Source organism: Phaeodactylibacter sp. (assembly GCF_040219495.1).
Taxonomy (GTDB): domain Bacteria; phylum Bacteroidota; class Bacteroidia; order Chitinophagales; family Saprospiraceae; genus Phaeodactylibacter.
In genome coordinates this window covers 1-48,612 of the sequence record NZ_JAVJSK010000053.1, presented here as the reverse complement: position 1 = coordinate 48,612, position 48,612 = coordinate 1, and the positions used below count along the sequence as shown (strand labels likewise).

Below are 48,612 nucleotides of genomic sequence, written 5' to 3'. Positions count from 1 at the left end.
GCACTATGCAAGGATCAAAAGCTTTTGCAGTACGGCAAAAAAGCACGGCTTGTCTGCCTATGACGAGCTGCTCAACGCCTGGCGGGGCGAGTCGTTCCTTCGCAGCTACGCTGCTGCAGGAAGCCCTACCTAAATAGTTACCTCTAATCATTGAGCTGATATGATGATTTTATTTTATTTATAGTGTCATTCCCGGCGGGCGGGTTGGTTTTGGCAGATCGTTTAGAGACTTTGGGCCGTAGCTCTTTTGCGATAATGAGAGGGGCTGCAGCCATAGGCGGCTTTGAAATCGGCACTGAAATGCGAAAGGTCTTTGAAGCCACACTCCATAGCGGTCTGCGTTATCGGGTAGGCCGTATGTTCCAACAGGTAGGCGGCGTGCTTTAGCCGGCGGTTGTGGAGCCACTGAGCAGGCGGGCAATCGAAAGCCTCCTTGAATTCCCGTTTGAATGCGGACAAGCTCCGCTGCGACAGTTGCGCAAACTGAGCAAGCGGAAGGTTGAGCATGAAGTTTTGCTCCATCACAGACGTCATCGCAGGCTTGCTTTGCAGCAAACCATTTAAAAACAGCGCGAAACTTTCGTTTTGCGGTTCGGCGATGAGGTTCAACAGTAATTCTTCCAGCTTTAGTGTCAATCCGCGGCGGCGTGCCTCATTGAGTGGCGTATTGAAGTAGGGGAGTACCGCATGGTAAAACTGGCTCATCGGTTCGGTAACATGCAACCGGATCCCCGGTGCCTGACTCGCACGGTTGGGGCTGGGGAGCAGGTCGGAATGCCGGCGGGCAAACTGCTTCAGAAAGGGGGCATCCAGAAAAAAAAGCGCACTTTGGAAAACACCCTGGTCAAGGGGCATTTCTGACATGAGGTAGCTGCCCTTGCGCAAAAAGAGCGCCTCGTCGGCAGTCACCGGAAATTTCGCTCCACCGGTTTCAATGATGGTTTTGCCCTGTAGTACAAAGACAATAAAATGCTGTGCAGACCATACCGGCACGCGCCTGTAGCGTTCGTAAGCCCGGTACTCAATAAACCGGAAACTTTTTTCTACTTCTATTTTGGGAAAAGCATCCGAATGCTCAAAGCGTTGATCAAGCTGTGTGATGCTCATGCTTCCCATTTGGTATGAAAAATGCCTTCGCGGTCAGTGCGCTCATAGGTATGCGAGCCAAAGAAGTCACGCTGTGCCTGCACGAGGTTGAGCGGCAGGCGCTCGTCCCGGTAGGCATCAAAGTAATGTAGAGTGGAAGACAGCGCCAGGGTCGGGACTCCAAACCGGGCGGCGGTTGGTACCACGCTTCTGGCAGCGCGTTGCCCGTAGAGCAGCGAACTATGGAATAATGGGGACCGGATCAGGTTGTTCAGTTGCGCGTCCTGCTGATAAGCCTGCCGCATGTCTTCCAGTATTTCCGCCCGGATAATACAGCCGCCTCTCCAAATCTTGGCTATAGTCTCCAGGTTCAGGTCAAATTTGTACTCCCGGGAGGCTTCCGCCAGCAGGTGCATACCCTGTGCGTAGGTGATCATAAAGGCAAAATGCAGCGCTTCCCCAACCTGATTGACCAACTGTGCTTGTTCCACGTCCGGATAGTCCTCAATTGACCGGCTGTAGTGGGGGGCGGTGGCAGTCCGTTCTGCCTTGAATGCCGATAAGCCGCGCATGGTCACCGCCGCATCAATAGTGGGCACAGGGATGCCAAGGTCCATAGCATTCTGTGAGGTCCATTTGCCGGTTCCTTTCTGTTTGGCCTTGTCCAGGATTTTATCGACCAGCCAGCCTTCACCCTGATCATCAGGTTGAGCAAAAATTTTGCTGGTGATTTCCACAAGGAAAGATTCCAGGGCACCTTCATTCCACCCTTTGAAGGTTTCGTGCAGGGCCGGATTGTCCAGCCCACCTATGTTTTTGAGGATGTCATAGGCTTCTGCCAGCAGCTGCATCAGTCCATACTCAATACCGTTGTGCACCATTTTGACATAATGCCCGGCAGCACCGTTGCCAAGGTGGGCAACGCAGGGCTCGCCTTTAGCCTTGGCGGCTACGGCCTCGAGTATAGGCGCCACCAACCGGTAGGCTTCGGGGTCACCGCCCGGCATGATGCTTGGGCCCCGCCGGGCACCTTCTGCCCCTCCGGAGACCCCCATTCCCATGAACCGGATGCCTTTAGCTTTGAGCTGTTCGAAGCGGCGGTCAGTATCGGGAAAATAAGAATTGCCACCGTCAATAATGAGGTCGCCTTCTCCAAGGTGGGGCAGGAGAGAGTCGATGACACTATCTACCGCCTTACCTGCCGGCACCAGTAACATGATCTTCCGGGGCGGGCTAAGGGCTTGCACAAAAGTTGCGGTATCTGTAGTGCTCATCACAGGTTTGCCGGCACCCTCTTCTTCCAGCGCAGCTGCTTTTTCTGCATCGAGGTCGAGCCCGGCAGCGGAGAAGCCATTATCCAGCACGTTGAGAATGAAGTTACGGCCCATTACACCCAGGCCAATCATGCCAAAATCGTATCCTTTATTGTCCATCCTTGGAGTTTTCGATTTGTTGAAGTTTGTTAAGGCGGCGCTCATGCCGGGCTTCGCCACTGTACTGCGCTTTCGCGAAAGCGAAGACCAGCTCCCGTGCTAGTTCCGGGCCAATGACTCTGCCGCCCAGACAGAGGAGGTTCATATTATCGTGCTCTACCCCCTGCCGGGCAGAGTAGGTCTCTGTAATCAGAGCCGCCCGTACGCCTTTGGTTTTGTTGGCGACGATGGCAGCGCCCACCCCGCTACCGCATACTGCTATGCCCCTGTCTACGGTGCCCGCTGCAACGGCTTGCGCGAGCGGGTGCACGAGGTCTGGATAGTCGTCCTGAGCATCGTATTCGTGGGCACCGAGGTCAGTGGTTTCAAAGCCTGCTTCCTGTAGCCAGCCGGCCATTTGGTTCTTAAGTTCGAAGCCGCCATGATCGGCGGCTAATCCAATCTTCATAGGTATTTAAATATCAATTGTAAAACTTTAGCGGCTATCCAGCCTTTTCTTAAAACAGGGCTGTGCATTCCTGGTTGCATGGTGCTGCTCGATTTCATCAAAAAATAACCCAATGGACCCACAGGTATTTGTGATTTTCGGAGCTTCCGGTGATTTGGCGAAGCGCAAACTGCTGCCCGCTATTTATGAACTCTACTGTAGTGACCTGCTACCCGAATCTTTCGCTGTGCTGGGGGTCAGCCGTACCGAATTCAGTGATGAGGCTTTTCGGGAAGCGGTTTTTACCGACAACGAATTTATAGAGGACAACAAGAGGAAGGACTTTGCGCAAAAGCTCTTTTACCAGCCTATTGATACACTGGAAGGAGCCGATTACCCCAAGGTCCGGGCCCGCCTGCAGGAAATTGATGAGCAAATGGGCACAGCGGGCAACTACGTTTTTTACCTGTCTGTGCCGCCGCGGCTGTACACGGAAATCCCGAAATATCTGGCACAGGAAGGGCTGAACAGTAACGAAAAGAGCTTTCGGCGCCTGATTATTGAAAAGCCATTTGGGTACGATCGTGCCTCGGCGGAAAGCCTCAATAAGAGCCTGCAACAATACTTTGGCGAAGATCAAATCTTCCGCATTGACCACTATCTGGGCAAGGAGACGGTGCAAAACCTCTTGGTCACCCGCTTTGCCAACGGCATCTTTGAGCCGCTTTGGAACCGCAATTACATCCACCATATTGAAATCACCTCTGCTGAGAAAATCGGTGTGGGAGACCGGGGCGGTTACTACGATTCGTCCGGCGCATTGCGGGATATGGTGCAAAACCACCTGCTGCAAATTGTGGCTCATATTGCTATGGAGCCACCGATCAATGCAGATGCCGGGTCTATTCGCAGCGAAAAACTGAAACTTTTTAAAGCCCTGCGCCCGATCGCAGAGTCAGAAGTGGCTAAGTACGCCATCCGGGGGCAGTATATCGCGGCGGAAGTTCAAGGGAAGCAGGTGAAAGGCTACCGGGAAGAAAAAGGCGTAGGTGAGGACTCCATGACGGAGACCTACGTTGCGCTGAAGTTTTTTATCGACAACTGGCGCTGGGCGGGTGTCCCTTTTTACATCCGCACCGGCAAAAACCTGCCGACCAAAGCTACCGAAGTGGTCGTTTACTTCAAGTCACCGCCCCATCACCTGTTCCGCAGCAACGAAGAAATGATGAATATGAACAATCAGCTGATCATCCGGATACAGCCGGATGAAGGCTTGCTGCTGCAATTTGGCATGAAAGTGCCTGGGTCTGGCTTTAATGTGAAGAACGTAGAGATGGACTTCCATTACTCTGACCTGACGGATGCACACGTCCCTGATGCCTATGAGCGTCTCATCCTGGATGCCATGAAGGGGGATGCCACCCTTTACGCCCGTGGGGACAGTTTGGAAGAAGCCTGGCGATTTGTGGACCCCCTGCTCAATGCCTGGAAAAATGACCCGGACATCAAGCTGTACGGCTATCCCGCTGGTACCTGGGGCCCGGATGTTGCCGATAATCTGATTGAAGGCGAGCGGGTGAGTTGGCGAAACCCTTGCCGTAATTTGACAGACTCCCGGAATTTTTGCGAACTTTAAGACTAAACAAAACTCAGCGTCATATGCACATCCACATCTCTGATACCCCCGGGCAGGTGGCCCGCGATTTCGCCAAATTCTTTGAAGCGTGGCTGGCTGAAAAAGACGGCCCCGTTCATGTAGCCCTTTCCGGCGGCAGTACCCCTGCTGCGCTTTTCCGCCTTTGGGCAGAAGAATACCCCAATCGGATAGACTGGGAAAAAATTCATTTTTACTGGGGCGATGAGCGCTGTGTGCCTCCCGATGATGAGGAGAGCAACTTCAAAATGGCAAGCGACCTGTTCCTCGCACCTGTAGGCGTGCCTTCCTGTAATGTTCACCGGTTGCGGGGGGAGCTGCCTGCTGAAGCCGAAGCGGGCCGCTATGCAGAAGAAATAGAGGAGAACCTGCCGGTCGGGAACGGCTGGCCGGTTTTTGACCTGATCATACTCGGTATGGGCGGTGACGGCCACACGGCATCCATCTTCCCTTACCAAATAGAGCTCATGGAAGCGGATGAGGTTTGTGCGCTGGCACAGCACCCCGATACGGATCAGGAGCGCATTACACTAACGGGCAAGGTGCTGAACAATGCCCATGATGTTGCTTTTTTGGTTACTGGGCAGAGCAAAACGAGCAAAGTTGCTGCGATTTTGAATGAAGAAGAAGGCGCACAGGCTTTTCCGGCAGCGCATATAAAGCCTGTCCACGGTAAGGTGCATTGGTTCCTGGATCAGAAGGCGGCACAGGGCGTGGATGAGAAGGTTTGAAAAGTGCGGATAGGAGTGAAGAACAAGCTCTTATAACATTGGCTTCGAGCGGTTCAAGCAGTACGTTGGCTATATGTTTTAAATCGGACAAAAACTGTAAGCCGTCAGGACTGCTGCCCGGGCGGGCCTTTTCTGTTGTCGGGTATCGCGTTCGCACTGTTGTTTTTCCATCTTGGTGCTCTTTTGAAATTCAGGTCATGCGAATTCCGGGAGCTGTACAGTTAGAATAGCAAACAGGCCGTGCAAGCTGTCCAACTACAAAAAAAACATGGACAAAAACGCAAATCTCAGAATACTTGCCGCAAAAACAAGAAGCGTGTACGAGCAGTACGGCTTACAGTATGACACCGAGCGGAGCCGGTTACTGTTCGAAAGGAAATGGCTCCGCCGGTTTGAGGATCTGTTGCCACCATCAGCGGCTATTCTTGATGCCGGCTGCGGGGGAGGGGAGCCGATAGCACGCTATTTAATTCAGCAGGGCTATGCAGTCACGGGTATCGACTTCGCAGCGCCTATGGTTGAGCTGGCGAAAGCGCGCTTCCCCCACAGCACCTGGTACCGGATGGACATGCGGGCGTTGGATTTGCCACAACTCTTTCAGGGCATCATCAGCTGGCACAGCTTTTTTCACCTGACGCCCGCTGAGCAACGCGCAACTTTGGTCCGGTTTGCCCAACATTTGCAACCGGAAGGCCTGCTCTTGCTGACCGTGGGTCCTGATGCAGGGGAAGTCACCGGGCGCGTGGGCGGGCAACCGGTCTACCACAGCAGCCTTTCGCCGGCAGCGTATCAGGAAGTACTCAATAGCCTTGATATGACGATCCTTGACTTTGTACCAGAGGATCCGGAATGTGATTTTGCTTCGGTGCTGCTTTCTCGGAAGATGGCGTCGTTGTAGAAGGAAAAACACTGATATAACCAGGTACAACGTTTGGTCCGGTTACGCGCCTTTGAGCTTTTTTATCCTTTCGGTCAGCGCAGCAGGCACCTCCTCCCACTCCTGTAATTGCTCCAGCACCTGCCTGATCACCGCCTGCCGGAATCTTTCAGCAGAAGCATTCTCCCGTTCGACAGGTATATACCATGCAATTTGGGTTTCATCCCAGTCAAAGGTGTCTCTGTCTTTATTGATACGAAGGTCAATGACCACGTATAAAACAGGCAGGGTCAATCCTTCTGTTGCGGTATTGAAATCATCTTCCAGCTCCGTCAGGGCATCAGGGACAAATTTCAAATCAGCTTCTTCGGCCATCAGGCCGAGGCGGAAAGTGCGGGGGGTGAAAATCATAAAAAACAGGAATTCTTCCCTTGTTATCTTACAAAGACCAATGATTAATTAGGCTGGTTCCTATTGGTGTATTATGTATCCCCGAGTAGCATTATCTTATCGGTCAACAGTTCAGGAATGCCTTCCACACCATCTAGCCATTTAGTCAACTGTCCGACTACCTCCGAACGAAAATTAGTCAGCTCCATACCCTGCAAGCATAAATGCAGTATTACTTTCCCTTTTGTCAATTCCAAGCTATCTTCTGCGGGGTATTTGCGGAGATCTAAGGTCACGTAAATCGTAGGCAACTGTTCCTCTCCAACGATTGCATTCAGATCATCTTCCAGCTTATTGAACTTATCGTGTATGGCTGGGAGATCTTTTTCTTCGACCATGAGACCGAGGCGGAAGGTACGGGTGGTGGTAGTTTTCATTTAAGTATCTCGTTTGTTCCCAGGTGGACGTATTAATGGATGTTGTCTTTTAAGGTTCTCCGGAAGTAATGCATACGTATAAATCTTAATCTTTTCTTGCTTCAAGCACTCTTGAAGTTGACCTGTATACTGAATGGTATAAATTAATCGGCGATCTAGAAGTCCAGTGCCATACCTTTCTTTTTCACCTTTTCTAGTTACGCCAGACTTCCAAACTTCACTTTTAAGGAGAAATATGCGGTCCGTGTTTTTGCAGTGAAAACAAGGATACCATCCATCTATTGCGGCAACTAAGGCATACTGTTCAGCATTCTCAAGCTCTTCCAGCTCCTTTTCCAGCTTTTGCCTTCTTTCAGGTGAAAGTTTAGCGAAATCGCTCCCGTAAAACAGCAGAGCAGTGCTGCCAATCAAAAGTATCAGCAATATCACATAACGCTCCCAGCTTCTTTTATCCATCGGTATCAACCGCGGCGGCTTCTTTTTGACAACCATACAAAATAGGATTAAGCCCATGCAAGGCCACAAAGGCGAATGAGTCTATTTTGCAAGTTGGGGAAGTGACCGATGATTGTAATGGCCACAGATATAGATCAATATTAAATCTTTTGGGGCGAAAAAGCAAGGGGGGCGAGCTCTGTCGGGGCGCTTTCTCCAGGTCTTTACCGGGGTCCGGCAGGTTCTCCCGCTATACCAGGGGGTGCGGAGCTATAGTTGAGGGATGCATTTTTGCTAGGCAGGAAAACCAGTAAATATGCTGTCTTCCTAATTTAGGGAATAGCGCTTTAATTTCCTGCGCCGTTGTCTGTTTATCAGTTATCGGCGCTTCCTTGAGTAGGTTATCTTATCATCAAACAATTCAAACTTGAAGCCGTCAGCGGTCTATTGGTCTGCCTCATAAGCTGTATCTCATTCGTCAACTTGTAGAATCCCCGTATCACGCCTTGGTGCTTCCGTGATTAGGCACCTGACGCTGTAGTCGTCAACGATCAGTTGAACCGGTAATTGAAGGTGTGACCCCCTACAGGGTCAGTGCTGGCATATTGCCTGCGTTACTGATGGGAGACCCCGCTGGGGTCTGTTTCAGTACATCGGGGGGGTAGCTTTTCGATGTCACCTAGCTCTGTGCGCTTATAAGCCCGTACCGGGCAGCCTGCTGACACCTGCTTAGCTGAAAAACCTTAGATTCCGGTAAAGAAAAGCATCCTCAAATGTCTGCCCGGCAAGAGATTGCCCGACCCGGCGTGGCGGTATGGCAGGCAGGCTTCACAGGCAGGTTCTCTGGTGAAAAACTATACCCGGTTGCACAGACAGGAGCTCACGTGGAATGATGAACTTACTTTTATCCGGCCCCTGACGCTGTAGGCGTCAAATATCAGTTGAACTGGCAATGAAGTGGTATGCCCGACCCTGTAGGGGTCGCACCTGCTTTCTCTTTGACTGCCTTTTGGCCATGCCTTATTGTTTCAGACCTCCACTGCCTCATATTCCACCTCCCCCATCCCAAAGGCCGGGTCCCTCAGCTTCACCTCCGCCCAGCTCAGCCCGTAGAGGCGGTAGACGAGGAGGTCGATCTGGGCTTTGAACGCAGTGTTGATCGTGAAGAAAATGCCTCCAAAAACAAAACAGCCAGCCTCCCCCACAGGAAAGCCGGCTGTTCCAGTCTCTTCAATGCTGAGGCGGTCTTTACATCGCCCGCAGTGCCTTCACCAGGTAGGTCAGAGAGAAGGGCAGTACTACCCAAAACCACTCATTCATAAAAATCAGCATGAAGATCATAATGGCAGTGGATACCAGGAACAGGATCCAATCCATTGCATTTGATTTATTTTCCGCATTTGCTTCCATATCTCGATTGTTGTTTACTGTTAATTGGATGGGCCCGGGCGGATGTCCCGGACGCTTGTGCCTTACAAAGCACTCAACGGCGTCAAAAATAAGAAGTATTCCCTAATTGCCCAAGGTATCGGGCAAATCGTGTTGCCGAACATGGGCCATAAATGGCCCGTTTTGACAGAAAACCGAATAATGAGACATTGCTGTACCGTTTTGGCTGCTCTATTCTTTGCTTCCTCTGGTTTGTTTGGATGCTAAACATAGCATCTCTAAACAAAACTTTCATAATCAAAAACCGTCTCAAAACCTTTGACTTTAAAGTACTGCTGCACGGCCTGAGGAGGCTTCTCACTGATAGCCATGACGAAGTCGCCGCCCCAGGCCCCCAGAGATTTAATAACACCCGGGAAGTTGGGGAAGTGTTTTTCCTTGACCATCGGCAAATTGAGGGTTTCGGAAATCAGTGCTTCGTGTTCTTCCAGGATAAGGGTCGCTTCGACGGCATTACGTGCTTGCAGGAACAGCAGAGTGAGCTCCGAAAGCCGTGCCCGAAGCTTCTCTGTGCCACTGCCCCGGCGGCGGTATCTCTCGATCCCTTCCCGGGTGTCTTGTTTTTGGTTCAGGAAAACGAAGCAAATATGTGCTGCAAACGCGGGCACGAAGGGGATTTCCACATAAGCAGGTTTGCCCTGCCGCCGCTGGAAAAGTACCGGGTGTGGGCTGTTGGCGCAAGCAATATCATAGCCCGATCCGCCAAAGGTATCTTCAAGTAGTTGAAAAGGGTCTACACCGGCCCAGCGGGCAATACCGGCAATCAGGGTGGAACTGCTGCCCAGCCCCCACTCACGGGGAAATTCCAATTGTGTTTCAAAAGAGAGGTAGGGCTGATTGCTCCAAAAACCCGGGCGTTGTTTTTCAATGCCCTGGAAAATGGTCTCCAGCCGTTTGCCGGTTTTCAGTTCATTGGCTTGGAGCAGCATGCCGCCTGCGGCAAATGCGCCCTCAAACCAAGGCGTCCCATCCAGCAATCGGCTGGTCCAGGTATGCCGGGCCTGAGAAGTGGCGGTCCGGATGCGGAGCCACTGCCCGCGCCTTAGCGGCAGCCCGAGGGCAAGAGCACCGTCCAATACGGCGTATTCGCTGGTCAACAGGACTTTACCGTTGGTATGAATGGCTTGTTCGATGATGGTTTGGTTTTAGCTATTTTTTCAAAAAGTGTTCGGGGATCAGCCGTTGGTTACGGCTCTGCTTGATGTAGTCCCGTACTGCGGTAAAAGAGACAACTTTGTCGGCAAAAAAGGCAGCTGCCTGCTCCTGCTCTTCCGGTGATGCTTTGAGGTGGTTGAGAATATTGAGCAGGTGCATTTTCATATGCCCCTTTTGGATACCCGTGGTGACCAGTGAACGGATGGCAGCGAAGTTTTGTGCGAGGCCGGTCGTCGCAATGATCATCATGAGCTTTTCTGCACCAGGGTGCCCCAGCATCTCCAGCGACAGGCGGGCAATAGGGTGTAGGCGAGTCAGTCCGCCAACGGTACCTACGGCTAGCGGCAGGTCCATCCAGAATTTAAAAACACCATCCTCAATACTACAACTGCTAAGGCTGCGGTAGCGCCCATCGCGGGCAGCGTAGGCATGGCCGCAGGCTTCGATAGCCCGGAAGTCATTGGCGGTGGCCAAAACCACAGCATCAATGCCGTTGAAGATGCCTTTGTTGTGCGTTGTGGCGCGGTAGGGGTCGATCTGCGCAATGCGAATGGCCTTTGCGAACTTGTGCGCGAAGGTATTGGCATCCATATTTTGACCGCCGGCCTCAAGGGCTTCCACCGGGCATTCCACCCAGGTGCGTACCACGCATTCCGGCGTATAGTTGGAAAGAATCGCCATGATGATTTCCAGAGCAGCTTCTTCCTGATTGAGGGGAGCATGGCCCGATACAAACCGCTGTAAACTCATACCGAATTCTTCCAGTACCGAGTTGATGAAGTTGGCGCCCATGGAGTCGCAGGTCTCAAACGTAACCCGCAGCTGATAGTAGCCAGGCTCTTCTGCGGTCAGGTCAACGAGCTCAATCTCCTGAATGCCGCCGCCCCGCTTTTCCATATTAGCTGTAATGTGGCGGGTATCTTCCCGGAGCTGCTTTTCGATGGCTGGCATAGCGGTTTTCAGTGCCGCCCCCTCGCCCGTCCAGCTGAAGTGAACCTGGCCGACCTTTCGGGTGGAAAGGACTTTCGCGTGAAATCCTCCCCGTTTTGACCAAAACTTGGCCGCGCTGGAGGCCGCAGCCACTACGGAGCTTTCCTCGATGACCATAGGCACAGCGTACACTTCACCATTGATGACAAAGTTGGGCGCGATACCGAAGGGGAGGAAGTGGTTGCTTACTGTATTTTCACTAAAGCCATCAAACACGCGCTGCTGCTCGGCATCCGCGTGCCAAAAGCTTTTGAGCTCCTCAATAGTGGCCTGGGGGTTTTCAAAAAACTGCTCTGCAATCCAGTCTAGTTTTTCTTCCTTGGACAGGCGCGAGAAGCCTGAAATCATCTTGTCCTGCATGTCTTTTTATTAAGCTGTCGGTGCCGGGCACCACGTTGTCTCGTTACTGTGTGTTGTTGAAATGTTTTTACCGGACCTGAAGAAACGCATTGGCCAGTTCCAGCCCTTCGATCTGAGCAGCAACATAAGCCTGCAATTCGTCATAGCTGCCGCGTGCGTGTTGCAGAAAGCTGGAAGCTTGCCCGTAGATGGACGGCGCCTTGAGTTTTTGGGTCAGGTAGTACCCATCTAAAAAGGTACCTACACCACCAGAAATGATAAACTGCCGGCAAAGGGCTTTATCCCCAAGTTCCTGCAGGAGCGCGTTGGTGACCATCGTCATCTCGGTAGCGCTATGGCCAACGTAGGCTAACTGCTCGTAGATGGCTGCTTTGCCTTCGTCGCCCCGGAGCATTTCCAGGCGGGCGAAGTTGGTGCCGCCATTAGCCGCGAAATCTATAGCGGCCAGTGGCAGTTGCATCAAAGCCCGGAGGCTTTCGGGGCCCATGCCCTGGCCGACTTCCTTCACAATTACCGGCAAGTCCAGTTTGTCGAGCACGGTTTCGATCACCTGCAATGGGGTGCGCACAAAACGGTCGCCTTCCGGTTGGAGCCACTCCTGCATAGGGTTGACGTGCACGATGAGGCCATCTGCCTGTAGCTTGTCTATTAGTTCCTGCACCCGGTAGAGTTCCCCCTGATCTATTAACTCTTCGATCTGTGCAACACCCAGGTTGGCGAATAAAGGCAAATCATCGCCGATTTCCTTACGGACATCAAAGTCCGGAAGGCTATCGTTGCTGTAGAGCAAAGGGCGGCAGGAGCCCAGCCCCATACCCATCCCAAACTCCTTGCAAGCCCGGGCCAGATTGTGGTTGATGGTATTCGCCCATTCCGTACCTCCGGTCATACTGGAGACCCATACCGGTGCGCGCATCGTCTTGCCCAGGAAAAGAAAGCTTTTGAGGCTGCCCCGCTCAGGGTGCCCCGAAAGCAACGGCTCATAGTAGAAGCGCTGGTCCAGTGTACCGCTTTCAATTTGAGAACGGAACGCCAGCTCAATATGATCGCGCTTCCGGGAGGAAGCCGTAGGGTCTTGTTGGGGTGATAATGTATCCACATCTAATGGTTTGCTCGTAAAGGTCATAAAAATCGTGGTTTTGTCCAGCAAAAATTAGCACCGGATTGACAAACGGTGGTGCCCGATCAGGAACGATGAAAGAAAAAGTATGGGGTTTGGTGGAACACAGGTCTCTTGCCCGGGCCGGGCAGCAACTTGACTTAAACTGCGTGCACACAGGCGGATATGAATGATGCAGTGCATCAAGGAGCCGGGGCATAAGCCGCAGATACAAAGATTTTTGACGCCGTATTGGCGCAAAAGCTCATAAGCCAAATGCTGAAGCCATTCTTTAATCGGGTCTTAAATTTCGAGGTGAAACAATAGCTTCTGTAAATGGTTCCCGCTGACTGGCGGTTTATGGTAGGGAGGGCGTAAAGCTGTCAGGGATGCTCTTAGTTTTTTTTAAGGCAGGAAACTTTTTTTTTCTGATTTCAGTTAATGGTGTTGTGTAGTACAAAAATCGACAGAAATAGGGCTGTTGAAGCTTATTTTGGGGCACAAAAAAATAGGCTATGTACGATTTCCAACTCCCTGCTGATTGTAAAAAATACTATCTTTATGGTACAGACGAAGGAAATAACAACGATGAGCAGTTCGAATAGCAACGTTTTCGAGGAAGAATTCCTGCCCCAGATTGATGCCTTGTACACCTTCGCGTACCACCTGACCTATAACGAGGAGGACGCTAACGATTTGGTGCAGGAGACCTACCTGAAAGCTTATCGTTTTATTGATAGCTACAACGCTGGCACCAATGCCAAGGCGTGGCTGTTTAGAATCCTCAAGAACGCCTTCATCAATCAATACCGGAAAAAGAGCAAGCAGCCTACTCAGGTAGACTACGAGGAAATCATCAATTACCACGATGAGGAAGACTCGAGCCTGACCAGCTATCATGACTTGCGGGAAGAGATGTTTCAGGGGATGATGGGCGATGAGGTCACCAACGCGATTAATGCCCTGCCGGTTGATTTCCGTGTTGTGATTCTACTTTGCGATGTAGAAGGCTTCACGTATGAAGAAATTTCCAAGATTGTAGATATTCCAATCGGAACGGTGCGCTCCCGTTTGCACCGGGCCAGAAATATGCTCAAAGAGCAATTGCAAACTTATGCGCAGTCTTTGGGCTACAAAGACAAACGCAAATAATTCGTTAACCTACTACTCAAAGTAGCCCGCCAACGAAGCCTTCGACAGGTGGATGTCCCACCTCAGGCTTCGTTGCCGGCTACCGCTAAACGCAAAGAGATGCAACGCCTTATTAAACTACACTTCTTGCCAGATACCCTTCAATATTCACACCCTGTGAGTACGAGTGGTTCTACGGTACAGCCTTGGCGATGCTTCTGTTTGACGTTAGCCGGGCGGACTACCGAACAGTAAAAAACGTATCACAATGAGAGATCAGAATTATCAGGAACTCGTCAGGAAAGTCACGATGTATCTAGACAACGAACTCAGTGAAAGCGATGAACGAGAACTGCTGATTGAAATCAAAGCCAATCCCGCCTACCTGAAAGTCCTTAGTCAGGAAAAATCCTTCCGGGAGTTTATCAAGAGCAAAATCCACCGCCGAAAACCTTCCCCCGCGCTTATTCAGTCCATTAAAGATAAGATTAGAGTTGCAACGGTTTAAGACCGTGATTAAGAGCATGTTTGGAGCTCGTTGCTATTGCAAATCAACACTTTATGAACCCCGCAGAAATGCGGGGCAAGCTCTGACTTCCTCACTAAATTTTCATTTAGCCCGCTAAACTCAAATTTAGTGACTTTGCCAGAGCCATAAATCCTTGATTTTTATGATGAAACCGCTCCAAACATGCTCTAAAGCATAAACACCCTGTGATTGTACGGGGTAGCAACGGCTGCTGTCCTCTTATTCAGGGGAGCAGCCGTTTTGTATTTCCGGCAGCTTGGTTTTTTAGATTTTAGCCTGATTGTACCACCCAGCATCAGCTGGATTCAATGCGGTGGGGCGGCTTTGTTTCTCCGCTGCGGTCTTCTCAACAGGCAGTGTGTTGTTTTTTCTGAGGTTGGAAAGTACTCAGTGTAAAAGCCTTAGGTGAAGCCTCCTGAGATTCCTCTCAGTCCCAATGCCCCTGATCAGCGAGCTGCCTGGCTTTCTCGTAAAGGGTTAGGTCTTTATCATTATACGCACAGATTTTTGAGATCAACTCCTCAGTGGGGGCAGGCAAAGCCTGTTTAGCCTTTTGGTTGTCGTTGATGCGGAGTTCAAGGTGCTCAGGGGCAAGTTGCCAGCCCAGCTTTTTCCCTAGTTTAACCACATCTTTGTTGAAGTGCTCCTGGAAGCCAACAAAAAAGAGGTCCTCCAACGCTATGCCTTCCAAATAGCGGGACATAACGTTTCTCCGGTGTTCCCGCCGTATAAACCTTTTAAAAGGAGTCAGTTGTTTAGTGGGGTCCTTTTTCTTTAAGTCGGGATACTCAGAGGTCCGGTAGAAATAGTAATTGGAAATGACCCGGTCTACCGGGTGGCGCAGCCAGGTGAGATACTGGGAAGAAGGCAGCCCGACACGCGCTATTTGCTGATAGGGCAAGTGCCCATGTATGACCGGATAATGGCTTGTCGGGTAATCTTCTAACTGTTCATTGCGCTGTTTCAGATAGTGGTGGTCGAGAGATAAGACCCCTTCATGCCCGTATTGAGCTCTCAGAATTTCCCGGAAAGTCCGTCCCGCCGTTTTAGGAATGTGTATCGATAGCAGATAAGGGTAGGGGCGCCCCGTGGCGGCATACCACTTACGCTTTAATAGTCTGGTATAGTCACGTATGGATAGAGAACTGAGCAAGGCAGTAAGGTTTTACGATCACAAATAAAACCAAAAAAAATCAGAGATCAAGCCGGCTCCCTGAGGAAATCCAAACCGGAGCTACTGCCAGTACCCTTTTGACCGCAACATCACAGCCTCTTCGTACAGGGCCATATCCTTAGTGTTGAGCCGTGCGATTTCGTTCTTCAGGCTTTCCGGTGTGGATGTCCGCAGGTTAGGTTTAGCGGTGTTGACATTGATGCGCATCCGGTAGTGGTCTTCGGGGAGCTGCCAGCCTAATTTTTGAGCAAGGGTCCGGAGATCATCGGGGTAGTGCTCCTGCAGCCCAATAAAGAGACACTCACTTGGTTTGAGTTCCCCCATGAAGCGAGTCATGACATTGCGCTTCCTCGGGCGGTGAATATACTCTTCCAGAGACATGAGCTGCAGGTCCGGGTCTTGCCTCTTGCGGGTTACGTAGCCATTTGTGCAATAGAAGTAGTAGTTGGAGAGCACCCGGTCTACCGGGTGGCGAAGCCAGGTAATCCATTGGGTATCTGCCATCTTGTAGGGCAACAATTGCTCGTAATGCAGATGCCCGTGCACAACCGGGTATTGGTTTACCGGATAGTCAGCAAGAGTTTCCTTACGTTTTTTCAGGTATTGAAAATCGAGGGTTAGAATACGGTCTTCTCCGTACTGTTCTTTCAGGGCTTGACGGAAAGTCCTCCCCGCTGTTTTGGGGATGTGGATACAGAGCAGCAGTGGATAAACCTCTTCATATGAGGCTTCGTTATATTTTCCGGAAGTGTTTAGCAAACGGCGAAGCATTTTTATGAATATTAGACTTGATGCGTCGGGGATCATTACAGGTTTAAAACAGCGCTGCCTCTTCCCATCCCTGTAGAACCGGGATGCCTTTTTTAGTCAATGAGCTCAGGCTAAGCTTCGGTTTTCGTACCCCTGCCTGCCTGGCAAACCCGTTTGGCAGGCAGGTCGTCTAACCAAAAAATGGTTAGTTTTCGGCTAGAAGACAAAAGTCCCAACACGCTCTAAAAATCTGTACCTATAGAAAGGTAGAACATCGGGTCCTGCACTTTACGGGTCTCAATCCCCCAGGCGTAATCAAGGCGGACAAAGTAGCCGAACAACATCGCCCGAACACCGCCTCCATACCCGGCCACGATGGGGTCCCTGAAGTAATTGACCTTAACAGAAACCAGCCCGCTGTTTTCAACGACGGAGGTGTTGAGCGGGTTTTCTTCGCTGTAGGGGTTACTGCCTTCCCAGGCGGTGCCGACATCAAAGAAGCCGACAAGTTGGAAGTTGCGGAAGAACTGGGAGCGTACCCGGTTGGAGAAGTACTTGAAGATAGGCATCCGAAGCTCAATATTCGATAGCAAATAGGAGCTGCCATTCCGGATGTTCAGGTCAAAGCCGCGCATATTGGTCGCCAGTGCCTGAAAGGCGATATCATCGCCTGCTGCCGGGATAGGAATCTCGTTGTTGAAGCTGTTGAACAGCCAGTTGTCAACACCACCGAGGAAGTAAATCATGCGCTCTGAACCAAAGGAAGTGGCCCCAGCAGCCCGCAGCGCAATGACAGAATGCTTGAGAAACCGCTGATAGTGCCGGGCATCAAAGCCGACGATGCCCATAGCGCCCCGGGCAAAGTCCAGAGAGGCACCATCTGTAAATTGCAGATCGAAGGTCTTTACCCCTTCTACAAAAATCTTATAGCGGGAGCCATTCTTGATGTTAAGGGCTACGTCCAGCGTATTGTCAAATACGTATTCCAGCTTAAGGCCGGCCCGTTCTTCACTTTGCGTAGGGACTTCCAGGGAGCTGCGCTCGGTAGCCAGTTGCGTAACCCGGTCGCGGCGCAGAGTGCCCGTTGCCCGAAGGCTCCGGAAGATATCAAGTGGATAGCGTACAGCGTACTGCCCAAGCAGGATGTTCACCTCCCGCCGGCTGGGTACAAATGATAGGCTCTCTGAGGAGAACTGCTGATTGCGCCGGTACATGGCATACTGCCGGTCAAGCCGGCGCTTTTTGTCTTTGAAAATGACAAAGTATTCCGTCCCGTTAAAGGTCGTAGGTACGCGCACGCCCCCTTCAAATTCATAATCCTCAAACAGGTCTTTGAAATTTGCCTTGAGCAAAATGCCAGGGTTAGGCAGGTTGAACCCATCGGGGTTGGCCGCAAAGCTGTTCAGCCCATCAAATAACAGGCTGTTATCCAGTTGTGTCGTCACATAATCGGTCCTGAATTCCAGGCGGTAGGGAATGATTTTGGAAGACCGGAACTCGTAGGGCTTCTTTGTGCGCAGCCCGGGGCGGTTGATCACATCTGATAACTGACGGTTGCCAGTAATAATGCGGACCTGCTCCGGCTCGTTCTGGTCGCTGGACTCTTCGACGATGATGACCGTTGGCTCACTTTCTTCATCATCAAATTCACTTTGGAAAAGATAGTTGTCAATATCCACTTTGCCTGTATCCCGCTGACTTTCATTCACCCTGACCGTATCCACCCTTACCTGGTCCGCTTCTTTCAGTACAGACATCGTTGGGGGCTCAATAGTGGATGAAGAGGGCTTTCGTTTTTGGGACTGAACAACAATCGTCTTTTCTACTTCTGCTGTCCGCTGTTGCTGAAAACCCGTTGCACTGGTTCTACTGATGGCCTCTTCCGGGTCAGGTTGGAAAAGATAGATTTGGTGCTGCCCGTTTTCCAGAACGAGCTGTGCTGCCCGGTTAGTCCTTTTGGCACTGTTTTGGCGCAGAATGCTGCGGTGGTAGTTCGTATTGGGCTGAGTGACCGCCCGTTTCTTAACGACCGGCTCTATAGTAATGGTATCAATTAGCGTGCTGTCCAGGGCGTTCATCATTGAGTCAACGTGCAGGCGGATCTCAGAGCCATCGTCCAGTAAGATAATCTGATCATAGTGATGAATGTACTCCTCCAGATAGCCCGATTTTCGGTTGTAAATACCAGATTCATCACTCAGATAGGAAAACCAGGTGGTATCTACAGCCATGGGCTCCCGCTCATTGGCATAGGGGGTATTGGTGATGCGGACGAGCTCCTCAGAGCGGTCTTCCAGATCGTAGTAAAACAGGTCGAAGTCGTCGATAGGCAGAATGCTGTCAAGTTTCTCCCGCTCCAGGAGCGTATCCTGCCGGTTGGAGGCAAAGATGATACCGCGGCGGTTGTCGATTTCCACGTAAGTGGCGTCAAGGTCGTCCCAGAAGTCATCGGTGATGCGCTGCGTCTGCCGGGTGTTGGTATAGTAGAGGAAAATATCAGAATGCCCCCGCACCGTAGCTGATAACACCAAGGTGATCGGGTTGACGTAAGACATGCTGTACACCCGCTGATATTCAGACGATAGCGTTTCTTCTTTGTGCTTTCCGGTCCGGGTATTGTAAATGCGCAGGTAGGCGACGTCCCGTTTTTCGTATAAGATGGCCAGTTCCTGTCCGTTGGGGTTCCAGTCAACGATGGGGTAGTTGTAGTCTGTGGCCTGGAAGGCATTGCGGAAGCCACCTTTGAAAATCCGTTCGGAGCTTCCCTTGGCAATATCGTAGAGGTAAATGTGGTGTTTGCCAATTTCGTTAATGATATAAGCTATCTGTAGGCCATCCGGGCTGATTTTTACCCGGGTCACGGGCAGGTTGCGCTTGTTTTTGATCGGTAGCGAGGCCATAGGCAGCGTATCCCGGCGCTGCTCTTCCACGGAGTAGCGGTTTTTGTAGAAGACCGCCCAGTCTAAGCCAACCCGCTCGTAAGGCATGCCCAGGACATACAGGAAACCATTTTCAATACTCCGGTTGATCCGGGTCAGGTAAAGCAGATTGGAAACCTGTGATTTGCCATACTGCTGGCTAATAAAGTGCCAAAGCGAATGCCCGGCAAGTTTGGGGTCGCGTTCGGCGAGCAGCTCGAAACCCTCAAATTCATCGGATAGGATGTAGTCGCGCAGCTGATTGTCCAGGTCGGCATTCCAACGCTCGCCTACGTAGCCGACCAGCCCTTCTTTAAACCAGACCGGGAGATTCATCATCACGGCGTTCTGAACAATCTCCTGGATATTGGAGCCAAAGAGCATAGCGTTCAGGTATACGCTTGCAATGCCCTCGCGGACCTGTTTGCGCAGGTTCCGGTGGTTGCCGTCGAAGTAAACAAAGACCTTATTGCCCACAATCTTAGTCTGCCCGGCCGTGTTCATGAAGGTGTCTTCGCTACCGATATTGCTCTGCTTGACATCCGTCAGGTCTGTATATACGATGATCTGTATCTTCTCATTGATCCGGTGCTCAAGCACGTTTTGAATTTCCTGGAAGTCGTATTCCGCCAGTTGTACGACCGCCTGCCCGATGTAGCGGCCCTCGCCGTACCAGTAGGTGATGAAATTATCACTTTCGTACTGCGACCATTCGTCAAAACCATCGTGGTACTGTACACGGTTCTTACCAAACTCCACCTGTATACCCTGAGCGGTAACAACGGCGGCTGGCAAGAGAAGACAAAGCAGTGAAAGTAAGTGCAATCTCATATGGATGAATATATTTGGGCGCATTGGGCGGAGCCTTAGCAGTAGTTTCAGTAAAAAGTACGCCCTTATAAGACAGTCATACCGGGGCATCAGTTTATATTTAAGGGTAGTAATTTTGCTATACGGGTTACTTTATCGTTCTATTGAGAACGGAAAAAGACAAACTTTCTTTTGTGCCCCGGGCCGATGCTCAGAGAATGATTGGTATTTTTTCTGTTTTCACTGATGCCGGGCAATTTTAATTAACTTGCCTGAAAAAAATGGCGGAAGTACTTAAACGGACCTTCAACCCTTTTCAGGAGAATACCTACATCGTCTATGATGAAACCGGCGAGTGTGTCATCTTTGACCCTGGCTGCTATGCAGGCGAGGAGAAAGCCGCTTTGAAGGCGATGATTGAAAAGCATGAGCTGACCCCCGTCCGCCTCATCAATACCCACTGTCATATCGACCACGTCTTAGGCAATCAATTTGTGATGGATACCTATGGGCTGGAGTTGGAGCTGCACGAAGGGGAAGTCCCGGTTTTAAAAGCCGCGCCACAGTCGGCTGCTATGTTTGGCCTGCCAATGCCCTCGGGCAGTTTCGCCGGTACGCCGGGCAAGTTCATCGAGCCCGGTGCAACAATTACTTTCGGGAATACCACACTGAAAGCCTTGTTCACGCCCGGTCATTCGCCGGCAAGCCTTTCTTTTTTCTGTGAGGCCAACCGTTTCCTGATTGCCGGCGATGTGCTTTTTATGGGGAGCATCGGCCGTACCGACCTGCCCGGCGGAGACTTCGATACCCTGATCCGGAGTATTCAGAACGAGCTCTTCCCCCTCGGTGATGACGTGACCGTGTACCCGGGGCACGGGCCGGAGACGAACATTGGGTACGAAAAGCAGCATAACCCCTTTTTATAAGCCCAATTTTTACCTGATTGCCATCGTTTCATTGCTGTGACACTATAACTTTTTGATCTATGAACCGCATTGCTCTTTACGCTAATCTCGTTGGCATTATGGCTTTTTTGCTTTTGCCCGCTGCCCTGTTTGCTCAATTTAACCGGCAGGATACCCTGCGTGGGTCCGTAACGCCCGAAAGAGCCTGGTGGGACCTGACCTATTACCACCTCGATATTGAAGTGGACCCTGCACAGCGCACCATCAATGGGCACAATACCGTGCAGTACCGGGTGCTGGCCCCAGGCACGCGCATGCAAATCGATCTGCAGCCACCCATGGAACTCCGCAGCGCCACCCAAAACGGGCAAAACCTGGACTATAAAAGGGTCGGGAACGTGTACTACATTCAAGTGCCGGAAAACCTGAAGCAGGGCCAAGTGTACGAACTGCAGCTCGGATACGGTGGTCACCCCAAAGTAGCCGTACGGGCACCCTGGGATGGCGGGCTGAGCTGGGAAGAAGACGGCAAAGGCAATCCCTTTGTAGCCACTTCCTGTCAGGGAGAAGGGGCGAGCCTTTGGTGGCCCTGTAAAGACCATATGTACGATGAGCCGGACAGCATGTTGATCAGCGTTACCGTGCCCGACTCCCTGGTAGAGGTTTCTAATGGAAGGTTACGCAAGGTAGTACCGAACGAAGGCGGCACCCACACTTACCACTGGTTTGTGGATAACCCCATCAATAACTATGGCGTAAATGTGAACATCGGGGATTATGCGCACTGGTCAGAAACGTATCAGGGTGAGCAGGGGCCACTGGATTGCAGCTATTACGTATTGCGCGCCAACCTGGAAAAAGCCAAAGCTCAGTTTAAGCAGGTGCCCATGATGCTGGAAGCCTTTGAGCATTGGTTTGGGCCTTATCCCTTTTACGAAGATGGGTTCAAATTGGTGGAAGTCCCTTATCTGGGCATGGAGCATCAGAGCTCCGTCACGTATGGAAACAAGTATCAGAATGGCTACCTGGGCATGGACCTGAGCGGCACCGGCTGGGGCAAAAAATTCGATTTCATCATTATCCACGAAGCAGGGCACGAGTGGTTTGCCAATAATATCACCTACAAAGATATTGCCGATATGTGGGTGCACGAAGGGTTTACAGCTTATTCAGAAAACCTGTACCTCGACTACCACTACGGCAAAGAAGCGAGTGCGGCCTACGTAACCGGTACCCGGAAAGCCGTTATGAATGACCGCCCGGTCATCGGGGACTACGGGGTGAACCACGCCGGGTCCTCTGATATGTATTACAAAGGCGCGAACATGTTGCATACCATCCGTACCTTAATCGGTGATGATGAAAAATGGAGGAATATCCTCCGTGGGCTGAATAAAGATTTTTACCACCAAACCGTGACCACGCAACAGATAGAGCAGTACCTGATCAAGCACTCCGGTCTTGACCTGCAGCCGATTTTTGATCAGTACCTGCGCGACACACGCATACCTGTGCTCGCTTATCAATGGAAGAACGGCCGCCTGCACTACCGGTGGGAGCAAACGGTGGATGGCTTTGACATGCCGGTGAGCCTGCTGTACAATGGTCAGCCTATCGAATTAAAGCCAACTACCGCCTGGCAGCACCAGAAACTCAAATCAACGGATGACCTGAAAGTACAGCGCGATTACTATGCGAAGCTAAGGGAGGAAAAGTAACAACATTGCTTTTAATGTAAATCCTATAGGTTAAGAGGGTTTAGAGCTTGTTGGGATTTTGCTTTTGGAGCGAACGCAGCAAAATTTCGTTCTGAGTTAGGCGTGATGCACTCTTGAATCACACAGCCTTGCTGCGTGACCGAAGAGCAGGACGAAATTTGGCAAGAGCAGCCCAAAGGGTAAACTCCCAAAAAGCTCTTATCAGCAAAAGCTCCGCCGGGCATTACCGGGGGAGCTTTTGTGGTTTAAAGTATATTATTCCGGTAATACATACCTGTTAAGTAGGTTTTTTGGTGTAAAATCTATTCTGGGATATAAAAAGCTAATTAATTTGAATTTCATTGAACAAATTTGGAGAATATGCTGTATGTTTGACATTAAATTCTGGACCGGTCTGGGGAAAAGGGAGAAGCTTTGTCAGCACGACAGAGTAACGTCTCTTTATTCCGATATACTGCATTAACTCGAAAGCCTACTTACAATTTTGCCCAATTTTGCTTCTTGTGTGCGCTAGCGCACAGACTTTTCTGCATGTTGTGCAGACTTTTGTAAATCAGAACATTAACCAAAACCAAATTTCAGTTGATGAAAGGCTTAACTTTTGGGTTAGTACTAATGTTGCTGCTTGTCACTTCGGTGTCTTTGCAGGCACAGGAGAAAAAGGAAACGGAAGAGCCCGTCCCGTTGAAGGAGATGTGGCTTAAGAAAAACGAAGACTTTAAGTTTAATATACGAATGATGGTACAGCTTTGGACGCTGTACACGATGGATCAGGAAGTATACAACGCTGAAACCGGCATTTACGAAGGGGTTGACGACCGTTTCAATACCAACTTACGCCGGGCGCGCCTTATCATGAGTGGGCAGCCTTATCCCCGCCTGAAGTACTCCCTGGCGATGTTCTATGATCTGGCGGGGCGCGATCTGCTCAGTGCGAGCGTGGGAGGCACTAATCCGGCTCAGCCCAACTTTGGGGTTTGGGATGGTTTTTTCCAGTATCAGCTTAGCAAAGGCAGTCAATCGGCCTGGCTGACCGGGGGCTGGTTCCGTCCGCAAATGCAGCGGGAGAGCATCACTTCCGGTTGGTCGGTCAACTCTTTTGAGAAGTCAATGTCTCAAAACTACCTGCGCCGCCACCTGGTAGGCACGGGCCCTGGCCGGGCTGCGGGGCTCAACATCGGCGGGTTGTTTCAGGGAGAGAAGGTCGGGCTCAATTACAACCTGGGTGTCTTCAACCCCTTGACTACAAGCCCGCTGGGGCAAACGGTGGGGCAGGAGTTTGCACCATTGATTGCCGGGCGGGCTGTACTTTACCTCGGTGACCCCGAACTGACGAAGTACAAGATTGGGTACGAAACGAACTTCTACAACAAGCGTAAGGGTGTTTCGCTGGATTTCAACGCTTCTTATCAGGGGCAGACGGACCTGTTTGAAGAGTCCATTGCCTTTGGCCCGGGTATGCTGTTGAACTGGGGCCCGCTCAACCTCGATGGGGAATGGATGTTTATGACGCGTTCAGGTACGCGCTCTGTGCTTGATGGTGGAGCCCGTGCTTTTGACTATACCTCCAATACCGGTCACGTACGTGTAGGCTACAACATCACTGTTGGCAAATACATGCTCGAGCCCGTATTCATGGTGATGCAATTTAACGGAGGAGAAACCGCTGAAGAACAGGCAGATGCTTCTGCTGTTGGTTCTTTCTCCGGTTCAGAGCAGACCTACGATGCAGGTGTAAACTTTTACCTGGACCGCCGTAACCTCAAGCTTATGCTCCACTACACCTGGCGCGATGGAGACCCCGGTGCTGCCGGCGATGGTGCCCGTGTCAATCAATTCTTCAGCCAAGGGGGCATCGGTGCAATACGCCGGGGCAATTGGCTAGGCCTGGGACTGCATGCCATTTTCTAAACCTTAACCAATGATTATCATGAAATTGTCACGTTTACACCATTCGGGCCTGCTCTTATTAGGCTTAACACTTACTTTTTTTGTATTTTCCTGCCAATCAGAAGCCAATTCCGAAACCCAGCAGGAAACCGTAGCTGCCGAAGAACAGGTAGATGAATCCCTAAGGTCATCTGTCAAAGCTAAGCACCTCGTGGAAACCGCTGATGTCAAGAAAATGTACGACGAAGGCAAAGCCTTTAAAGTCATAGAAATCAGCAAAAAGGATGCTTTTGAGAAAGGGCATCTGCCCGGCGCGGTCAACTTTTGGCGCCCGGACTACGAGGGAGAGGGCTACGAATACAGTGGCATGCGGGCTTCACCTGATGAAATGGCTGCGCTATTGGGCAGCAACGGCATCAGTGCTGATGACTACATCGTGATTTATGATACGAAAGGAAGCGTAGATGCCATTCGTTTCCTGTGGATACTGGACATGTACGGCCACGAAAAGCTGGCGGTAATGAACGGCGGAAAAGCGGCCTGGAAATCTGACGGCTTTGAGCTGACTACTGAGGCGGCAACGGTACAACCGGTACTTTATGCCTTCAATAATGCACCTGACTATACCCGGATGGCTAGCATAGAAGATGTGCTGGCGGCTATGAGTGATACCAATTATGTGCTGGTGGACACAAGAGAGCCTGAGGAATATCAGGGTGTCCCTTATGTAAGCAAAGGGGTGTGCTATCCTTATAAGAAAGGAGCTTTCACTTACGGCCGCATCCCCGGGTCGGTTCATCTGAACTGGTCTGATGCGGTTGATCTCAAAGGAGACCACCGTTTCAAATCGATCAGAGATTTGAAATACAATTTTGCTAAGGCAGGTATTACACCAGATAAGAAAATTATCGCTTACTGTCAATCTGGTGTCCGATCGGCACACACGACGTTTGTGCTGACTGAAATTCTGGGCTTCGAAAATGTCCAAAACTATGATGGGTCCTGGATTGAATGGAGCCATAACTATGTCAATCAGAAGAATGTAGCTATAGAGCGTGATATTGAAGACGCAGAGCACAGCAAGCGGCTGGCAGAGCTTGAAGCAGGGCTGAAAGCTGGTGGGGAGTAGAATTGCCGGTGCTACAAACCGGGCGTACAACTTGTCCGCTCAGGATTTTAGAGGAATTTCCGTTCAGGCTTTGTCTTGTGAATAAATGTAAATACTTTCATAAGCCAGCGGAAAAAGGTTTTCAACATGAGTAGTTTGACGGAAATAACCGGAACAGTTTCCTTTGAAGTGCCAAAATTGCGCTGTTTATTTTTTACCGTCATTTAATACAGTTTGACCAATGAAAAATCGCAAGAATAAAGTAGGCTTACATGAGCTTTATGCAAAAGACCCCATCGAAGCTGACCGAAAGCTCTGGGGCCGGGAGTCTGACCCCGAAACCCGCCGTGGTTTTCTGCGCAAAGGGGCCCTTTTGGCTATTGGAGCTGCGCTGGGCGCACCGATGGTATACGGCAAAAACTTCCCTGCGGGCATGATTCCTGCCGGGTTGGCACATGAAGATGCACCGTTCCAAATCCCAGGTAAGCACCCAGACCTGATCGTACTGAACGACCGCCCCTTAAATGTAGAAACTCCGGCACATTTGCTGGATGATAGGTTGACACCTGCCGATAAGTTTTTCATCCGGAACAACGGTATTCCGCCGGAGGAGTCAGAAATTGATGTAAATACCTGGACACTAACGATAGAGGGGGAATCCGTTCGCCAGAAAAAATCGTATACCATTCAGGAGCTCAAGGATAAGTTTGAGCACCACACCTACGAACTGACCCTCGAATGCGGGGGCAATGGCCGTGCTGAATTCAGCCCGCCTGCCAAGGGTAATCAGTGGGGGATAGGCGCTGTGGCTTGTGCATCCTGGACAGGAGTACGGCTCAAAGATGTCCTTAACGATGTAGGCATAAAAGGCGATGCCGTCTACATCGGTTACGAAGGCAAAGACCGCCATGTAAGCGGTAACCCGGAGAAGAAGCCGATTTCACGCGGGGTGCCTATGGAGAAAGCCATGCAGGAGGAGAGCATTCTTGCCTGGGCGATGAATGGTCAGGATATCCCTTACCAAAACGGGCACCCACTGCGGTTGATGTTTGGGGGGTGGCCGGCCTCGACCTCAGGTAAGTGGCTCACGAAGATCCTGGTGCGCAATAAGGTACACGATGGCCCAAAGATGGAAGCGCCTTCTTACCGGGTGCCTTGTAAGCCAGTAGCGCCTGGCACCAAAGTCAAAGACGAAGACATGTGCATCATTGAGAGTATGCCCGTGAAATCGGTCATCACCTACCCCAAAACCGGGGCGTCGTTGAAGCTGAGCCAGAAGCTTCCTATCCGCGGGCATGCCTGGGCAGGTGAGCTGAGTGTGGAGAAGATGGAATATTCCATAGATTTTGGATCCACCTGGATACCGGCAAAGCTGGAAGCACCGGCCAACCGGCTGGCCTGGCAGCATTTTAATGCAGAAGTCAGTTTCCCGGAAAAAGGCTACTATGAGGTATGGGCAAGGGCTACAGATAGCAAGGGAAAGGCACAGCCGATGATCTTGCCCGGCTGGAACCCTAAAGGCTACCTCAATAACGCTTGTCATAGAATCGCTGTAAAAGTAATCTGATATTATGTTGCAATTACCTGATCATTTAACTGAAAAGCAGAAGCAGGTCTACCGAAAGCGGTGGCTGGGTACTGTAAGCCTTATTGTGCAGACGGTGTCAGCTATCTTCTTTGCGGTCGTCGGCTTATTCCTTTTTGCGCTGTTCCAACCATCCCTCGTTGGTTGGTTTGGCCATCCTGAGCCGGTGGCTTTAGAGTCAGTTCAGCAGCGTATGGCGGAAAAAGAATCGGATCTGGACCGGGTCGAGAACGGCATCCACCTGGAGACCGGGCTGATCGCAGCCGAAGGCTGGGAAGTCGTCCGGGGAACCTGTACGGCATGCCACTCTGCTAAGTTGGTGACCCAAAACAAAGCCACACGCGATGGCTGGAAAAATATGATTGTATGGATGCAAGAAACACAGGGGCTGTGGGACCTGGGCGACCAGGAAAAGACCATTTTGGATTATCTGGCTGCCCATTACGCTCCGGAAGAGGCGAGCCGGCGTGCCAATTTGGACATAGATGCTATCGAGTGGTACATCCTTGATTTGTAATGTAATCTGTAAACTAAAAATTAACTTTTCGTCATGAAGTACTGGGATATATTCGTTGAGGGCTACAGTGGCTATGCAAGCTACCTGTGGTATGAGATCACCCACCCGGGGTGGCAAAATTATTTTTACTGGCTGCTCATTGTGTCGGCATTCTTCTTCTTACTGGAAGTGGTGACGCCCTGGCGCAAGGATCAACCAAAATTCAGGAAGGACTTCTGGTTGGATTTCTTCTATATGTTCTTCAACTTCTTCCTGTTTTCGCTCATCATCTACAATGCGGCCTCGGATGTGGTCGTCAATTTGTTCAATAACGGTATTAAAGCCATTACCGGAGGCTTTGACCTGCAGGCCAATAACCCGCTGAATGGCTCCGCGATGTGGCTCATTCTGCTGGTAGGCTTTTTGGTACGTGACTTCGTGCAGTGGTGGGTACACCGCTTGTTGCACCGCAGTGATACGCTCTGGGAGTTCCACAAAGTACACCACTCCGTGCAGCAGATGGGGTTTGCGGCTCACCTGCGTTACCACTGGGTAGAAAATGTGGTCTACCGGTCACTGGAATACATCCCGCTGGCTCTGCTTGGAATTGGCCTGTATGATTTCTTTATCATCCACATTTTTACGCTGGCTATCGGCCACTATAACCACTCCAATATTACGGTCCCTGGTTATGTGACTGGTGGTGTATTGGGCGCTTTGATTGGGCTGCTCATTGCTACTGGCGGATTTGATATCAACCTTTTGCAGGACCCATCCCTGGCTGCTCAGTTGGGTACAGTGGCTGCAAGTATAGCCGTGGGAGCATTTGCGCTTGGGCCATTTATGAAGAAAGTCTTCAACAGTCCGGAAATGCATATCTGGCACCATTCCTATGATCTTCCTGAAGAACATCGGTATGGTGTGAACTTTGGTATTTCACTGGCTTGCTGGGATTACATCTTTGGCACTGCTTACATCCCGTTCAATGGGCGGGATATTCGCCTGGGCTTTCCGGGAGTGGAGGAATTCCCTGAAGACTTTATCCACCAAAATATTCATGGTTTTGGTAGTGTGCACAAGGAAGAGCGTGTAGCTGAAAATGACTTGCCGGCTACGCCAGCCAAGTAAGGCGGCCCCTGTAAAGTAAAATGCCCGGAAGCAGTGTTGTTGCTGCTTTCCGGGCATTTTTTGTTTGGGGTTACACAGGGAGATTATTCATAATCAACACCGCAATCCGGCAGCTCAATAGCCTGGCGCAGGGACATACCATCGGATAAACGAGTAATGAATACCGTTGCAGAATTGCCGCAGACGCAGCCCGGAGTATAACTGTTGTGCCCACCATGGTTGCCGTCGATAGCCCACTTGAACGTGTAATTTTCCGGCTGGTCAATGATCACATTGAGGTTCACGCCCTCAAGGGTGCAGTAGTTCTTTTGTATTTCAAAGGTGAAGGCAGGTGCTTGTATATAGGCCTTGTCCTTCGGGGCATATTCCGCTTCAGCAAGATCCGAGTATTCAACAAGATTAGAAGTTGGTGCGGGAGCGAAAGACTCCTTTTCGCAGGAGGTCATAAGGCTAATAGCCAGGCAAAAAACAAGGACTGGAAACAAACGGGCGAAGGTGATCAGGTGATTCATCATGACTAAAGAATTTAAGATTGTTAGGTTAAAGTGTACAGCTCTTTTATTTAGGCGCATGGGAAAAGGATACCCTGTGGAGTTGTTTTTTTTTGTTCCTTCCATTCGAAGGGGTGTAAAACATCCGCTTTTATTCCCTGTTTACTCCCTATATCATTTGCGAATCAAAACAAACGACAAAATGAAAAACTTAACACTGCTATTGGGGCTGGCCCTACTATTTGGCTGCTCTCCGGCAAGCACTAATGAAACCGCTGAAGCATCCACCGAAACCGATGGTATCAACTATGAGGAATACCTGGACTACTCAGGCATGGAAGACAAAAACAGCGGTGGGGTAAGGCGCATCACCATCAATACGCCCTCCGGTGATTTCCAGGTGTGGACCAAGCGGGTAGGTAATAACCCCACCAAGAAAGTACTCCTGCTGCACGGTGGGCCAGGTGCTACTCACGAGTACTTTGAGGTTTTTGACAGCTATTTCCCTAAGGAGGGCATCGAGTATTACTACTATGATCAGTTGGGCTCTCATTTTAGTGATCAGCCGGAAGACACCTCGCTGTGGAATATCCCTCGCTTTGTGGAGGAAGTAGAGCAGGTGCGCCAGGCACTGGGGCTGAATAAAGACAACTTTTACATCCTCGGGCACAGCTGGGGCGGTATCCTGGGCATTGAGTATGCCCTGAAGTACCAGGAAAACCTCAAGGGGCTGATCATTTCCAATATGATGTCCTCGATCCCGGCATATGTGAAGTACGCGGAGGAAGAACTGGCACCTGGCCTGCCTGCGGATGCCCTGGCAGAAATCCGTGAGCTGGAGGCTGCTGGTCAGTACACCGATGAGCGCTATCTGGAATTGGTGGAAACGCATTACTACCCCAAGCACGTCCTGCGCATGCCCCTGGAGGAATGGCCTGACCCCGTCATCCGCGCACTGACCAACATCAACTACGGCATTTACCTCATGATGCAGGGGCCAAGTGAGTTTGGTGTGGTGGGTGATGCCACCCTGAAGGAATGGGATCGTACAGAGGACCTCGCTAAAATCACCGTGCCGACACTTTCTATAGGCGCGGAGTACGATACCATGGACCCCGAATTTATGGAGATGATGGCAGGTAAGTTGCCCAATGGCTCCTACCACTATTGTCCGGAAGGTGCCCACTGGGCCATGTACGATGATGCCGATAACTACTTCAAAGGTGTGATTGACTTCGTGAATGAGGTTGATGCCGCCAAATAATTAGCGTAGTTTTAGGGGGTGAAAGGCTTACTCACCCCCTAAAACTTTAACCGCTATGAAAACGATTTTTCTCTCCTTGATCCTGCTTTGTGCACTGAGCACCCTCTACGCTCAGTCCGGACTAACCGTTGATTCCAAAATTGAGCATGTCACCGTCTACCGGCAGGGAGCGCAGGTCACTCGCACTGCTACGGTCGATTTGCCGGAAGGGGAGACGCAGTTGTTATTCAAAAAGTTACCCTTCCAATTGCAGGAAGAAAGTTTGCAGTTGAAGATCGATCAGTCCGTCACCGTAGTCTCAATTGCGCAGGAAATTAATTACCTGAATGAAGAAGATTCAGATAGCCTGACCGTAGTCTTAAAGGAGGAGCAACTGGCCTTGAGAGACAGCCTGCAGGTATTGTCCAACCGGTCACAGGTTTATGTACGCGAGCGTGACCTGCTCCTGACAAACCAATCGCTGGGCGGCAATGATGGCGTATCGGTGGATGAACTGGAACGCGCCGCCGTATTGTACCGTACCCGGTTAATGGATATTGAGGGGCACCTACAGCGTATCCGGCAGCAATCGGTCGGGTATAAAAAGCAGATGGTCCGACTGGGCAATCAACTGCTGGAGCTAAACGCCAAATTAGAGGCTGATCCCGAAGTCATCGTCAAAGTCGTGGTGAATGCCCCAAAAGCCATACCGGCAGAAGTGGAACTTCAGTATGTGGTGCCCAAAGCTGGCTGGGACCCCTTCTACAATATCCGGGTAGAGGGTACGGAGCAACCGCTGACACTGGATTACAAAGCCAAAGTGTATCAGGATGCCGGGGAGGACTGGCCGAATACCCGCCTGACCCTGTCCACCGGCAATCCTACGGTGAGCAACGTGAAACCCGGGCTAAGCCCTTATTACCTTACCTTCAACAACTACTACGCACCCCCTGCCCGTCAGCCTGTGGCGAACCGTGGCCGCAGTCAGCGGGTGAGCGGGACTGTTCTGGACCAGGAAACCGGAGAGCCCCTGATTGGGGCATCAGTTCTGGTTGAAGGGACTACTATCGGAGCAGTGACGGATATGGAAGGGCGTTTTGAGTTGGAAATGCCCGCCGGACAGTCTGCACTGCTGGTCTCCTATGTCGGGTATGCTAATCAGCAGGTGGCGGTAAGAGGTAGCACTGTTAACGTGCGCCTAAGCTCGGAGGGCATGATGCTGGATGAGGTGATGGTTATGGGCATGGCTTCGGGTGTTAGGAGTAAGAAAGCCCGCCCAAAACCGGAAAAGCCTGCACCCGTCCCTATCGCTATCGAACAACGGGCTACTAGCACCGAATTCGAAATCGAACTCCCTTATACTATCCCGGCAGACCATCAGCCCTACGATGTACACATGGCCACCTACGAAGTCCCGGCAGATTATCACTACGCCCTTGTGCCTAAACTATCCAAAGAGGCTTACCTCATTGCCGAAATCACTGACTGGTCGCAGTATAGCCTGCTCGACGGAGACGCCAATCTGTTCTTCAAAGGCACCTATCAGGGCGATACTTACCTTGATATGGGGGCATTTGAGGACACTATTTCGTTGTCTGTTGGGCGGGACGAAGACATCATCGTCAAGCGGGAGCGTGTTCGGGACAAATCCAGCACCAGCTTCCTGGGCAGTAATAAAACCGTAGAGCGGAGCTGGAAAACCACTATCCGCAATACCAATAGCTATCCGGTGTCACTGCGGGTAGAAGATCAGTATCCCATACCCAAAGATGACGATATCAAGGTGGTCCAATTGGGGCATGAAGGCGGTAAGCTTGATGAGGCAACCAGGACGGTCACCTGGTCTTTCAACCTCCCGGCAGGTGCTACGGCTGAGCGCACGCTGAAGTACGCGGTACGCTACCCGAAAAAGCAGCGGTTGCTGGTGGATTGATGGAGGGCTAATCTTCGATGTAGCTCAGTAACTCCTCAAGTTCTTTATCCGATATGTTTGCTTTGTCTGATTTGTCGTAAATGGCAAGGAGGTATACGGATTGATCCAGCACTGTTACAAAAGTGATGACCCTGGCTCCACCAGATTTGCCCTTGCCTTTAGATTTGATTGCCACACGGATTTTATAGCAATTCTCAGCGATTAAAGTACCCGTTTGGGGTTTTTCACTTAGCAGGCTAACTTATTGGGTTAAGTCTGTTTTCAGAGAAGGGTACTTCTTAGCTAGTTTTTTTGCCTGACGCTCAAATACAGAAATAGTAAGTACATCATAGCTCATTTATGAAAGATTGGGCGACGTTAGCAGATTTTTTCCCGGCTCTAATATCTTTCAATTCTGAAACAGCCGCTTTCAGCTCACTGATAAGTGATGCTTTCTCTTCGCTAAGGGGCTCGGTACGCACATAGTTAAGTCCCTTTAGCACTTCTAAAAGGTGTATGGCCTTATCATCGTCAATGTCCAGTAGTACTTTCATTGTATTAATGTTGAACAGGTTCGCAAGATCTCTAAAATAATACAAAATCAAAAAAGTCATAGTTCCCTACTTCCCCACCAAAAAAATGGCCGGCCGCTTGTGCAAATCCGGCACCTCTGTCTTGCGCCACTGCGCAATGGTAAGGGTGCGCACATACTCGGTATGCAAGGTAAGGTCCGCCGCGATGCAAAACAGCATATCGGGCGAAAGGGTGTTGATGGCCATTTCAATCAGGCTCATATTCCGGTAGGGCGTTTCAATGAAAATCTGCGTCTGTGTATGCTTGAACACCCGCTGCTCCAGAAATTTGAGTTCTTTTTGCAGCTCTGGCTTTTTGGGCGGCAGGTAGCCGTGGAAGCAAAAGTTCTGACCGTTCATGCCGGAAGCCATCAGCCCCAGCAAAATAGATGATGGCCCAACGAGGGGCACCACCTCAATGCCCCGCTGATGTGCCGTTTGTACGACAATAGCGCCGGGGTCAGCGACGCCCGGGCAGCCGGCTTCGGAGAGGAGCCCGATGTCTTTGCCCTGTTCGGCATCGGCCAGGAAGCGCTGCCGGTCCTCCGGGGGCGTATGCTTGGTGATTTCGTAAAAAGTCAGCTCGCTGAACGGCTTTACCGGATCGGTAGCCTTGATAAACCGGCGGGCGGTCTTGGCACGCTCGGCAATGAAGATATCCAACCGGTGCAGGATATCAATGACGTGCTGCGGCAGGGTATGTACCGCCCCTTCGCCAAGCGGTGCGGGGATGAGATAGAGTTTTCCTTTGTTCGGCATGGCAACGCTAAAGTTGTTACTTTTGTAGAAATCCAAAAGTAGCGATAATGCCGCAACCTGAGAAATACCTGTCCGTCTCTGATTATCTTGCTGCTGAGGAGCAATCTTCGGTAAAGCAGGAATATCACAACGGCCTACTCGTGGATATGGCAGGTGGTTCCATCGACCATAACCGTATTGCCGGCAATATGTACTTTGAATTACGCAGTCGCCTACAAGATTCCTGTACGGTTTTTAACAGCGATCAAAAGGTATACCTGGATGCGGTTAATCATTTTGTTTACCCTGATGTGAGTGTAGTTTGCGGAGAGTTAGTATCTCAAAATCAGGCGATCTTAAACCCTGTTCTGATTGTGGAAGTGCTCTCAGAAGGGACTTCAGCTTATGACCGGGGCGCAAAATTCAGAAAGTACCGGACCCTGCCTGCTTTTCAGGAATACCTGCTCATTGATCAGGATCAACCTGTTGTTGATGCGCTTTTTCGCGAAAGCAAAGACTATTGGCGCATGCAGACGATCATAGGGCTTGACAGAGAGGTTCCCGTACATAGCCTGGGCATCCGCATTCCAATGCAGGCAATCTACAGGGGCTTGGATAGCTTAATGGAGCCCCAAATACCATTTGACTTATGAGCGATACTTCCTACACCATAAAATTGCCTCAGTTCGAGGGCCCTTTTGACCTGTTATTGTTCTTCATTGAGCGGGACGAGCTGGATATCAATGATATTCCTATCGCCAAAATCACCGACGATTTCCTGGCCTACATCCGGCAAATGGAAGAGATGAATATTGATCTCGCCAGTGAATTTATCCTGGTGGCCGCTACCCTTTGCCGCATCAAAGCAAAAATGCTCATCCCCCGCAAGCCGGTGGACGAGGAAGGTAACGAAATTGACCCCCGGGAAGAGCTCGTACAGCGCCTTATCGAATACAAACGCGTCAAAAGCGTACTGGAGGAAATGCGGCAGATGGAGGCCCGGCGCGCTAAGCAGTCCTACCGGGGCAATGTTGCCAAAGAACTGCATAGCATTGCCACCAAAGCCCTGGTAGATGCGGAGCTGGAGTCCGTTACACTCTTCAAGCTGCTTCGTGCCTTTGAGCGTATCGTGGAGCGTTTTGAGTATGCCAACCCCAAGACGATACACCAGATTGTACAGTTCAGTTACACCATAGAAGGGCAGCAGGAACACATCTTCTCCCAGATTCAGGGTGGGCATCGTGCCACTTTTACTGAGGTTTTCAGCGCCTGCCGCAATCGGATCCACGCTATCGTTACTTTTCTGGCCCTGCTGGAATTGCTTAACTTACAGGAAATACGCATTACGGTAGGGCTGGGCTACAATAACTTTTGGGTGGAGGAATACCGGGCATCGGAGGAAGAAGAGTAGTCATTAGTGCGTGCAAACCTGGTCTGGGGATACATTATCTGTATTAATGAGATTGATCCTTCCCGGAGCTAAGGAGGTGTTGTTTGGGCGTAAAATAGGAAAGGGGCACTCCATGCGCATGGAGTGCCCCTTTCTGATAAATTTAAGATTTTTTTCAAAAAGTCAACCCTAAACGGAAGAACTGCTCGGCGTTTAATTAAGCAATTGCTCGATAAATCTATGGCTGAATGCGTCAAGGTCGCCTGGATTTCGGCTGGTGGTGATGAGCCCATCTGTCACAACCTCTTCATTAACCCAGTTTGCCCCGGCGTTTTCCAGGTCGGTACGTATGGACTCGAAGGAAGTCACCGTGCGGACGTTTACCAAGTCTGCTTCAATAAGCAGCCATGGCGCATGGCAGATTGCTGCAATCGGTTTGTTTAGCTCCGCAAAGCCTTTAATGAAGTCAATCACGTGCGGGTACCGGCGGAGCTTGTCCGGGTTCATCACGCCACCGGGTAAAACCAGACCGGTGTATTCTGCCGGATTGGCGCGGTCCACAGCAATATCCACATGAACGGGAGTGAACGCCCAGTTGCCTTTTTCCCAGCCTCTGATTTGTCCTTCTGAAAGGCTGATGATGTGTACCGTCGACCCTTCCGAAATTAAGGCTTTCATAGGCTCCTGCAACTCAGATTGCTCAAATCCATCTGTTGCCAGAATGGCAACTTTGTTGTCGTTTAGTTTCCGGTTGTTCATGGTTCAAAATTTACCCTTCAACGATAAGTGCCGGGCTATGTTTACTCCTGATTTTTGAGTTCGAACATCAATTGTGCTTTCTGCGCTCTATTATAGTACACCAACACTAATAATGTGAACAGGAAACTATTGCGTAGGGATAAAAGGAAAGAAAAAATCAAGAAGGAATCGCAGGAAACAGTGACCCGGCCAAAGTCGATGGAGCGGATTGTCAAAGAACAGATAGAAGAGAGCATGGAGGAGTACCGCCGAAGTAACAAGGCGCTGTTCCTTTCTGCATTGACGGCGGGACTGGACCTAGGCTTCAGCCTACTTGTCATTGGTGTATTGTACACCATGTTTAGTGACCAGCTGTCTGTTGAAGTAATGCAGGTGGTGCTGGCACTAGCCTATCCCATTGGATTTATTTTTGTCATCCTTGGGCGCTCGGCCCTGTTTACAGAGCACACGACCCTTGCCGTACTGCCGGTACTCAATGGGCGGGAGTCGCTCAAAGATCTGAGCAGGATATGGGGGATCATTTACATCGGCAACCTTATCGGCGGCTATATCATTGGTGCGGCGATTGCTTATGTTGGCCCCCGGTTGGGATTGGTGACTTACGATTCGCTGGAGGCCATTGCCAAACATCTCATCGACTATTCCGCCCCCCTGATACTGGTCAGTGCCATCCTGGCAGGCTGGCTCATGGGGCTGGTATCCTGGCTGGCGACTTCTTCTAAGGAGACGATTGCACGGATTGTCGTGGTGATTATCGTCACCGCAGTCATCGGTCTTGGCGGTCTTCACCACAGTATCGTCGGCTCCACGGAAGTCTTTGCCGGGTTGTTGTCTTCTGATGAAATCAGCCTGTCTGATTATTTTGTGACCCAGTTCTGGTCTACCATTGGCAATATTATAGGTGGGGTGTTCTTTGTCTCCATCTTGAAATACCAAGTCACTCAGGATTAAAGCAGTAGGTCCTGTTCGCCTTTTTCGCAATAATCCGGCTCCTAAAACAGTTATGTCGGTCTATGAATTGGGAAAATCTTAAGCTTCCGATGTACTTCCTGCTGTTGCTCCTGGCTTTCGGCCCGCTCATTTACATGGGCAGCGGTAGCCGTTATGAGCATCAGGTTGAAACAGCTGTGCATGAGTACGTAGTGCAGGTCGCTCAGAGTAGCGGCCGTCAGCCTGAAAATGTGCTTGCAGGCAACCACCCCTTCCTCTTCCCAGTAGCCAATAAGAGCCCGCGCCACATCATTTCCAGGTTCGGTGATGCCCGTGGTCGCCGTAAGCATCAAGGCATTGATATCAAGGCAGACCAAGGCACGCCTGTGCTAGCCATCGCAAAAGGGACGATTGAGCGGGTAAAGAATGGTGGTAATGGGGGCAAGCAAATCTGGCTGCGGCTCCGGGATAGTACGATGGTCTTTTACGCCCACCTCGACGAGCAATGGGTAGAAGCCGGGGAAGAGATCAATGCAGGGCAGGCTATCGGTAGTGTGGGAAATACAGGTAATGCCCGGCATACCACCCCTCATCTGCACTTCGAGATTATATTGCCTGATAAGGGAGAAGTTGACCCTGCTCAATTCTACGAAGGGGTATAAAAAAGTAAAAGACGCTCCGGTCATCTTTCCGAAGCGTCTTCGCTGCACCTTTCACTACTTTAAATTACCGGTTAATCACATTCTTAAACCGGGGCCGCTTAGGCTTCTTGTCACCCTGCTCTTCCTTCTTCTTCGCTTCAAACTGAGAGTAATTGCCTTCAAAGAAAACGGGTTCCTCGTCGTAGTCGAAGGAAAGGATATGCGTGGCCAGGCGGTCAATGAACCAGCGGTCGTGCGAAATGACCAGGACGCAACCGGCAAAATTGTCCAGCGCATCCTCCAATGCCCGCAGGGTATTCACATCAATATCATTGGTTGGCTCATCCAGCAGGAGCACATTGCCTCCTTCCTTGAGCGTCATTGCCAGGTGCACCCGGTTGCGTTCTCCACCGGAGAGGACGCCCAGCTTTTTCTGCTGGTCCTGACCCGTAAAGTTGAAGCGGCTGATGTACGCCCGGGCATTCATGGTATGGGCACCAATTTCCAGGATTTCGTTGCCGTCTGAAATGGCTTCGTGAACCGTCTTCTCATTGTCCTGCAGGTCCTCATGGCTTTGGTCTACGTAAGATAGGTCTACGGTATTGCCAATGACCACTTCTCCCTCATCAGGTGCTTCATGCCCCATGATGGTCCGGAATAGGGTGGACTTACCGGCGCCATTGGGACCGATGATGCCGACTACGGCATTGCGGGGAATATCCAGGTTTAGGTTCTCAAATATTGTCCGATCGCCGTACCTTTTGGTTACGCCTTTCAGCTCAATGACCTTATCGCCCAGGCGCTGCCCGGGAGGGATATACAGCTCCAGTTTGGCTTCCTGTTCTTTACCACTTTCGCTGGCCAGCTTGTCATAGGCATTCAGACGGGCTTTGCCTTTTGCCTGACGCGCTTTGGGCGCCATCTTGATCCAGTCCAGCTCACGCTGCAGGGTCTTTCGACGCTTGCTTTCTGTCTTTTCCTCTTGCTCCAGGCGCTTGGCTTTTTGCTCCAGCCAGGAGGAATAGTTCCCTTTCCATGGAATGCCCTCGCCCCGGTCCAATTCGAGTATCCAGCCCGCAACGTTGTCGAGGAAGTAACGGTCGTGGGTCACCGCAATGACGGTGCCGGGGAAGTTTTGGAGGTATTGCTCCAGCCAGTCCACCGATTCCGCATCGAGGTGGTTAGTAGGCTCATCGAGGAGCAGGATATCCGGGTTACTTAGCAGCAGGCGGGCAAGGGCTACACGGCGGCGTTCACCACCCGAGAGCACATTGACCGGTGCATCATCGGGCGGGCAGCGCAGGGCTTCCATCGCGGTATCGATACGATTGTCCAGTTCCCATGCATTTTGGTGCTCTAGCTGCTCCATCATCTCTCCCTGCTGTTCGATGAGCTTGTTCATCTCATCGTCGCTCATAGGCTCTGAGAACTTCAGGTTAATGGCCTCGTAGGCTTTGAGCAGATCAACAATATCCTGTACGCCTTCTTCCACCACTTCGCGTACGGTCTTGTCCGGGTCAAGCTCTGGCTCCTGTTCCAGCATACCAATTTTGTAGGAGCCATCGAAGCTAATCTTACCCTCGTAGTTTTCATCCTTGCCCGCAATTAATTTAAGCAAGGTAGATTTACCGGAGCCATTGAGTCCCAGCACACCAATCTTGGCGCCATAGAAGAAGCTCAGCCAGATATTATTAAGTACTTTCCTGGAAGGAGGGAAGGTCTTGGAAACCCCTTCCATGGAAAAAATGATTTTTTCGTCAGACATTAGGTGGTTTTTAAGTTGAGCGGATAAAGATAGCAGAACAGTTGGGTTAAGCAAAGCTTGGGCATCCTTCAATATCGTTCTGTTCTACTCAGGACTGGTTCCTAAAACGGTCTGTATCCTCTGCAAATAGCGTAAAATCTGTTGAGGGTTTTGATCGATTACATCGCTAAAAGGGCTTTAAGTGTAGACTAAAGTGCAGGGTGTTAAGCTATCGGAGGGAAGTATTGTAGTTTATGGTTTACAACATTGTGATTTCGTCGTTCTTTGGCGACATCCAGGATTTAATGTGTTATAAATCAGATTTTTATGGTTGTATGTAGAGTTTCTGTATCAGGTTGCAATCCCCGATTGGTGAATTTTATCGGAGACTTCTTTTTATAATGTGCAACCTTGTTATAACAATAGCCGTACGATGTGTCTAACAGATGTTTTTCATCAGGGTTTCTAATGGGAAGCAATAAAAAACCATAGAGAAAAGAACAATATGTTATGGTTTTTAAGTTAAATTTGCACTTACGATAAACTATAGGTTTAATAGCTTAAGTATTTTTAGACCTTACACTACAACAACCTCACAAAGCTAAGTTTTGGATTCTTAATGATGTCCTTGCTGACCATCAGCTTTCATCATCAGACCTACCCAAACTTCAATCCCAATCCCTGCAATACACAATTTTGCAGCGCTCTAAATTAATTCGGAAGTAATCAAAATCAGTTTGGAGCTTTGTTATTTTTTAAGCAGGTAAATTGAGATGCAGACTACAGCTGCGTTTACTTTGATTAATGTTCGTTGTAGTTCGTTGTTGTTTGGGGCGTTCTAATTGATTGAGTTTGATGTTCCGGTAAGGAAAGATCATAATCGACTGAACATGAACAATTGCACAAAGACCTCGGGAAAGGGTAAACAGACAACTGCTGCCGTTAAGCAAAAAGGAAATATTCCTCCTGCTCCGTTCAGCGCTCGTCGTGGCTCTTACGACTGCTCACCTGGCGGTTACACAAACCATTTCATTTGGCAGGCTGCTTTCTTTTGTGGTATGCTATTCCTTCTTGCCAGCACTCAGCTTTCTGCTCAAAACTGTACCGTGAATGCAGGTATTAACCGGACTTTCTGTGCCACCGATGAAATTCGATTGTTTGGGCAGATACAAGGATCTGTAGATCCGAGTGCTCCAGTATGGAGCCAAATTTCAGGCCCTAGTGTATTGATTGACGACCCTTCAGCATTGAGCCCCCAAATTATTGGGGTGCTGAGTAGCAGTACTTATATGTTTCGCCTACAGAAAAGATGCCTGGACGGATCGTTGGTATTTGATGATGTAACATATACGATTTCAGCTACTCCTGAAGCTACTGCAACGGGAGGAGGGCCAGCAGCCTGTCCGGGCGGCGGTAGTGCTACCCTTTCCGGGAACACACCAGCGTCTGGCGAAACCGGATTGTGGACCGGTGGTGGCGCGGGAGTTGTCCTCAGTGATGCCAACGATCCAAACCCTTCGATAACGCTCACGGAAGGCGCAGGAGGTACGGCTAATTTCGTTTGGACCGTTACGGATGATGTTTCGGGATGTACGGCTTCTTCAGAGGCTATTGCGATTACGAACTGTGGTGGTGTGAGTACAGTAACGGCAGGTCCCGACCAGACCTTGAATAATTGTTTTTTGTTGACTACGGCAACTTCGCTCTCAGGTTCAGCAATTGGATTAGCATCCTGCGGGCAGTCCGGGCAATGGTCTGTTGTAAGCGGTCCAAATATTCCTACCTTTTCTTCGCCAACGACATCGAGTACTTCTGTTTCCAATCTGATAGAAGGTACCTATTTGTTTCGCTATGATGTGGATGGTCCTTGTGCGAGTGGTAGTGATTTCGTTCAGGTTACCGTACCAAAACCCGTTGGTCCTTCAACTCCAGCGAGCGCATTTGCGCCAGCAGGAAATGCTTACTGTGTAGCTGTTGATGCCGTCATCTTGCAAGGTAATCTGCCTATCTATTCTGGTGAGGTAGTAGAATGGGTACAACTATCCGGACCATCCATGTCTACGATTGTCAGCCCCAATACCCAGGTAACAGAAGTTACAAATTTTGTTCCGGGCACCTATACCTATCAATACACCATCACCAATCCTGTGACCGGGTGTACCAGCAGTGCCAATGTTTCCATATCTATTGGGGATAATCCGACTCTTGATATTACCGATGTAGGCCCTATTTCGCTTAGCTGCGGACAGACTTCTGTACCTATCAACTATACGGCTTCGGGTTTGGGAGGTACAACATGGAGATTTCTGGACCGCCCAATCGGGACTACTCCCTCTCCTTATTCCTCGGTAAGCAGCAGTTCCCCATTCACCGTTACAGGACTAGGGGTGGGAGGAACTTATGTGATTGAATTCCGGAGGTCAGCAGGTACTAATACGGGCTGTACTGCTAGTACAGATCAAATTACAGTAGTCTCTTCCGGAGAGTCGACATTGTCAAATGCCGGAACGGATCAGTTGCTGGCTTGTAACATTACTAGTACCATGCTGGCCGGTAATGACCCCCTTATCGAAGGGTCACAGTTTATAGGAACCTGGTCACAGGTAAGCGGGCCGAATACAGCTTCTATTGTAGATGCAAATGACTTTGGCACGGATATCTCCGGCCTGATACCCGGGCAGTATGTCTTTAGGTGGACGATAACGAACGGTGCCCTGTGCCCACCTGCTCAGGATGATGTTATTGTCAGAGTCGCAAACATTGATCCGCAATCAGTGGATGCAGGTCTTGACCAAACAGTATGCTTTGGGACTCCGATTCAGTTGGATGCCAGCACTGCTCAGCTGAATGAAATAGGAACCTGGAGTGTCAGCCCCTCTGCAGGTGTAGTGTTTTCGGATATAAATGACCCTAATGCTACTGTTACAGGATTGAGTATCACAACGGTCTATACATTTACCTGGTCGGTTCAGAACTCCTGTAATACTATTACTGATGATGTCCTGGTCTCAACTACTGGGACTCAGGGACCAATACAAGCTGATGCGGGTGATGATCAATGTATTGGGACAGCGGGCACTATCACCAATCTGGCGGGTAACAACCCGAGTGGAGGTACAGGGACATGGACATTTCTACCCGCTGTAAGTGATCCCATAACCATCACTGTCCCGACTATAACCAGCCCAAACGACCCCAATACCTCCATTACAGGATTAACCGATCTGGGGACCTATGCCTTTCAATGGGAAATTGCAAGAGGCTCAGGTTGCGAGGCAACCTTAGACACGGTTTTAGTGACCCGGGATAATGACATTACGGAGGCCGATGCAGGTCCGGATAAGGGGATTTGTGGAACCTCAACGACGCTGGAAGGGAACACTCCAACGGTTGGTATGGGTACCTGGACGCAATTGTCCGGACCTACCGTTGCTTCAATTGTAGATGAAAATCTGGCAACAACAACGGTTGAAAATCTATTGGTGAACACCACCTATTTTTTCATCTGGACCATAGAAAACGGGGGGTGCGAACCTTCCAGAGATACCGTGGGCATCGCCACCTCTTCCCAACCGGAGCTTGCAGACGCTGGGGATGACATTGGAATATGTGGGGCTTCCTCCACAACTTTAGCTGCCAATGTGGTTGCAGACGGCTACTGGACCGTTATTTCTGGCCCCAATACACCCTCATTTAGTGATAACACATCCCCAACGGCAACGATTAGCAATTTGGTTTTCGGAACTTATATCTTGCAATGGAATAGCCAGGCTGGTGGTTTTTGCCCTATCGAAACCGACCAGATGGAGCTTGAAGTGGTACCCAGTGCCAATGCAGGCAGCGATCAGGATTTTTGTGAGCTGGTGACCAACGTGAATTTGTCGGGTAATAGTGCCAGTACGGGCACCTGGTCGTTCGTAAGTGGACCCAATACGCCTACCGTGACAGCCACCGGTGTTGGAGGCAATACCGCTATCGCAAGTGGTTTGATTGAAGGAGTTTACGTTTTCGAGTACACCATAAATACAACTTTGGGGAATGGTACGGATTGTATGTCCAGTGATCAGATGACCGTATCAATATTTGATGTGCCTTCAGCTGCCAATGCAGGTACAGACCAAGAGCTCTGTGACGAGACTACTTTCAATTTAGATGCGGCTGTGCCGGCGATGGGCACAGGGATGTGGACAGTGGCCTCCACAAGTCCTGCTGGGCTGTCAGGTACATTCACCGATGCAACTGACCCTGCCACGACATTTACAGGGGCAGAACCCGGAGTCTATATTTTTCAATGGGAGGTGGCAACCGGGGAGTGTTCAGGATCCGATTTAGTCCGCATTGATAATTATGATAACCCCACTCCATCAAATGCTGGAAACGCTTTTGATAATTGTGGATTTACTGCCCAATTAGCCGGTAATACGCCTATCGTTGGATTGGGCGAATGGACTGTTATATCCACGCCGATAGGTGCGCCTACCCCAAATATTCTAAACCCAATATTGTCCAATACACTGGTCACCAACCTCGTAACAGGTGATTATACTTTCCGTTGGACCATCACCAGCGGTCCGGTTTGTGTCCCAAGTGAAGATGATGTGGTGGTTACGGTCATCGAGAATCCTACTCAGCCGATAGCCAATGATATCAATATTTGTCCTGATCCTATTCCCACCACCGCTGCTCTTCAGGGGAATGCAATAGCAGTCGGAACAGGGACTTGGTCTGTAGCCAGTCAGCCCATGGGCTCTGGGGTTATCGGTTTCGATGATGTGAACGACCCTACCACGAATGCCACTAATCTCGAGTATGGTACCTATGAGTTGGTTTGGTCTGCAGATAACTTGGGCTGTATTTTGACAGATACCGCTACAATTCTCGTCTCAGAGCCTCCTACTCCTGCTGATGTTACTGGCTCTGCCATTGAATTCTGCGAATTTGACCAAATCAATCTAGTAGGAAATACTCCAACGGTAGGTACAGTACAGTGGAGTTTTACTTCCAAGCCTCCGGGGTCACCCAATCCATTTTTCCTTAACCCAAACTCACCCGAGACAAGGGTAATCAATACGGTGACAGGTCAGTATACTTTTGTTTATACCATTTCGGCTCCGGGCTGCCCAGACGAAACGGCAGTTTTAAATATTGAGATTTTCCCGGAAGCCAATCTGGCCGTAATTGCTGGTGGAAGCCAAGCTCTTTGCGAGAACGAGTTGCCTTTTGCTATCTCCGGAAGTGCACCTCAGGCTGGAGAAACCGGTACCTGGAGGTCTATTCCTGCGCTTAGTGACGGAACCGCTACCTTTTCAGATCCTAATGCTGCAAACACTACAATTACTGCCTTTGATGTAGTTAGTGGGACCAGTACTTACGCGATTGAGTGGACAATCTCCACTGGGACCACATTGTGTGACTCGAGAGATACGGTGTACTTGACGGTATGGCAAGAACCTTCAACCTCTGTTACAGCAGCAGACTACGAGGACTGCGCCGCCACAACATTAAATCTGGATGCTAATACCCCAACAGTAGGGACAGGGCTTTGGACCCGGGTAAGCGGTCCGAATACGCCTTCTATCACCGCACCGTTCAGCCCCAATACCACAATTACGGGTGCCATTCCCGGCGTTTATGTTTATCGTTGGACGATTTCAAGTGGCCCTGCCTGTACAGCGAGTACAGATGATATTACAATTACGAATTATGAAGTACTAGGTCGGTCCGGCGATAATGCCCAAACCGTATGTGATGGTGCTACTCCAACATTATCCGCAGGCGCGATTGGAGGCAATGGGAACTACACTTATCAGTGGCAACAAGCGGATACTGATTGCAATGGTACCTGGACGGATGTTGTCGGTGAAACCGGCGCGACTTATACCACACCTGCCTTAGCTGCAGTAACCGGATCCTATTTTTATCGGGTAATTATCAGCGACGATGGTCCTTGCACTGACTTTACCTCCAATTGTATTACAGTGACCGCAGTAGAGGACCCAAGTGTTACAGTTGATCCTGTCAATGATAATATTTGCGTAGGCGGTACGGCCCAATTTAGTGTTACAGCTACCGGAGGAACCCCAATCTTAACTTACCAATGGCAATATGATAATGGAGGAACATGGGAAAATGTTACCAATGGCTCTCCTACAGGTGCAAGCTATACGGGTACTACGACAACGAATTTGGCAGTTAGTACTGACGGTACAACTGCAGTCGGAACCTATGACTATCGCGTACTTGTAAATGCTAGTGGATTGGACTGTGATCAAGCGATTTCAGCAATTGCTATGATGGAAGTTTTTGCGGATCCGACGATTTCAGTGCAGCCCATGGGTGATGAAATTTGCCCAGGTGAAACTTATAATTTGGGCGTAACAGCTGCAGGAACAGCTCCCGGAGCTCTTGCGTATCAGTGGGAATATAATAATGGGGGCACTTGGGAAAATGTATCCAATGGTACTCCTGGTGGTGTTACCTATACAGGAGCTACAACTGATGCACTAGATGTCATAACAACGAACGCCACTACTCCTGGTAACTACGAATATCGTGCGGTGATTACGCAGGCAGAATCAGGTTGTGAAACGATTTCTGACGAAGTCACGGTGCAGGTTAATCCTATTCCTGAAATCACCAGCGATGCCTCGGATTTGATTTGCGATGGCGACAATGTAAACTACACGATTACTTCAGATGTCGCGATGACTACCTATGAATGGAGCGGGTCAGTTACCTCCGGTTTAGTTACAGGAGTATCAACCACGACACAAACTACATCCAGTATTAATGATGTTTTGGATAATACGGGCTCGACAGAAGCTGTCGTTACTTATACGATTACGCCCACTGGACCAGGTCCTACAAATTGCGTAGGTGCACCGTTTGATTTTGTAGTCACGGTAGAACCCACTCCGGAGGTGAATGCCAACAGCACAGCAGTTATTTGTGATGGCGGTGATACGGATATCGTCCTGGATGATAATGGTGTTGTGGGAAGTGTGGCGACCACCTATACCTGGACAGCAGCCGTTACAACCGCTCCTGATGGAGGGGCTTTGACTGGATTTTCTGACGGATCAGGTGCCAGTATCACTCAGACCCTAACAAATACCGGGACGAACCAAGGAGTGGTCACCTATACCATTACTCCATTTATAGGCACCTGCGCGGGTTCCGCCATCACCGTAGACGTAACCGTTAACCCAAGCGGTCAGGTGAATGACCCGGCCAATGATGTAGTTTGTGTAGGCGATAATGTGCCAGAGCTTGTGCTTACGACGAATAATGACGAGATAAACGGAACCACTACCTATTCCTGGGCGAACAATAATACTGCCATAGGTTTAGGGGGGGCAGGTACCGGAAATGTTCCCGCATTTACGACAACGAACACGGGGACAACACCAATCACAGGGACGATAACCATTACGCCTACCTATACAGAAGACGGGGTGTCTTGTGTGGGTCCTACTCAGAATTATACTGTGACGGTAAACCCATTAGGTCAGGTGGATGACCCTGCTGACCAGGTCGTTTGTGAGGGTGATTTGACGACAGTGAATTTCATAACCCAAAATAGTGGGGGAACAACATCTTATGCCTGGACCAATGATAACACGGACATCGGGCTTGGAGCTAGCGGAACGGGTAATATTTCGTTTACGGCTACCAATACAGGAACTGAACCCATTATAGCCAATTTAGTGGTAACCCCTACATTTGAAAACGCTGGGGAATCTTGTACAGGTACTCCTCAAAACTTTACCATAACAGTCAATCCGGATGGTCAGGTTGATATTATTGCTGATCAAAGGGTTTGTAATGGAAATCCAACAGCTGAGGTTGTCTTTTCTACCCAAAATACGGTAGGTACAACCACCTATTCTTGGACAAATAATCTTCCATCTATTGGATTGGCCGCTAGTGGTACTGGTCCGACTATTCCGTCTTTCAATGTTGTAAATTCAGGAAATACCATTGTAACAGCAACCATTACGGTCACGCCCACTTTTGAGAATGGCGGACAGAGCTGTGAAGGGGCCAGTACACAATTTGATATAGTAGTTGATCCAACTCCCGCTGCGACGAGCCCGGGCAGTGAGACGATATGCCACAATAGTATACCTGCTTTGAGTGTTGATGTTACAGCCATTGACGGTGGGAACTATGTTGTAAGCGCGATTAGCAATCCTGGAGTAGTAGGAGGCATTGCAGGTACTGCGCCCTATACGAACGTGGATGGCGCCCCTGTAGAGACAGGCACCTTAACGAATACGACGAGTACGAACCAGACTGTAACCTATACAATCCAGCCATACACAAACGGGCCAAATGGAGTAGACGATAATGCGACAGGAGATGACTGTTTAGGGACACCATTTGATGTAGATATCATTGTAGAGCCAGAACCATCAGCATCAGCGAGTGCAGGCACCGAGGTGATATGCGGGAGTACAGCGCCTACGGTCACAGTAGATGTAACTGCATTAGATGGTAATAATTATCAAGTTAGTGCTATTGATAATCTTGGTGGTGTGACGGGTGTATCAACCGCCCCCTATACTCGAGCGGATGGAGCTACTATAGAGCCGAATAATTTGACAAATAGTACAAGTACGACACAGACTGTTACATATGAAATTACCCCATATACCTATGGGACAAATCAGGTAGATGATAATGGTGAAGGAGATGATTGTTTGGGAACACCTTTTGATATTACCATAGAAGTAGAGCCTACCCCGGAAGCGAACCCAAGCGCAGTAGAAGAGACGATATGTCATAATAGTAATTCAACGATTACAGTTGATGTTACAGCAATAAATGGTACCGACTATTTGGTAAGTTCGGTCAGCAACCCCGGTAATGTCGGAGGTGTCACAACGGCACCGTATACCCGGGCAGATGGGTCCGTGGTAGAGCCTGTTACGCTGACGAATACGACCGCCTTGACCCAGACAGTGACCTATACTGTGAGAGCATATACTTTTGGCCCTGATGGCATAGATAATGATGGAACCGGGGATGACTGCCTGGGCGCTCCGTTCGACATAGCGGTCGAAGTAGAGCCAGACCCTGCAGCGACAGCAAGTGCAGTAAGCGAAACAATATGCCATGGCAGCGCCCCGAATATCACAATAGATGTTACAGCGCTGGATGGGAACCGGTACCTTGTAAGCGCCATCAGTAACCCAGATGGAGTAGCAGGAGTCTCAACCTCTGGATATACCCGTGCTGATGGTGAGACAATAGAGCCAAATACGCTGACCAATACGAGCATGACCAATATGACCCAAACGGTGACTTATACGATTACCCCCTATATCTATGGTCCTGACGGAGCAGATAACAGTGGCGGGGGCGATGACTGCGAGGGCACGCCATTTGATGTAACGGTGACAGTAGACCCAGAGCCTGAAGCTGCCCCAAGTGCACTGTCAGAGATTATCTGTACGGGCACAGCGCCATTGACTACAGTAGATGTAACCGCAATAAGCGGCGACCGTTTTCTGGTCAATGCGGTT

The 48,612-nt window shown here is 50.2% G+C and carries 38 protein-coding genes and 1 pseudogene; 19 read left to right on the top strand and 20 right to left on the bottom strand.

What is annotated here, in order from left to right:
- Positions 1–222: 222 nt before the first annotated feature.
- From RIC19_RS08230 to RIC19_RS08220, 3 genes are read right to left on the bottom strand one after another with little or no spacing between them, the layout of a single operon-like run.
- The gene (locus RIC19_RS08230; RefSeq protein ID WP_350177822.1) at positions 223–1,107 is read right to left on the bottom strand and encodes an AraC family transcriptional regulator; all 885 of its coding nucleotides are present in this window, start codon (positions 1,105–1,107) and stop codon (positions 223–225) included.
- Positions 1,104–2,519 (bottom strand): NADP-dependent phosphogluconate dehydrogenase, encoded by a 1,416-nt coding sequence (gene gnd / locus RIC19_RS08225; RefSeq protein ID WP_350177821.1) that lies wholly within the window; start codon positions 2,517–2,519, stop codon positions 1,104–1,106. The genes RIC19_RS08230 and gnd overlap by 4 nt, the downstream gene beginning before the upstream one ends.
- Positions 2,509–2,967, bottom strand: coding sequence for an RpiB/LacA/LacB family sugar-phosphate isomerase (locus RIC19_RS08220; protein WP_350177820.1), 459 nt, complete (start codon positions 2,965–2,967; stop codon positions 2,509–2,511). The genes gnd and RIC19_RS08220 overlap by 11 nt, the downstream gene beginning before the upstream one ends.
- Before the next feature lie 112 nt (positions 2,968–3,079).
- Between RIC19_RS08220 and zwf the strand changes: the two genes are divergently transcribed.
- The 3 genes from zwf to RIC19_RS08205 all read left to right on the top strand — a co-directional run bounded on the left by zwf (position 3,080) and on the right by RIC19_RS08205 (position 6,229).
- Positions 3,080–4,582 carry a glucose-6-phosphate dehydrogenase gene (zwf, locus tag RIC19_RS08215; protein WP_350177819.1) on the top strand — a complete coding sequence of 501 codons (1,503 nt, stop codon included), beginning with the start codon at positions 3,080–3,082 and terminating at the stop codon, positions 4,580–4,582.
- 23 nt (positions 4,583–4,605) lie between these two features.
- On the top strand, positions 4,606–5,331 hold the full coding sequence (gene pgl / locus RIC19_RS08210; RefSeq protein WP_350177818.1) for a 6-phosphogluconolactonase: 726 nt from the start codon (positions 4,606–4,608) through the stop codon (positions 5,329–5,331).
- A gap of 268 nt (positions 5,332–5,599) precedes the next feature.
- Positions 5,600–6,229, top strand: coding sequence for a class I SAM-dependent DNA methyltransferase (locus RIC19_RS08205; RefSeq protein ID WP_350177817.1), 630 nt, complete (start codon positions 5,600–5,602; stop codon positions 6,227–6,229).
- 42 nt (positions 6,230–6,271) lie between these two features.
- On the opposite strand, the gene RIC19_RS08200 is transcribed toward RIC19_RS08205, so the two are convergent.
- The 8 genes from RIC19_RS08200 to RIC19_RS08165 form a co-directional block, all read right to left on the bottom strand.
- On the bottom strand, positions 6,272–6,619 hold the full coding sequence (locus RIC19_RS08200) for a hypothetical protein (RefSeq protein ID WP_350177816.1): 348 nt from the start codon (positions 6,617–6,619) through the stop codon (positions 6,272–6,274).
- 71 nt (positions 6,620–6,690) lie between these two features.
- Positions 6,691–7,035, bottom strand: coding sequence for a hypothetical protein (locus RIC19_RS08195; RefSeq protein WP_293563941.1), 345 nt, complete (start codon positions 7,033–7,035; stop codon positions 6,691–6,693).
- On the bottom strand, positions 7,036–7,527 hold the full coding sequence (locus RIC19_RS08190; protein ID WP_350177815.1) for a hypothetical protein: 492 nt from the start codon (positions 7,525–7,527) through the stop codon (positions 7,036–7,038).
- Positions 7,528–8,498: 971 nt separating this feature from the next.
- On the bottom strand, positions 8,499–8,675 hold the full coding sequence (locus tag RIC19_RS08185; protein WP_350177814.1) for a hypothetical protein: 177 nt from the start codon (positions 8,673–8,675) through the stop codon (positions 8,499–8,501).
- A gap of 43 nt (positions 8,676–8,718) precedes the next feature.
- A complete protein-coding gene (locus tag RIC19_RS08180) occupies positions 8,719–8,847 on the bottom strand; it encodes a hypothetical protein (protein ID WP_350177813.1) in 129 nt (42 codons plus the stop codon).
- Between the two features lie 290 nt (positions 8,848–9,137).
- Positions 9,138–10,040, bottom strand: a complete 903-nt coding sequence (locus tag RIC19_RS08175; RefSeq protein ID WP_350177824.1) for a GYDIA family GHMP kinase — start codon at positions 10,038–10,040, stop codon at positions 9,138–9,140.
- 28 nt (positions 10,041–10,068) lie between these two features.
- Positions 10,069–11,424 (bottom strand): hydroxymethylglutaryl-CoA reductase, degradative, encoded by a 1,356-nt coding sequence (locus RIC19_RS08170; protein ID WP_350177812.1) that lies wholly within the window; start codon positions 11,422–11,424, stop codon positions 10,069–10,071.
- Positions 11,425–11,491: 67 nt separating this feature from the next.
- On the bottom strand, positions 11,492–12,550 hold the full coding sequence (locus tag RIC19_RS08165) for a beta/alpha barrel domain-containing protein (protein ID WP_350177811.1): 1,059 nt from the start codon (positions 12,548–12,550) through the stop codon (positions 11,492–11,494).
- 534 nt (positions 12,551–13,084) lie between these two features.
- Here RIC19_RS08165 and RIC19_RS08160 point away from each other — a divergent pair.
- The gene (locus RIC19_RS08160) at positions 13,085–13,675 is read left to right on the top strand and encodes a sigma-70 family RNA polymerase sigma factor (RefSeq protein WP_350177810.1); all 591 of its coding nucleotides are present in this window, start codon (positions 13,085–13,087) and stop codon (positions 13,673–13,675) included.
- A gap of 247 nt (positions 13,676–13,922) precedes the next feature.
- On the top strand, positions 13,923–14,162 hold the full coding sequence (locus RIC19_RS08155; protein ID WP_350177809.1) for a hypothetical protein: 240 nt from the start codon (positions 13,923–13,925) through the stop codon (positions 14,160–14,162).
- A gap of 448 nt (positions 14,163–14,610) precedes the next feature.
- Here RIC19_RS08155 and RIC19_RS08150 read toward each other — a convergent pair whose 3' ends face one another.
- The 3 genes from RIC19_RS08150 to RIC19_RS08140 all read right to left on the bottom strand — a co-directional run bounded on the left by RIC19_RS08150 (position 14,611) and on the right by RIC19_RS08140 (position 19,856).
- A complete protein-coding gene (locus RIC19_RS08150; RefSeq protein ID WP_350177808.1) occupies positions 14,611–15,336 on the bottom strand; it encodes a sulfotransferase family 2 domain-containing protein in 726 nt (241 codons plus the stop codon).
- An 81-nt stretch (positions 15,337–15,417) separates the two neighbouring features.
- Positions 15,418–16,116: a sulfotransferase family 2 domain-containing protein gene (locus RIC19_RS08145; protein ID WP_350177807.1), complete on the bottom strand. Its 699-nt coding sequence runs from the start codon at positions 16,114–16,116 to the stop codon at positions 15,418–15,420.
- Between the two features lie 233 nt (positions 16,117–16,349).
- Complete coding sequence (locus tag RIC19_RS08140; protein WP_350177806.1) at positions 16,350–19,856, bottom strand: hypothetical protein; 3,507 nt, start codon at positions 19,854–19,856, stop codon at positions 16,350–16,352.
- Between the two features lie 260 nt (positions 19,857–20,116).
- Between RIC19_RS08140 and RIC19_RS08135 the strand changes: the two genes are divergently transcribed.
- The 7 genes from RIC19_RS08135 (at position 20,117) to RIC19_RS08105 (ending at position 28,665) form a co-directional block, all read left to right on the top strand.
- The gene (locus RIC19_RS08135) at positions 20,117–20,761 is read left to right on the top strand and encodes an MBL fold metallo-hydrolase (protein ID WP_350177805.1); all 645 of its coding nucleotides are present in this window, start codon (positions 20,117–20,119) and stop codon (positions 20,759–20,761) included.
- Positions 20,762–20,820: 59 nt separating this feature from the next.
- Entirely contained in the window at positions 20,821–22,458 is a 1,638-nt protein-coding gene (locus RIC19_RS08130) for a M1 family metallopeptidase (protein WP_502930828.1), read from the top strand.
- A 585-nt stretch (positions 22,459–23,043) separates the two neighbouring features.
- Positions 23,044–24,369, top strand: coding sequence for a porin (locus RIC19_RS08125; RefSeq protein ID WP_350177804.1), 1,326 nt, complete (start codon positions 23,044–23,046; stop codon positions 24,367–24,369).
- 10 nt (positions 24,370–24,379) lie between these two features.
- A complete protein-coding gene (locus tag RIC19_RS08120; RefSeq protein WP_350177803.1) occupies positions 24,380–25,477 on the top strand; it encodes a sulfurtransferase in 1,098 nt (365 codons plus the stop codon).
- Positions 25,478–25,697: 220 nt separating this feature from the next.
- Positions 25,698–27,023: a sulfite oxidase gene (locus RIC19_RS08115; RefSeq protein ID WP_350177802.1), complete on the top strand. Its 1,326-nt coding sequence runs from the start codon at positions 25,698–25,700 to the stop codon at positions 27,021–27,023.
- Positions 27,024–27,027: 4 nt separating this feature from the next.
- The gene (locus RIC19_RS08110; RefSeq protein WP_350177801.1) at positions 27,028–27,558 is read left to right on the top strand and encodes a hypothetical protein; all 531 of its coding nucleotides are present in this window, start codon (positions 27,028–27,030) and stop codon (positions 27,556–27,558) included.
- Between the two features lie 33 nt (positions 27,559–27,591).
- A complete protein-coding gene (locus RIC19_RS08105; protein ID WP_350177800.1) occupies positions 27,592–28,665 on the top strand; it encodes a sterol desaturase family protein in 1,074 nt (357 codons plus the stop codon).
- A gap of 83 nt (positions 28,666–28,748) precedes the next feature.
- Here RIC19_RS08105 and RIC19_RS08100 read toward each other — a convergent pair whose 3' ends face one another.
- A complete protein-coding gene (locus RIC19_RS08100) occupies positions 28,749–29,180 on the bottom strand; it encodes a hypothetical protein (RefSeq protein WP_350177799.1) in 432 nt (143 codons plus the stop codon).
- 178 nt (positions 29,181–29,358) lie between these two features.
- On the opposite strand from RIC19_RS08100, the gene RIC19_RS08095 reads away from it, so the two are divergent.
- Together RIC19_RS08095 and RIC19_RS08090 are read left to right on the top strand one after the other, a co-directional pair.
- Complete coding sequence (locus RIC19_RS08095) at positions 29,359–30,420, top strand: proline iminopeptidase-family hydrolase (protein ID WP_350177798.1); 1,062 nt, start codon at positions 29,359–29,361, stop codon at positions 30,418–30,420.
- Between the two features lie 55 nt (positions 30,421–30,475).
- A complete protein-coding gene (locus tag RIC19_RS08090; RefSeq protein ID WP_350177797.1) occupies positions 30,476–32,332 on the top strand; it encodes a mucoidy inhibitor MuiA family protein in 1,857 nt (618 codons plus the stop codon).
- A 7-nt stretch (positions 32,333–32,339) separates the two neighbouring features.
- Here RIC19_RS08090 and RIC19_RS08085 read toward each other — a convergent pair.
- From RIC19_RS08085 to RIC19_RS08075, 3 genes and pseudogenes are all read right to left on the bottom strand, one after another.
- A pseudogene (locus RIC19_RS08085) lies at positions 32,340–32,669 on the bottom strand (type II toxin-antitoxin system RelE/ParE family toxin).
- Positions 32,659–32,865, bottom strand: coding sequence for a hypothetical protein (locus RIC19_RS08080; protein ID WP_044216022.1), 207 nt, complete (start codon positions 32,863–32,865; stop codon positions 32,659–32,661). The pseudogene RIC19_RS08085 and the gene RIC19_RS08080 overlap by 11 nt, the downstream one beginning before the upstream one ends.
- Before the next feature lie 66 nt (positions 32,866–32,931).
- Positions 32,932–33,642, bottom strand: coding sequence for an SAM-dependent methyltransferase (locus RIC19_RS08075; RefSeq protein ID WP_350177796.1), 711 nt, complete (start codon positions 33,640–33,642; stop codon positions 32,932–32,934).
- Between the two features lie 47 nt (positions 33,643–33,689).
- Here RIC19_RS08075 and RIC19_RS08070 point away from each other — a divergent pair, with 47 nt between their 5' ends.
- Both RIC19_RS08070 and RIC19_RS08065 read left to right on the top strand, forming a co-directional pair.
- The gene (locus tag RIC19_RS08070; RefSeq protein WP_350177795.1) at positions 33,690–34,274 is read left to right on the top strand and encodes a Uma2 family endonuclease; all 585 of its coding nucleotides are present in this window, start codon (positions 33,690–33,692) and stop codon (positions 34,272–34,274) included.
- Positions 34,271–35,032 carry a segregation and condensation protein A gene (locus tag RIC19_RS08065; protein ID WP_350177794.1) on the top strand — a complete coding sequence of 254 codons (762 nt, stop codon included), beginning with the start codon at positions 34,271–34,273 and terminating at the stop codon, positions 35,030–35,032. The genes RIC19_RS08070 and RIC19_RS08065 overlap by 4 nt, the downstream gene beginning before the upstream one ends.
- Before the next feature lie 192 nt (positions 35,033–35,224).
- Here RIC19_RS08065 and RIC19_RS08060 read toward each other — a convergent pair whose 3' ends face one another.
- The gene (locus RIC19_RS08060; RefSeq protein ID WP_350177793.1) at positions 35,225–35,770 is read right to left on the bottom strand and encodes a type 1 glutamine amidotransferase domain-containing protein; all 546 of its coding nucleotides are present in this window, start codon (positions 35,768–35,770) and stop codon (positions 35,225–35,227) included.
- A gap of 114 nt (positions 35,771–35,884) precedes the next feature.
- On the opposite strand from RIC19_RS08060, the gene RIC19_RS08055 reads away from it, so the two are divergent.
- On the top strand, positions 35,885–36,721 hold the full coding sequence (locus tag RIC19_RS08055) for a formate/nitrite transporter family protein (RefSeq protein WP_350177792.1): 837 nt from the start codon (positions 35,885–35,887) through the stop codon (positions 36,719–36,721).
- 62 nt (positions 36,722–36,783) lie between these two features.
- Complete coding sequence (locus RIC19_RS08050; protein ID WP_350177791.1) at positions 36,784–37,362, top strand: M23 family metallopeptidase; 579 nt, start codon at positions 36,784–36,786, stop codon at positions 37,360–37,362.
- Between the two features lie 64 nt (positions 37,363–37,426).
- Here the strand turns inward: RIC19_RS08050 and ettA are convergent, their stop codons facing one another.
- The gene (gene ettA / locus RIC19_RS08045; protein ID WP_350177790.1) at positions 37,427–39,106 is read right to left on the bottom strand and encodes an energy-dependent translational throttle protein EttA; all 1,680 of its coding nucleotides are present in this window, start codon (positions 39,104–39,106) and stop codon (positions 37,427–37,429) included.
- A 1,037-nt stretch (positions 39,107–40,143) separates the two neighbouring features.
- Between ettA and RIC19_RS08040 the strand changes: the two genes are divergently transcribed.
- On the top strand, positions 40,144–48,612 hold an 8,469-nt coding region (locus RIC19_RS08040; protein ID WP_350177789.1), incomplete at its 3' end, for a PKD domain-containing protein.

Coding starts and splice junctions, on each gene's coding strand:
- RIC19_RS08065 (WP_350177794.1), top strand. CDS start 34,271: ATGAGCGATACTTCCTACACCATAAAATTGCCTCAGTTCGAGGGCCCT.
- RIC19_RS08105 (WP_350177800.1), top strand. CDS start 27,592: ATGAAGTACTGGGATATATTCGTTGAGGGCTACAGTGGCTATGCAAGC.
- RIC19_RS08165 (WP_350177811.1), bottom strand. CDS start 12,550: ATGACCTTTACGAGCAAACCATTAGATGTGGATACATTATCACCCCAA.
- RIC19_RS08110 (WP_350177801.1), top strand. CDS start 27,028: ATGTTGCAATTACCTGATCATTTAACTGAAAAGCAGAAGCAGGTCTAC.
- RIC19_RS08170 (WP_350177812.1), bottom strand. CDS start 11,424: ATGCAGGACAAGATGATTTCAGGCTTCTCGCGCCTGTCCAAGGAAGAA.
- RIC19_RS08190 (WP_350177815.1), bottom strand. CDS start 7,527: ATGGTTGTCAAAAAGAAGCCGCCGCGGTTGATACCGATGGATAAAAGA.
- RIC19_RS08075 (WP_350177796.1), bottom strand. CDS start 33,642: ATGCCGAACAAAGGAAAACTCTATCTCATCCCCGCACCGCTTGGCGAA.
- RIC19_RS08080 (WP_044216022.1), bottom strand. CDS start 32,865: ATGAAAGTACTACTGGACATTGACGATGATAAGGCCATACACCTTTTA.
- RIC19_RS08200 (WP_350177816.1), bottom strand. CDS start 6,619: ATGATTTTCACCCCCCGCACTTTCCGCCTCGGCCTGATGGCCGAAGAA.
- RIC19_RS08135 (WP_350177805.1), top strand. CDS start 20,117: ATGGCGGAAGTACTTAAACGGACCTTCAACCCTTTTCAGGAGAATACC.
- RIC19_RS08095 (WP_350177798.1), top strand. CDS start 29,359: ATGAAAAACTTAACACTGCTATTGGGGCTGGCCCTACTATTTGGCTGC.
- gnd (WP_350177821.1), bottom strand. CDS start 2,519: ATGGACAATAAAGGATACGATTTTGGCATGATTGGCCTGGGTGTAATG.
- RIC19_RS08060 (WP_350177793.1), bottom strand. CDS start 35,770: ATGAACAACCGGAAACTAAACGACAACAAAGTTGCCATTCTGGCAACA.
- RIC19_RS08125 (WP_350177804.1), top strand. CDS start 23,044: ATGAAAGGCTTAACTTTTGGGTTAGTACTAATGTTGCTGCTTGTCACT.
- RIC19_RS08220 (WP_350177820.1), bottom strand. CDS start 2,967: ATGAAGATTGGATTAGCCGCCGATCATGGCGGCTTCGAACTTAAGAAC.
- RIC19_RS08155 (WP_350177809.1), top strand. CDS start 13,923: ATGAGAGATCAGAATTATCAGGAACTCGTCAGGAAAGTCACGATGTAT.
- RIC19_RS08090 (WP_350177797.1), top strand. CDS start 30,476: ATGAAAACGATTTTTCTCTCCTTGATCCTGCTTTGTGCACTGAGCACC.
- RIC19_RS08140 (WP_350177806.1), bottom strand. CDS start 19,856: ATGAGATTGCACTTACTTTCACTGCTTTGTCTTCTCTTGCCAGCCGCC.
- RIC19_RS08195 (WP_293563941.1), bottom strand. CDS start 7,035: ATGAAAACTACCACCACCCGTACCTTCCGCCTCGGTCTCATGGTCGAA.
- ettA (WP_350177790.1), bottom strand. CDS start 39,106: ATGTCTGACGAAAAAATCATTTTTTCCATGGAAGGGGTTTCCAAGACC.
- RIC19_RS08100 (WP_350177799.1), bottom strand. CDS start 29,180: ATGATGAATCACCTGATCACCTTCGCCCGTTTGTTTCCAGTCCTTGTT.
- RIC19_RS08050 (WP_350177791.1), top strand. CDS start 36,784: ATGAATTGGGAAAATCTTAAGCTTCCGATGTACTTCCTGCTGTTGCTC.
- pgl (WP_350177818.1), top strand. CDS start 4,606: ATGCACATCCACATCTCTGATACCCCCGGGCAGGTGGCCCGCGATTTC.
- RIC19_RS08130 (WP_502930828.1), top strand. CDS start 20,821: ATGAACCGCATTGCTCTTTACGCTAATCTCGTTGGCATTATGGCTTTT.
- RIC19_RS08230 (WP_350177822.1), bottom strand. CDS start 1,107: ATGAGCATCACACAGCTTGATCAACGCTTTGAGCATTCGGATGCTTTT.
- RIC19_RS08160 (WP_350177810.1), top strand. CDS start 13,085: ATGGTACAGACGAAGGAAATAACAACGATGAGCAGTTCGAATAGCAAC.
- RIC19_RS08205 (WP_350177817.1), top strand. CDS start 5,600: ATGGACAAAAACGCAAATCTCAGAATACTTGCCGCAAAAACAAGAAGC.
- RIC19_RS08120 (WP_350177803.1), top strand. CDS start 24,380: ATGATTATCATGAAATTGTCACGTTTACACCATTCGGGCCTGCTCTTA.
- RIC19_RS08115 (WP_350177802.1), top strand. CDS start 25,698: ATGAAAAATCGCAAGAATAAAGTAGGCTTACATGAGCTTTATGCAAAA.
- zwf (WP_350177819.1), top strand. CDS start 3,080: ATGGACCCACAGGTATTTGTGATTTTCGGAGCTTCCGGTGATTTGGCG.
- RIC19_RS08180 (WP_350177813.1), bottom strand. CDS start 8,847: ATGGATTGGATCCTGTTCCTGGTATCCACTGCCATTATGATCTTCATG.
- RIC19_RS08070 (WP_350177795.1), top strand. CDS start 33,690: ATGCCGCAACCTGAGAAATACCTGTCCGTCTCTGATTATCTTGCTGCT.